The sequence below is a fragment of the Micromonospora sp. ANENR4 genome (assembly GCF_015354395.1).
In the GTDB taxonomy this organism is placed as follows: domain Bacteria; phylum Actinomycetota; class Actinomycetes; order Mycobacteriales; family Micromonosporaceae; genus Micromonospora; species Micromonospora aurantiaca.
Map to the genome: position 1 here is coordinate 1 of NZ_JADKYQ010000023.1, position 56805 is coordinate 56805.

The 56805-nt window shown below is 72.5% G+C and carries 48 protein-coding genes, 2 tRNA genes, 1 other RNA gene and 1 pseudogene; 31 read left to right on the plus strand and 21 right to left on the minus strand.

What is annotated here, in order from left to right; translation table 11 throughout:
* Positions 1–161: 161 nt before the first annotated feature.
* Positions 162–788 carry an NADPH-dependent F420 reductase gene (locus tag IRY44_RS28705; protein WP_194803287.1) on the plus strand — a complete coding sequence of 209 codons (627 nt, stop codon included), beginning with the start codon at positions 162–164 and terminating at the stop codon, positions 786–788.
* Between the two features lie 59 nt (positions 789–847).
* On the opposite strand, the gene IRY44_RS28710 is transcribed toward IRY44_RS28705, so the two are convergent.
* Positions 848–2671: a VanW family protein gene (locus IRY44_RS28710; RefSeq protein ID WP_194803328.1), complete on the minus strand. Its 1824-nt coding sequence runs from the start codon at positions 2669–2671 to the stop codon at positions 848–850.
* 186 nt (positions 2672–2857) lie between these two features.
* Here IRY44_RS28710 and nudC point away from each other — a divergent pair.
* Positions 2858–3781: pseudogene (gene nudC, locus IRY44_RS28715) on the plus strand (NAD(+) diphosphatase); the annotation flags it as partial.
* Here nudC and IRY44_RS30945 read toward each other — a convergent pair.
* Positions 3672–4955 carry a lipopolysaccharide biosynthesis protein gene (locus IRY44_RS30945; RefSeq protein WP_269697805.1) on the minus strand — a complete coding sequence of 428 codons (1284 nt, stop codon included), beginning with the start codon at positions 4953–4955 and terminating at the stop codon, positions 3672–3674. The pseudogene nudC and the gene IRY44_RS30945 sit on opposite strands and share 110 nt — an antisense overlap.
* The gene (locus tag IRY44_RS28720) at positions 4952–9475 is read right to left on the minus strand and encodes an alpha-(1->3)-arabinofuranosyltransferase family protein (protein WP_194803289.1); all 4524 of its coding nucleotides are present in this window, start codon (positions 9473–9475) and stop codon (positions 4952–4954) included. Before IRY44_RS28720 ends, IRY44_RS30945 begins: the two co-directional genes overlap by 4 nt.
* A gap of 169 nt (positions 9476–9644) precedes the next feature.
* Here IRY44_RS28720 and IRY44_RS28725 point away from each other — a divergent pair, with 169 nt between their 5' ends.
* From IRY44_RS28725 to IRY44_RS28735, 3 genes are read left to right on the plus strand one after another with little or no spacing between them, the layout of a single operon-like run.
* Positions 9645–11522 carry a hypothetical protein gene (locus tag IRY44_RS28725; protein ID WP_370585035.1) on the plus strand — a complete coding sequence of 626 codons (1878 nt, stop codon included), beginning with the start codon at positions 9645–9647 and terminating at the stop codon, positions 11520–11522.
* The gene (locus IRY44_RS28730) at positions 11522–13231 is read left to right on the plus strand and encodes a hypothetical protein (RefSeq protein WP_194803290.1); all 1710 of its coding nucleotides are present in this window, start codon (positions 11522–11524) and stop codon (positions 13229–13231) included. Before IRY44_RS28725 ends, IRY44_RS28730 begins: the two co-directional genes overlap by 1 nt.
* A gap of 35 nt (positions 13232–13266) precedes the next feature.
* Positions 13267–13461 (plus strand): hypothetical protein, encoded by a 195-nt coding sequence (locus IRY44_RS28735; RefSeq protein WP_091425994.1) that lies wholly within the window; start codon positions 13267–13269, stop codon positions 13459–13461.
* Here IRY44_RS28735 and IRY44_RS28740 read toward each other — a convergent pair.
* A complete protein-coding gene (locus IRY44_RS28740) occupies positions 13446–14624 on the minus strand; it encodes a glycosyltransferase family 4 protein (RefSeq protein WP_194803330.1) in 1179 nt (392 codons plus the stop codon). The genes IRY44_RS28735 and IRY44_RS28740 overlap by 16 nt on opposite strands.
* A 152-nt stretch (positions 14625–14776) precedes the next feature.
* Positions 14777–16000, minus strand: coding sequence for an acyltransferase (locus IRY44_RS28745; protein ID WP_194803291.1), 1224 nt, complete (start codon positions 15998–16000; stop codon positions 14777–14779).
* 113 nt (positions 16001–16113) lie between these two features.
* On the opposite strand from IRY44_RS28745, the gene IRY44_RS28750 reads away from it, so the two are divergent.
* The 3 genes from IRY44_RS28750 (at position 16114) to IRY44_RS28760 (ending at position 19909) form a co-directional block, all read left to right on the plus strand.
* The gene (locus IRY44_RS28750; protein WP_120572659.1) at positions 16114–17271 is read left to right on the plus strand and encodes a DUF3068 domain-containing protein; all 1158 of its coding nucleotides are present in this window, start codon (positions 16114–16116) and stop codon (positions 17269–17271) included.
* Between the two features lie 392 nt (positions 17272–17663).
* Positions 17664–18287: a DUF6230 family protein gene (locus tag IRY44_RS28755; RefSeq protein WP_194803292.1), complete on the plus strand. Its 624-nt coding sequence runs from the start codon at positions 17664–17666 to the stop codon at positions 18285–18287.
* Positions 18288–18364: 77 nt separating this feature from the next.
* Entirely contained in the window at positions 18365–19909 is a 1545-nt protein-coding gene (locus tag IRY44_RS28760; RefSeq protein WP_194803293.1) for a DUF6114 domain-containing protein, read from the plus strand.
* Positions 19910–19954: 45 nt separating this feature from the next.
* On the opposite strand, the gene IRY44_RS28765 is transcribed toward IRY44_RS28760, so the two are convergent.
* On the minus strand, positions 19955–21625 hold the full coding sequence (locus IRY44_RS28765; RefSeq protein WP_194803294.1) for a DUF885 domain-containing protein: 1671 nt from the start codon (positions 21623–21625) through the stop codon (positions 19955–19957).
* A gap of 73 nt (positions 21626–21698) precedes the next feature.
* Between IRY44_RS28765 and IRY44_RS28770 the strand changes: the two genes are divergently transcribed.
* On the plus strand, positions 21699–22673 hold the full coding sequence (locus tag IRY44_RS28770; RefSeq protein ID WP_194803295.1) for a DMT family transporter: 975 nt from the start codon (positions 21699–21701) through the stop codon (positions 22671–22673).
* Positions 22674–22676: 3 nt separating this feature from the next.
* On the opposite strand, the gene IRY44_RS28775 is transcribed toward IRY44_RS28770, so the two are convergent.
* Together IRY44_RS28775 and IRY44_RS28780 are read right to left on the minus strand one after the other, a co-directional pair.
* The gene (locus IRY44_RS28775) at positions 22677–23747 is read right to left on the minus strand and encodes a PHP domain-containing protein (RefSeq protein WP_194803296.1); all 1071 of its coding nucleotides are present in this window, start codon (positions 23745–23747) and stop codon (positions 22677–22679) included.
* 71 nt (positions 23748–23818) lie between these two features.
* On the minus strand, positions 23819–24550 hold the full coding sequence (locus IRY44_RS28780; protein ID WP_194803297.1) for a M23 family metallopeptidase: 732 nt from the start codon (positions 24548–24550) through the stop codon (positions 23819–23821).
* A 171-nt stretch (positions 24551–24721) separates the two neighbouring features.
* On the opposite strand from IRY44_RS28780, the gene IRY44_RS28785 reads away from it, so the two are divergent.
* From IRY44_RS28785 to IRY44_RS28800, 4 genes are all read left to right on the plus strand, one after another.
* On the plus strand, positions 24722–25018 hold the full coding sequence (locus IRY44_RS28785) for a hypothetical protein (RefSeq protein WP_228533020.1): 297 nt from the start codon (positions 24722–24724) through the stop codon (positions 25016–25018).
* Between the two features lie 72 nt (positions 25019–25090).
* Positions 25091–25261 carry a hypothetical protein gene (locus IRY44_RS28790; RefSeq protein ID WP_166457820.1) on the plus strand — a complete coding sequence of 57 codons (171 nt, stop codon included), beginning with the start codon at positions 25091–25093 and terminating at the stop codon, positions 25259–25261.
* Positions 25262–25383: 122 nt separating this feature from the next.
* The gene (locus IRY44_RS28795; protein ID WP_194803298.1) at positions 25384–25908 is read left to right on the plus strand and encodes a tRNA adenosine deaminase-associated protein; all 525 of its coding nucleotides are present in this window, start codon (positions 25384–25386) and stop codon (positions 25906–25908) included.
* 148 nt (positions 25909–26056) lie between these two features.
* Complete coding sequence (locus IRY44_RS28800; protein WP_332367434.1) at positions 26057–26524, plus strand: nucleoside deaminase; 468 nt, start codon at positions 26057–26059, stop codon at positions 26522–26524.
* A 17-nt stretch (positions 26525–26541) separates the two neighbouring features.
* Here the strand turns inward: IRY44_RS28800 and IRY44_RS28805 are convergent, their stop codons facing one another.
* From IRY44_RS28805 to deoD, 3 genes are all read right to left on the minus strand, one after another.
* Entirely contained in the window at positions 26542–27009 is a 468-nt protein-coding gene (locus IRY44_RS28805; protein ID WP_194803299.1) for a thioesterase family protein, read from the minus strand.
* Positions 27006–27644: a TetR/AcrR family transcriptional regulator gene (locus tag IRY44_RS28810; RefSeq protein WP_194803300.1), complete on the minus strand. Its 639-nt coding sequence runs from the start codon at positions 27642–27644 to the stop codon at positions 27006–27008. Before IRY44_RS28810 ends, IRY44_RS28805 begins: the two co-directional genes overlap by 4 nt.
* Positions 27645–27755: 111 nt before the next feature.
* A complete protein-coding gene (gene deoD, locus IRY44_RS28815; protein WP_043327826.1) occupies positions 27756–28463 on the minus strand; it encodes a purine-nucleoside phosphorylase in 708 nt (235 codons plus the stop codon).
* 75 nt (positions 28464–28538) lie between these two features.
* On the opposite strand from deoD, the gene IRY44_RS28820 reads away from it, so the two are divergent.
* Positions 28539–28625 (plus strand) — tRNA-Ser (locus tag IRY44_RS28820).
* A gap of 131 nt (positions 28626–28756) precedes the next feature.
* On the opposite strand, the gene IRY44_RS31115 is transcribed toward IRY44_RS28820, so the two are convergent.
* Positions 28757–28888 (minus strand): hypothetical protein, encoded by a 132-nt coding sequence (locus IRY44_RS31115; RefSeq protein ID WP_255533242.1) that lies wholly within the window; start codon positions 28886–28888, stop codon positions 28757–28759.
* 273 nt (positions 28889–29161) lie between these two features.
* On the opposite strand from IRY44_RS31115, the gene IRY44_RS28825 reads away from it, so the two are divergent.
* Positions 29162–29809, plus strand: coding sequence for a response regulator (locus tag IRY44_RS28825; protein ID WP_194803301.1), 648 nt, complete (start codon positions 29162–29164; stop codon positions 29807–29809).
* Positions 29810–29888: 79 nt separating this feature from the next.
* Here the strand turns inward: IRY44_RS28825 and IRY44_RS28830 are convergent, their stop codons facing one another.
* A complete protein-coding gene (locus tag IRY44_RS28830; protein ID WP_194803302.1) occupies positions 29889–30410 on the minus strand; it encodes a hypothetical protein in 522 nt (173 codons plus the stop codon).
* Entirely contained in the window at positions 30407–31021 is a 615-nt protein-coding gene (locus tag IRY44_RS28835) for a hypothetical protein (RefSeq protein ID WP_194803303.1), read from the minus strand. Before IRY44_RS28835 ends, IRY44_RS28830 begins: the two co-directional genes overlap by 4 nt.
* A 232-nt stretch (positions 31022–31253) precedes the next feature.
* On the opposite strand from IRY44_RS28835, the gene IRY44_RS28840 reads away from it, so the two are divergent.
* Together IRY44_RS28840 and IRY44_RS28845 are read left to right on the plus strand one after the other, a co-directional pair.
* Entirely contained in the window at positions 31254–31586 is a 333-nt protein-coding gene (locus IRY44_RS28840; RefSeq protein ID WP_194803304.1) for a YciI family protein, read from the plus strand.
* The gene (locus IRY44_RS28845) at positions 31583–32803 is read left to right on the plus strand and encodes an RNA polymerase sigma factor (RefSeq protein ID WP_194803305.1); all 1221 of its coding nucleotides are present in this window, start codon (positions 31583–31585) and stop codon (positions 32801–32803) included. Before IRY44_RS28840 ends, IRY44_RS28845 begins: the two co-directional genes overlap by 4 nt.
* Positions 32804–32866: 63 nt before the next feature.
* Here the strand turns inward: IRY44_RS28845 and IRY44_RS28850 are convergent.
* Positions 32867–32951: transfer RNA gene (locus IRY44_RS28850), tRNA-Ser, on the minus strand.
* Between the two features lie 81 nt (positions 32952–33032).
* Between IRY44_RS28850 and ffs the strand changes: the two genes are divergently transcribed.
* The 10 genes from ffs (at position 33033) to IRY44_RS28900 (ending at position 44678) form a co-directional block, all read left to right on the plus strand.
* An RNA gene (gene ffs, locus IRY44_RS28855) (signal recognition particle sRNA small type) lies at positions 33033–33122 on the plus strand.
* Between the two features lie 108 nt (positions 33123–33230).
* A complete protein-coding gene (locus IRY44_RS28860) occupies positions 33231–35906 on the plus strand; it encodes a DNA polymerase III subunit gamma and tau (RefSeq protein WP_194803306.1) in 2676 nt (891 codons plus the stop codon).
* Positions 35907–36040: 134 nt separating this feature from the next.
* Positions 36041–37357 (plus strand): hypothetical protein, encoded by a 1317-nt coding sequence (locus IRY44_RS28865; protein WP_228533021.1) that lies wholly within the window; start codon positions 36041–36043, stop codon positions 37355–37357.
* A gap of 155 nt (positions 37358–37512) precedes the next feature.
* A complete protein-coding gene (locus tag IRY44_RS28870; RefSeq protein WP_228533033.1) occupies positions 37513–37821 on the plus strand; it encodes a YbaB/EbfC family nucleoid-associated protein in 309 nt (102 codons plus the stop codon).
* A gap of 8 nt (positions 37822–37829) precedes the next feature.
* Complete coding sequence (gene recR / locus IRY44_RS28875) at positions 37830–38423, plus strand: recombination mediator RecR (protein ID WP_013289050.1); 594 nt, start codon at positions 37830–37832, stop codon at positions 38421–38423.
* Between the two features lie 322 nt (positions 38424–38745).
* The gene (locus tag IRY44_RS28880; RefSeq protein ID WP_194803308.1) at positions 38746–40407 is read left to right on the plus strand and encodes an ABC transporter substrate-binding protein; all 1662 of its coding nucleotides are present in this window, start codon (positions 38746–38748) and stop codon (positions 40405–40407) included.
* Between the two features lie 78 nt (positions 40408–40485).
* Positions 40486–41490 carry an ABC transporter permease gene (locus IRY44_RS28885; protein WP_194803309.1) on the plus strand — a complete coding sequence of 335 codons (1005 nt, stop codon included), beginning with the start codon at positions 40486–40488 and terminating at the stop codon, positions 41488–41490.
* A complete protein-coding gene (locus IRY44_RS28890) occupies positions 41487–42455 on the plus strand; it encodes an ABC transporter permease (protein WP_194803310.1) in 969 nt (322 codons plus the stop codon). The genes IRY44_RS28885 and IRY44_RS28890 overlap by 4 nt, the downstream gene beginning before the upstream one ends.
* A gap of 7 nt (positions 42456–42462) precedes the next feature.
* Positions 42463–43578 (plus strand): ABC transporter ATP-binding protein, encoded by a 1116-nt coding sequence (locus IRY44_RS28895; RefSeq protein ID WP_194803311.1) that lies wholly within the window; start codon positions 42463–42465, stop codon positions 43576–43578.
* Positions 43575–44678 carry an ABC transporter ATP-binding protein gene (locus tag IRY44_RS28900; protein WP_194803312.1) on the plus strand — a complete coding sequence of 368 codons (1104 nt, stop codon included), beginning with the start codon at positions 43575–43577 and terminating at the stop codon, positions 44676–44678. The genes IRY44_RS28895 and IRY44_RS28900 overlap by 4 nt, the downstream gene beginning before the upstream one ends.
* A gap of 54 nt (positions 44679–44732) precedes the next feature.
* Here IRY44_RS28900 and IRY44_RS28905 read toward each other — a convergent pair whose 3' ends face one another.
* The gene (locus IRY44_RS28905) at positions 44733–45185 is read right to left on the minus strand and encodes a hypothetical protein (RefSeq protein ID WP_194803313.1); all 453 of its coding nucleotides are present in this window, start codon (positions 45183–45185) and stop codon (positions 44733–44735) included.
* The gene (locus tag IRY44_RS28910) at positions 45167–45826 is read right to left on the minus strand and encodes an HNH endonuclease family protein (protein WP_013474959.1); all 660 of its coding nucleotides are present in this window, start codon (positions 45824–45826) and stop codon (positions 45167–45169) included. Before IRY44_RS28910 ends, IRY44_RS28905 begins: the two co-directional genes overlap by 19 nt.
* A gap of 108 nt (positions 45827–45934) precedes the next feature.
* On the opposite strand from IRY44_RS28910, the gene IRY44_RS28915 reads away from it, so the two are divergent.
* The gene (locus IRY44_RS28915) at positions 45935–47374 is read left to right on the plus strand and encodes an MFS transporter (RefSeq protein WP_194803314.1); all 1440 of its coding nucleotides are present in this window, start codon (positions 45935–45937) and stop codon (positions 47372–47374) included.
* Positions 47375–47398: 24 nt separating this feature from the next.
* On the opposite strand, the gene leuA is transcribed toward IRY44_RS28915, so the two are convergent.
* Complete coding sequence (leuA, locus tag IRY44_RS28920; protein WP_194803315.1) at positions 47399–49144, minus strand: 2-isopropylmalate synthase; 1746 nt, start codon at positions 49142–49144, stop codon at positions 47399–47401.
* 238 nt (positions 49145–49382) lie between these two features.
* Positions 49383–50657: an MFS transporter gene (locus IRY44_RS28925; RefSeq protein WP_194803316.1), complete on the minus strand. Its 1275-nt coding sequence runs from the start codon at positions 50655–50657 to the stop codon at positions 49383–49385.
* Between the two features lie 71 nt (positions 50658–50728).
* On the opposite strand from IRY44_RS28925, the gene IRY44_RS28930 reads away from it, so the two are divergent.
* Positions 50729–51715: a DUF5937 family protein gene (locus IRY44_RS28930; RefSeq protein ID WP_194803317.1), complete on the plus strand. Its 987-nt coding sequence runs from the start codon at positions 50729–50731 to the stop codon at positions 51713–51715.
* A 10-nt stretch (positions 51716–51725) separates the two neighbouring features.
* Here IRY44_RS28930 and IRY44_RS28935 read toward each other — a convergent pair whose 3' ends face one another.
* Positions 51726–52487, minus strand: coding sequence for a hypothetical protein (locus tag IRY44_RS28935; RefSeq protein WP_370585034.1), 762 nt, complete (start codon positions 52485–52487; stop codon positions 51726–51728).
* A 238-nt stretch (positions 52488–52725) separates the two neighbouring features.
* On the opposite strand from IRY44_RS28935, the gene IRY44_RS28940 reads away from it, so the two are divergent.
* Both IRY44_RS28940 and IRY44_RS28945 read left to right on the plus strand, forming a co-directional pair.
* Positions 52726–53991: an aspartate kinase gene (locus IRY44_RS28940; protein ID WP_091330618.1), complete on the plus strand. Its 1266-nt coding sequence runs from the start codon at positions 52726–52728 to the stop codon at positions 53989–53991.
* A 6-nt stretch (positions 53992–53997) separates the two neighbouring features.
* A complete protein-coding gene (locus IRY44_RS28945) occupies positions 53998–55059 on the plus strand; it encodes an aspartate-semialdehyde dehydrogenase (RefSeq protein WP_194803318.1) in 1062 nt (353 codons plus the stop codon).
* A 154-nt stretch (positions 55060–55213) separates the two neighbouring features.
* Here IRY44_RS28945 and IRY44_RS28950 read toward each other — a convergent pair whose 3' ends face one another.
* A complete protein-coding gene (locus IRY44_RS28950; protein ID WP_194803319.1) occupies positions 55214–56671 on the minus strand; it encodes a diguanylate cyclase domain-containing protein in 1458 nt (485 codons plus the stop codon).
* Positions 56672–56805: the final 134 nt, after the last annotated feature.

Below are 56805 nucleotides of genomic sequence, written 5' to 3' on the forward strand. Positions count from 1 at the left end.
ACGTTCACCCCCGGAAAACACCACGCCGGGCCGCCTCCGTCTCGTACCGTCGAGCCGGGACCGACGACGCACGTCCGCCTGCCGGCTCGGTGGCGGGAAACGTGACGTGTCGTACGCCGGGACCCTGATCGGGTCCGACCGCACGGGGTACAGGAGTGGGCATGGAGATCGGAATCATCGGGTCGGGGCACATCGGGGGCACCCTCACCCGTCGTCTGCGTTCACTCGGTCACGACGTCGCGGTGGCCAACTCCCGCGGGCCACAGAGCCTGTCCGACCTGGCCGCCGAGACCGGCGCCCGGGCGGTGCCGGTGGAGGAGGCCGTGCAGGGCGCCGAGCTGGTGGTCGTCGCGATCCCGCTGAAGGCGGTGCCGCAGCTTCCGGCGGCGCTGTTCGACGGCAAGCTCGTGGTCGACGCCAACAACTACTACCCCCAGCGGGACGGCGACATCGCCGAGCTGCTCGACCGCAGCCTCAGCTCCAGCCGCTGGACCGCCGACCACCTCAAGGGCGCCCGGGTGGTGAAGGTCTTCAACAACATCCAGGCCGCGCACCTGATGGACGAGGGCAAGCCGGCGGGTACGGCGGGCCGGATCGCGCTGCCGGTGGCCGGCGACGACGCGGACGCCAAGCGGATCGTGATGGGTCTGGTGGACGAGCTGGGCTTCGACCCGGTCGACGCGGGCACCCTGGACGAGAGCTGGCGGCAGCAGCCGGACACGCCCGTCTACGGCACCGACCGGGACGCCGACGGCGTACGCGAAGGGTTGGCCGCGGCGCGGCCGTGACAAGCATGGAAAAGGCCCCGCCGGATGCGTCCGGCGGGGCCTTTCGGCGTTTCGGTGGATCAGTCGTCGCCGCCGCCCGGCTTCGGGGCGCAGATGAAGCGCGGCTCGGCGTCGTAGCGCCAGCTGAACTTCTCCCGCTTGAACACCTTGCCGTCCTTCTTGATGACCCGGTACGCGTCCTGGGCGAACCCGACGCTGCCGGTCGCGGCGATGCAGCTCGGTCCCGGCGTCAGGTAGACCGTCTTCGGCTGGGTGATGTTGCGGCGCGGGCCGTACTCGGTCTTCACGCTGTCGTAGATCTTGGTGCTCCAGATCGAGACGGTGATCGAGCTGGACGTGTACGACGTGTCGATCAGGACGCCGTAGGGCGTGTTGTTGCGGAACTTGAAGTCGAGCTGCGGCCAGTAGATGGTCGACTCGATCACTGCCGGGTAGCGGCTGAAGTAGAACGAGTGCGGCTTGTGCTCGACGTCCTCCAGCCCGGCATAGTAGGTGGCGTTGAACAGCGTGGTGGTGAACTGGGAGACGCCACCGCCGACACCCGGCACCAGCTTGCCGCCGACGATCGTCGGCGCGTCCTTGTAGCCCTGGTCGTAGCCGCGTTCGCCGGTGTGCCCGTTCAGGGAGAACGTCTCGCCCGGCTTCACCAGCGCGCCGTCCACGTCCTTCGCGGCGCGGACGATGTTCTGGCTGCGCGGCGACGAGAGACCGCCGGTGAAGTGGGTGGTGAAGCTCGACACCCGCTCCTTGATGCCGAGCTTCGCCAGCTCCGCCTCGGTCAGTTCGGGGGCGGCCGGCTTCAGTTCGGCGGTCACCGTACGGCCCTCGGTCTTCGGGAGCACCGCGAGCAGCGCCGGGCCGAGCGCGGCGGCGTCGACCTGGCGTCCGGCCTTGCTGGGCAGCACCTTCGGCTTGCCGCCGCTGATGGTCAGCCCGGCGTCCCGCGGCTCGACCTCGAGCTTGGTCAGCTGGTCCCCGAGCGCGGTACGCAGCCGCTTGACGTCGACCTTCGGGGTGAGCGTGCCGGCGTCGTCGGCGGAGAAGCGCAGCGAGCGGGCGATGGCGGCTGGCGGGATGGTGACCGAGCCGCCGTCGGTGGTGAGCGTGACCGGCGCGGCCACCGCGGGCCGGGCCAGCTCGGCGACGAGGCGGTCCACCTCCTCGCGGGTGGTCGCCGGCCACTTCTCGACGAGCGGCACGGTGACCGGCTCGGCGGCCAGCCACCCGGCCTTCACCACTGCGGTGGCGCCGTCGGTGTCGATCGTCAGCGCCGGCTTCGGGTAGACCGGCTTCGGTGTGGTGCCGGTCCAGATGATCGCCGGCATGGTCATCTCGCGACCCTGCGTGCCCATCACCCTGCGGAGGGCCGCGCCCAGCTTGGCCTGGTCGACGGTGACCACCGGCTCGACCGCCCGGGAGCCGACGAGCCGGCTCACCGCGTGCGCGTCGGCCTCGGCGGCGGCCGCCACCGTGGCGTCCACGTCGATGGTGAGCCCCACCTCGGACGGCTTCAGCTCGGCCTTGTTCTCACCGACTGTGACAGCGAGCGGGGCGTTGAGCGTGTCGGCCCGGCGTTCCAGCTCGGCGCGGAGCGCCTGGGCCGCCTCCGCCTTGCTCCGCCCGCCCAGCTCGGTGCCGAGCACAGTGGTGCCGCGGGGCACGTCGCCGGCGTACGCGTAGGCGCCCAGGCCGACACCGCCGGCGAGCACGGCCGCAACGATCCCGCCGGCCAGCAGCAGCCGGGCCCGTCGCGAGCGTGCGGGCTTGGCCGCGCCGCCTCCGGGTGGTGTGGCGACCGGCTCCATCTCGACGCCGGGCCAGCTCACCGCCGCCACCTTGATGGTGGGACGGTCGTCGGCAGCCGGCATCTTCTCGCCGTACATCGTCACTGCAACCTCGATCGGAAGTACACGCGGGGACCGCTTCCCCCGCGGGAGACACCTACGGTAACCAACGCTCGGGCCCGCCGGGAGGGTCCGGCCCGGCGGTCGTGTCGGGTGACCGCCGGTGTCGCACCGATCACCCGTTTCGGGGCCGTGCCGCGGTACGGATCGTGGCACGGTGAGTCGGTGCGGACACAGGATCGGGTGCCGGCGTACGGCGGCGGATGGCTGGACCGGGCGGCGGCGCGGCGCACGGACGCGGACTGGCTGGCCGAGCGGCTGACCGATCCGGCGAGCGTGGTGCTGCCGCTGTGGCGGGACCGCTGCCTGGCCGACGGGGACGGCCCGGTCCGGCTCACCGGGGAACGTGCGTCGGCCGTCCGGGCCGCCGCGGGCGAGACCGTCTTCCTCGGGGTCGACGGGGACGCCGCCGTGTTCGCCGCGGATCTGTCCGCGTTGGGCGAGCGGGCCGCCGTGGAGGCGGCGGCCGCGACGCGTGCCGTCGACCTGCGGGCGTTCGCGGGCCGGCTCGACCCGGCCGGTGCGGCCGTTCAGGCGTACGCCAGGGGGTTGCTGTCGTGGCACCGGCAGCAGCGATACTGCGGCGCGTGCGGGGCGGCGGCGGTGGCCGGCGGCGGCGGACACGTCCGGACCTGCGCGGACGCGGAGTGCGGACGGCTGCTGTTCCCCCGGATCGAGCCGGCCGTCATCATGCTCGTCGAGGCGCCCGGCCCGCCGGGGCGCTGCCTGCTGGCCCGGCACGCGGGCGCGGCCGAGGGGTCCTATTCGACGCTCGCCGGGTTCGTCGAGGTCGGTGAGAGCCTGGAGGACGCGGTCCGCCGCGAGCTGGCGGAGGAGGCGGGGGTGACAGTCACCGACGTGACCTACCAGGGGTCGCAGGCGTGGCCGTTCCCCGCCGGCCTGATGGTGGCGTTCCGGGCCGTCGCCACCTCCGAGCAGGTCCGCGTCGACGGGGAGGAACTGCTGGAGGCGCGCTGGTTCAGCCGGGCGGAGCTGCGGGAGCGGATCGCGTCCGGTCGGCCGCTGGGCCGGGTGGACTCGATCGATCACCTGTTGCTGGGTGACTGGCTGTCCGCCGAGGCGCCGGCACGGCCATCAGCAGTGTCGTGACCGCGGCCGTGGCGAGGGCCGCGACGACGAGACCGCCGACGGTACGCGGGCGCACGGTCGCGGCGACTGTCACCAGCGCGGCCGTGCCGAACCACAGTGGCGCCGCCGCCCACCTGACGCCCCCGGCGAGGCGGTCGTTGAGCAGCACGAACGTCACCGCGTAGAGCGCGCCGACGGCGGCGAACAGCGGCGCGTACCGGCCGAGCGCCGTGTAGCCGGGTCCGCCGACGAGCCGGAAGGCCAGCCCGCCGGCGACAGCCGACGCGCCCACCAGGACCAGACCGCAGGCACCGGTCACCGCGAGCGCGACGGTGCGGCTGCGGCGGTCCCCACGGGCCAGGCGCGGCAGCGCCAGGACGGCGGCGACCTGCGGCGCCCAGAGCGCGCCCTTGGTCAGAACCGTCCCCACCGAGTACGCCCCGGAGCCCGAGGGCGGCAGCAGTTGCCGGGCCAGCAGCAGGTCGGCGTAGGAGACGACGAGCATCGCCAGCGTCGCGCCGCATCCGGCGGTCACCTGGGCGACAGTCAGGCGCGGGGCGGCCGAGGGACGCCGGGGCGTACCGGTGAGCCAGGCCAGCGCCGGTGGCGCCAGCGCGGCGGTGAGCGCACCGATGCCGAGCGCGCCGGTCAGGCCCGCGCCGAGCAGCAGCCCCACGATCACCCCGCCGTAGCGGGCGGCGGCGAGCAGCGCCATCGCGGTGGCGAGCCGCAGGAAGCGCTGACCGCCCTGCAGTTCGCCGAGCGAACGCGACGAGAGCACCACCGAGGCGGTGGTGACCGCCAGCAGCGCCGGTACCACAGTCGGCAGGTCCAGCGCGGCGACCAGCACCGGCGTCGCCACCAGCAGGGCACCCGCGCAGAGGGCGGCGGTCAGCACGGTGAGCCGCCGGGTGTCGGACGGGCCGTGCCGGGCGTGGTGCACCGCGACCGCGAGTTGCAGGCCGAGCCCCGGCACACCGGCGATGGCGACCAGGCCGAGGGCGGTGGCGAGCGCGCCGAGGTCGTCCGCGTCGAGCTTCCGGGCGGCGAGCACCGGCACCAGGTAGGCCAGGCCGTTCACCAGGACCCCGGCGAGCGTGACGGCGACGCCCGCCGCACCCAGCCCGGTCCTCCGGCCGCCCGCCGGCTCGGGGCCCGGCCGGCCCTCGCTCACGTGATCTCCGAGACGCGGGACGCCGGACCGCCGTCCGGTCCCGGCGCGGCGTCCGGCCCCGGCCGCCCGTCCGGGTCGGGCTCGGCACGACCGTCCAGATCCGCATCCCGGTCCGGCTCCGGCTCGGCGTCGAGGTCCGGCGCTCGATCAGGACCCGCGCCCGGGTCGATGTGGGCGGTGGGAGCCGCGGCGGCCCCGGCGAGGGCGGGGACGAGCGCCGGCTGTCCGGCCGGCTCCGGCATCCGGGGAGCCGGCACGGTCACGGCTGCGGCCGAGGCCGGGCTGATCCGGCGTACCGGCCGTCGGCGGGCGGTAGTGGAGAGCCAGAGCGCACCCAGCGCGGCGACAGTCACGAGCTGCGGCAGCGCGTCGGTGTGCCGGTCGGCCGACTCCAGGTAGATCCATCCGGCGAGCACGACGAGCGCGCCGGGGAGCCACGTCTCGGCGGCCCGGGCGATTCTCCTGACCCGCCTGGGGTCACCGGTCCAGGGCAGGCGGCGCGGCCCGGGTACGGCGAGCATGAAGCCCGCCGCGACCAGCAGGGCACCGATGAGACCGCTGTGGAGCACGAGCGCGGCGGCGCCGACTGCCAGCAGCGGCAGCGAGCGGGTGAGCCGTCGCCGGGCCGCCGGTGCGACGACGACCGCGCGATCCCCGGCGGGCTGGCGGTCGGGCAGCACCGCGAGCAGGACCACCACCGCCAGCAGGACGCCGCCGAGCAGCAGACCCATCCGGTACGGGGTGTCCGGCGTGAAACGCAGCACCACGTCCCCGGAGACACCGGCGGGGAGGATCCAGCCCTGCTGCCAGCCGTCCACCACGAGCGGGGTGAGCGTCGTGCCGCCGATGGTCGCCTGCCAGCCGGTGTTCGTGTTCTCCCGGACCGCGAGCACCCGGTCGACGGAGTGCTCGGACACCCGTACCCGCCGCTCGGTGGCCGACCAGGAACCCACCTCGATGTCGCCGGCGGTGGCCGCCGCGGCGGGCGTCGCGGTCCGTGGCGTCAGCGCGACGCGGGTGGCGGTGGCGAGCGTGCTCGCGGTGGTGACGAGGCGGTGCTCGCCGCTGCCCAGGTCGAGCTGCTTCGGCGTGGTCCGGCCGCAGGCGGTGACCGGCATCTCGCGCAGTTCCAGCAGGTCGCGGACGGTCCCGGTGAGCGTGGTGGTGATCCGGGACGAGCCGACCTGAAGCGTCGGGCCGGAGCCGCAGGCCAGCTTCAGCGGCGTCTCCGGGCGGGGTGCGACAGTGGTCCCGAGGGGCAGCACCGTCACCTCGCCGACAGCGATGGGCAGCGGCTCGGGCAGGCGCAGGCCGTACGGGTCGGTGCTGGTGGCGGACGGCTTGTCGAGGAACTGGATGGTGATCGAGTCGGTCCGCATCGGCGGGTCGAGCGTGAGCACCCCGTCGTTGGTGAGCAGGTTGCTGCGGAACCCGTCGTTGCCGACCACCCGGACGCTGCCGAGCCGGGTGGCGGCGGTCCCCTCCTCGACGGTGAACCGGATCTTGCTGATGACCTGCGGTTCGAGCCAGGTGAGGCGCAGGATCGGCGCCTCGTCGTTCAGCGCCGGTGACCAGCTCGTGGCCGGGTCGCCGTCGAGGACCGCGCCGGGCCGGCCGGCCGGGTCGGGCACCGCCGTCGAGGACGCGGTGACCTGCGGCGCGAGGCGCAACGGCTGGGCGTCGGCGACCAGCTTGTCCAAGGCCTCGTTCAGCTCCGGGCCGGGGGTCGGTCGCGCCCACAGCTTCGCGTCGTACGTCCCGGCGACCGGCAGCGTGAAGGTGCGGTCGATGGTGGAGGCGTCCTCCGAGCCGCGGATCGCGTCGGTGGAGCAGCGCGGCCGGCCGTCGACGGTGAAACAGGCGGGCGTGGACGGCGCCGCCGACACGACGACGCCGGCCGGCTGCTCGGTTGCGGGGGCGGCGGGCAACTGGAGCGTCCGGCCGGTTTCGACGCCAGGAATCTTGATCTCGCTGATGCCGACCGACTTGTCGCCGAACGGGCGCAGGTCGAACGCGGCGTCGACGGAGACCTCGACCTTGCGGGTGGCGTGCACGCCGGGCAGCTCGAAGACCATGTGGTCACCGAACTGCTCGACGGTGCGGCTCTCGTACCCGGCGGTCACGGTGACCGTGGTGGGCAGGGCGTCGGCCTTCAGGTCGAACCACACCTCCACCCGGGTGACCCGGGTCGGGTTCGCCAGGTTCACCTCGATCCACTGCTTGTCGCTGTCCGAGTGCGGCGCCGACCGCCAGGACGTGGCGGTGTTTCCGTCCATCGCCGCGTACGGCTGGTACTCCGGCCGGGCGCCGCCGGTGGCGTCGATCTGAGAGCGGGCGGTCGAGGCGCGGATCCCGCTGATGCCCTCGAAACGCGCGACTGTCGACCACTCCGGCCCCCAGTCGGGCAGGTAGTCGTGCGCGGGCGCGGACACCGCGAAGGTGTCGTCGGCGGTGAGCGTCTGGGAGGAGTTGTCGCGCAGCCGGCCGAACGAGACGTCGCGCCGGCGCAGCCCGTCGGTCATCACGACCCGCCCGCTGGTCTCGCCGGCCTTCACGTCGCCGGCCAGGATCGTGGGCGCGGCGCCGAGCTGGCCCGAGGCGGCCAGGTCGAGCAGCGACTCGGGACCGCCGACGACAGTGGTCACGTCGTCGCGGTCGTACGCGACCACCGGCTGGACGGGCCGGTCCACCCGGTACACCTCGAGCGCCCGTCCGGGCACGTCCAGGCCCTGGTCGCGGAACTCGTCAGGGGTGTCGGAGCCGCCGCGTACCGGGCCGAAGGACACCACGCGGGTCAGCCCAGGCGAGCGTTCCAGCGCCTGCCGGACGACCGCCGGGCGGGCCGTGTCCGAGCGGCCGTGGTCGAGGTCGGCGCGGAACAGGACGTGGCTGATCCCCGAGCGGGCGAGCAGGTCGGCCAGGCCGGTCGAACCGGCGCCGGTGGCGAGCGTCGACTCGATCGCGTCCAGCAGCCGGATCGTGGCGGGCGGGGTGAACGGGATGGCGTTGCGGACCGCCCACCGGCTGTCCAGCAGCGGCTGGGCGATCTCGTCGGTGGTGCTGCCCCAGTCGTACGCGGGGAAGCGCGCGCCGGGGACGACGAGCACGCGTCCGCGTCCGGTGTTCGCGTCCAGCCAGTCGGTGGCCTCGTGCCAGTAGCCGGGCACGTCCTTCACCGCTCCCGGGGTGGCGAGGCCACCGGCGAGCGCCGGCGAGGCGACGCCCGCGACCGCGACCATCGCCGTGCCGGCGGTGAGCCAGGCCCGGGCGGTGGCACGACCGCGGCGCTGCTCGGGCGCGGTCCGGGCGGCGCGTACGGCGAGGCTGACCAGGTGCGCCAGGCCGAGCGCCAGCGGCAGGCGCAGCAGCACGTCGAACTTGTGCACGTTGCGCAGCGGGGCGCCGATGCCGTCGAGGAACTGCTGCTGCGGCCCGGCGAGGATGTTCGGCAGGTCGCCGGTGTGCCCGAGCCCGACGAGCGCGACGCCGACCAGCAGGCCGGTGATGAGGAACCGGCGGTGCGGCATGCCGCGCCGGGACAGGCCGAGCACGCCGAGCGCGGCGACCGCCAGGGTGGCCACGACGAGCAGCGTGTCGTTGGCCAGCCGGGCGCCGGCCGGGATGTTCGCGCCGAACGGGGAGGCCAGGTACGCGACCCAGTAGGAGGCGCCGCGCAGCGTCGTCACCGCGTCGGTGACGCTCGTGGTGTTGCGGGCGGTCTCGATGTAGTCCAGGAACGGCGGGCTGTACCGGCCGAGGACCAGCAGCGGGATCAGCCACCACGCGGTGGCCAGGGCGACCGCGCCGCACCAGGCCGCGAGGGCGGTGACGCGGCGGCGCAGCGGCCGGAGCGTGGCGAGCCAGAGCAGGGCGAGCGGCACCACGGCGGCGACGGCGGTGGCGTTGACGCCGCCCGCGCAGGCGACGGCGACCGCCGACCCGGCGACCGCACGCCGCAGCCGGGCGCCCCGGGCGAGCCCCACGAGCGGGATGAGCACCCACGGTGCGACGGCGCTGGGCCAGGACTCCACCGACGACCAGCCGAGCTGGGTCAGGATGCGCGGCGACAGCGCGAACGCGACACCGGCGATCATCCGGCCCGCGGGGCTGCCGATGCCGAGCCGGCCCGCCAGCCGCACCACACCGAGGTACGCGACGCAGAACAGCAGCGCCCACCAGAACCGCTGGACGATCCACGGCGCGATGCCCAGTTCCGTCCCGAGCAGGAAGAACGGGCCCATCGGCCAGAGATATCCGTACGCCTGGTTCTGGAGCTGGCCGAACGTGCCGGTGGGATCCCACAGGTGCAGCGAGCGCAGCAGCCAGCCCGCCGGGTTGACGTTCAGGTCGACCTTGGTGTCCGGTACGACCTGCCCGGGTGCCTGCTGGAAGGCGAGGGCGGTGAGCGCGAGGCAGATCGTCAGGTGCCGGAACCGTCGCGCCGTCTGCCGGGCACGGCCGGTCTCCCGGGCCGGGGTGTCCGTCCCCGTCGGCGACGTTGTCGTCCCGTCCGCACGCATTTTCGGCTCCCGTCTCCGCCGGCCGTACGCGCACCTGCAACATGACGCGTGTCGCGCGACGTTATCCGGACCGGACGCGCAGTGGCGACCTGGGGGCGCGGCGAGGCGTTATCAGGAGAACGGCCGTCCCCACGGCGTGTAAGCGTGTGGCAGGCTGCCGACCATGTCAATGCCACAAGCAGCGGCCGAGACGCATCCGGCAGCCGTCGGCGCGGAGGACGACGGACCCGGACCGATCGGTCGCTGGATCGCCGCCGACCGCGTCCGCGCGGTCGCGATCGCCCTCATCGTCGTGTCCGTCGCGTCGCGCGCCGGGCTGGCCGCCCGTGGCTGGTTCTCGCAGGACGAGTTCGTCATCGCCGCGCAGGTGCTCGACACCCGCCTGGACCCGGACTACCTGCTGGGCACGTTCAACAACCACCTCATGCCGGCCGGGCTGGCGGTCGCGTGGCTGATGGTCCGGGCGGCCGGTTTCGCCGGCTGGCCGTGGATCCTGCTGCTGGCGGCCGGGCAGGCGGCGGTGGGGATCGCCCTCTACCGGCTGCTGCGTGACCTGCTGCGGCCCGGCTGGGGGCTGCTGGTCCCGCTGAGCCTGTTCCTGTTCAGCCCGCTGACGCTCGAGGTGTCGTCGCTGTGGCTGGTCGGGCTGCTCGTGCTGCCGCCGCAGCTCGCCCTGGTCCTCGCGGTGGCGGCCCAGGTCCGCTACGTGCGTACCGGCCGTAGGCGGCACCTCGTGCTGGTGGCGTTCTGGGTGGTGTTCGGCCTGCTCTTCGACACCAAGGCGCTGCTGATCGTGCCGCTGCTGTTCCTGCTGACCGCGTTCCTGTTCACCAAGGGCCGCGCGTGGCGCAGCCTGGTGAGCACTGTCGTGCGGTTCTGGCCGGCGTGGCTGATGCTCACCGTGCTGTCCGGGGCGTACCTGGCGTACTACCTGACCCGCCCGGCCCGTGGGCTGGACGAGCCCACCTCGGTCGGGCAGGTCTTCTCCTTCCTCGGCGACCTGATCGGCGACACGGTGGTGCCGGGCCTGCTCGGCGGGCCGTGGCGCTGGACGTACGCCGGTGACGGGCCGCCGCTGTCCGACCCGTACGACATCGCGAAGTGGCTGTCGTGGGCGGTGCTCGCGGCGCTGATCGTGGTCACCGTGCGGCGGCGGCCGACCGCCGGGCGGGCCTGGCTGCTGCTCGCCTGCTACCTCGGCCTGGTCGCGGCGCTGTTCGCGGTGACCCGGCTCGGCGGACCGTTGGGACCGCTGGTCGGCGTCGTCCCCCGGTACGTCGCGGACGTGGTGCTGGTGGCCGCGATCTGCGTCGGGGTGGCGCTGCTCGGGATGAAGGACAGCGACGAGGACGACGTCTCCGCGTGGCCGCTGCCGACCGTGCTGCGGGAGCCGGGCGCCTTCGCGGTCGGCCTGGTCTCGATGGTCGTGCTGCTGGCCACCATCGGGGTGGGCACGCTGTGGAGCACCGCGCGGTTCGGCGACAACTGGAGCACCAAGCACGGGCGGGACTACCTGGCCACCACGCAGGCCGAGCTGGCCGCCGCGCCGCCGGGCACCGTCTTCTTCGACACGATCGTGCCGGACCGGGTGGTGGCCGGGTACTTCTGGCCGGACAACCTCCAGTCCCACTTCTTCCGTCCGGCCCAGCGCCGGCCGACGTTCGTGACGATGAGCGAGAAGCCGTCGACGTTCGACGAGAACGGCCGGATCCGGCCGGTGGTGGTCGAGGGGCGCAAGGTCGCGCCCGGCACCGTGGAGGGCTGCGGGCACCTGGCCGAGGGCGGCCGGACCGCCCGGATCCCGATGGACGGCTACCTGGTGGAGTGGCCGTACGTGGTGCACTTCGGCTACGTCGGCTCCGGTGACTCGACGGCGGTGTTCAAGCTCGGCGACGCCACCCGCGAGATCACGCTGAAGGAAGGGCTGAACGACGTGTTCTTCATGCTCGAGGGCGCCGGCTCCGCCGTCGAGCTGACCGTGAACACGCCGGGCGTCCGGCTGTGCACCAACCTGATCACCATCGGCCGGGCGGTGCCGAAGCCGTAATGACCGGACGTCCCGCCGAGGCCGGCGGCCCCGCGCTCCGGCGGTGGCGGGAGACGCTGCCGCTGTACCTCGTGGCGGTCGTCGTCACCGCGTTGATCCTGGCGCCGCTCGTGGCGCCGGGCTACGCGCTGCGGTACGACATGGTGTTCGTCCCCCGGCAGCCGCTGAGCTGGGATCTGGTGGCCCCGGCGCAGAGCCTGCCCCGGGCGGTGCCGATGGACGCGCTGGTCTCGCTGGTGACCCAGCTCGTGCCGGGCTGGGTGGTGCAGCGGGTGGCGCTGGCCGGTGCGGTCCTGTTCGCCGCAGTGGGCGCCGGACGGCTGGTGCCGACGCAGCGGCGTGCGGTGCAACTCGTGGCCGCCGTGGCGTACGCGTGGACGCCGTACCTGGCCGAGCGGCTGCTGATCGGGCAGTGGGGGCTGCTGCTGGCGTACGCCGCACTGCCGTGGCTGGTGCGGGCGGCGCTGGACCTGCGGGCGGGCCGTGACGGCGCGCTCGCCCGGGTGGTGCTGCTCGCCGCGCCCGCCGCGATCACCCCGACCGGTGGCCTGATCGCGCTGGCGACGGTGCTGGTGCTGGCGGCGGACCGGGCCCGGCTCCGCCCGTCGGCGGTCGCGGTGGGCGGTGTCGCGCTGCTGAACGCCCCGTGGATCGTGGCGGCCCTGGTCACCGGCGCGGGTGGCACGTCCGACCCGGCGGGTGTGGCGGCGTTCTCGGCGCGCGCCGAGAACTGGGCCGGCCCGCTGGTGGCGCTCGCGGGCACCGGCGGCATCTGGAACGTGCAGGCGACCCCGTCCAGCCGGTCCGCCACGCTGGCCCCGCTGGCGACTGTGGTGCTCGTGGTCCTGGCGGTGGCCGGCGCGGGCCTGCTGCGGCGCCGGCTGCCGGCGGGCGCGGCGGTACGGCTGGGCGTGCTGGCCGGCGGCGGGTACCTGCTGGCCGCCCTCGCCGTGCTGCCCGGCGGGAACGCGGCGCTGAGCTGGGCGGTGGCGCACGTGCCGGGCGCGGGACTGCTCCGCGACGGGCAGAAGTTCCTCGCGCCGTACGCCCTCGTGCTGGTGGTGTGCGCGGCGCTGGGCGCCGAGCGGCTGGTGGCCCGGATCGACCGGGAGGTCGGCGGGATCGTGCTGGCCGGGCTGCTGCTCCTGCCGGTGGCCGCGATGCCGGACCTGGCGTTCGGCGGCGCCGGCCGGATCAGCCCGGTGCGCTACCCGGCGGACTGGCGGGCGGTCGCCGAGCGCCTGCCCGACGACCCGGGGGAGGTCCTCGCCCTGCCGCTGACCACCTACCGGGCCTATCCGTGGAACCCGGGGCGGGTGGTGCTCGACCCGGCGCCCCGCTATCTGCCGGGAACCGTGCTCACCGACGACACGCTGGTGGTCGACGACGTCGCGGTGGCCGGGGAGAATCCGCGCCTGCGCGAGGTGCGCCGGGTGCTCGCCGAGGGGCGGCCCGTCTCGGCCACCGGGGTGGGCTGGGTGGTGGTGCAGCACGGTACGCCGAGCACAGTGGACCCGGCCGTTCTGACCGGTCTCGACCTCCGGTACGAGGGGGAGTCGCTGAGCCTCTACCGGAACCCGGCCGCCTCGGGTTCGCCGCCGCGGACCGGAGCGAGCCGCTGGCTGGTCGTGCTGGCGTGCGGAACTGCCGTTCTGGCGGTCATGGCTGCCGCCTTTTCGACCCTACGCCGGCGAGCTACTGCGTGGTAACGTCCGCTCGCACGTCTCACCATCGGAGGAATGGCATGCGTAGAGCTTTGACCCTTGTCGTGTCCGGCCTGGTGGCGGCGTTGCTCGGGGTCCTGGCCCTCGGCGGGCTCTCGGCCGCCGCGACCGCCACGGCCGAGGAGGCCGCGACCGAGGCGCGCAACGCCACGGAGGCGGCCAAGCGGGCCGGGAAGCAGGACCCGTACGCCCCCGAGGTCTACGGCAACAGGTAGGACGGGTCGCCCCGCCGCTGGACCGGGCGGGGCGAGTCCGCAGTCTCCAGCAGGGTCGCGAAGCGTTCCCCCGCCACCGGCCAGGTGAAGTTCGCCGCGTGCCGCCGGGCCTGGGCGCCCATCTCCTGACGCATCTCGTCGTCGTGCAGCAGCGCGCGCACCTTCGCCAGGTAGTCGTCGATGTCGTCGGCCAGCAGGCCGGTACGCCCGTCCACCACCGCCTCCGCGACGCCGCCCGCCTCCCGGAACGCCACTGTCGGCGTACCCGCCGCGCCGGCCTCCACGATCGTCAGCCCCCAGCCCTCCTTGAGTGACGGCGTCAGGGCGACCCAGGCCGAGGCGAGCAGCGCGGCCTTCTCCTCCTCTGTCACGAAGCCCCGGAAGTCCACCCGGTCGGCGATGTCCAGCTCGTCGGCGACCTCACGCAGGTGCGATTCCCACCAGCCCTGACCGGCGACCACCAGCCGGAGCTGGGGCAGCTCGTCGGCGAGCGCCGCGACCGCACGCAGCGCCACCTCCACCCGCTTGTGCGGCACCAGCCGGTTCAGCGTCACGAGCAGGGGGAACGGGGCGCGCTCGGCGTCGGTGCGGGGCAGCTCCGGCGTGCCGTTGTAGACCACCGACACCTGCTCCGGTGGTACGCCGAGGGTGGCGAGTTCGCGCCGGGTCGCCTCGGACACGGTGACGTACCGGCAGCGCCGGTAGACGCGTACCGCAAGCGACGACTCGACCCACCAGCCGAACCGGGCGGCCCACTGCGGCAGGACCACCGGCCACTGCTCGCGGTGCACGTGGTGGATCAGCTTGACCACCGGGCGCCGGGCCCAGAGCGGGGAGAGGAACGGCAGGCCGTTGCAGACGTCGACGAGGATGTCCGGCCGGCCGCCCCGGCGTGCGGCGAGCGGGCCGAGGCCGAACGCCCCGGCCAGGTAGCAGAGCGCGGCCCACACGTAGACGGTGTGCCGGCCACCGCGCCGGACGAACCGGATGCCCTCGTCGTTCACCTCGTCGGCGGGAGCCTCGCGGTGCGCGGCGCAGAACAGGGTGGCGCGGAATCCGCGCGCCACCAGCTCGGCGGCGATCCGTTCCACGTACACCTCGGAACCGCCGCCCTCGGGGTTGCGAGTGTCTCGCCAGTTGAGGAACAGCACGTGTCCGGGCATGCCGAAGCGACGCTCCACGCGAACCCTACTCTCAAGTAATTTAGCGGTGCGCGTCACATTAAGGGCTGGGACTTGCGCCCGGCAATGCCCCGAGTGGCGGCGTTGAGCCGCCGGGCGTCGCGGTATGACGATCGGTGTTCGGTCGGTGACCCTCAGGCGGGCGCCGCGACGTCCGGCGTGGTGGCGGCCGGTGTCCCCGGCGCCGGTCCGCGTCCGGTCGGCCGGCGGCGGCGTTGCGTGCCGAGCATCTGAAGCGGGCGCTCGACGCCGTAGTAGCTGGCCGCCGCGTACATCAGCCCGAAGATCATGGTCAGGGCGAAGACGTCGACGAAATCGCCGGTGAACAGCGGCCGGTCCTCGAGCAGGTAGATCAGCTCGATGACCAGCGGGTGCCACAGGAACAGGCCGTACGAGACGTGGCCCATCCAGCGTGCCCAACCGCTGCTGAAGGCCTCCTTGGCCCGGGTCTGCCCGCCGAACGCCACCGGGATCGTGATCAGGACGGCGATCAGGAGGTAGAGCGCCAGCTTGGTGCCGAACTCGGTGGCGGTCGGGCTGGTCAGGTCGCGCGGGCCGGCGATCGGCGTCGTCGCGATCGCCATCACCGCGACCGCTGCCGCCCAGCAGGCGAGCGGTGCCGAGGCGAGGTCGTCGAGCACGCGGAAGGCGGCCGGCGCGGTGCCGGTACGCAGAGCCACGTGCGCCGCGGCCAGCGCCATGCCGCCGCCGAACCAGGCGCCGTACGACGGGAACCACATCGTGTGCAGCGCGCCGTCGAGCCAGCCGGCGCCCATCATGGCGACCCACGCGAGGGTCAGCAGCGCCCCGGAGGAGGCGAGCAGCACGGTGCGGACGGGACGCCACGTCCGGCCCACGGCGAGCACGGCGAGCAGCGGCAGGAGCAGGTAGAAGACGACCTCGGTGGCGAGGCTCCAGGTCTGGCTGAGCCCGTGCCCGAGCTGGCCGGCTTCGTAGATCTGGGTGAGCGTGAGGTGGCGCAGCCAGTCACCGGCCGACACCGGGTGGTTGCCGGGCAGGACGACGAAACAGACCACCACCGCCAGCCAGTACGCGGGCAGGATTCGCAGCGCCCGGCGCCAGAAGTACCGCTCGGTGCGGGGCCGCGGCCGTCCGGTGGCGACGCTGAGCGCCCACGGGCGGAACAGCAGGAAGCCGGAGAGCACGAAGAAGATCGCCACGCCCACGTCCAGGCGCGCCAACCAGCCGCCCCACGTGGTGTTCATGGTGACGGCGGTCTGGAAGCCGACGTGGTGACCGACGACCGCCACCGCGCCGATCGCTCGCAGCGCGTCGAGGGCGGGAAGACGGCCCGTTACCGGTGGCTCCGGGATTGTTGGCGTGGTGGCTGTGGACATCTGGACATCCAGGGGGTCGCTTTTGCAGGTGACTGGGGAGTAACCTCCCGCCAATGCTAAGGATCGGGTGCCCCGGACGACAGACCGCAGGGCGGCAGGTTACAGGAGGATGAGTGAAGCTTCGCGTGGGCGCCGCGCTCTTCGGGCTAGGTGTCTTGTTGCTGGTCTTCGCGGCCGGGCTGCCGTTCTACGTGGCCCCCGCCGTGACCAAGCTGCCCTATGACCTGGAACCAACGACGTCCGTCGCGGAGGCGAAGGGCGCGAAGTTCCTACAGATCAAGTCCGAAGCCGGCGCGGTGAGCATCGAGGTGCCGCAGGCCGATCTCGTATCGAGCATCGAGGTCATCCCGCAGCCGGAGGACACCAAGGACCGCGTGCCCAAGGAGCTGAAGGGCGACGCGGTCATCTGGAACGTCTTCCAGACGGTCAAGCGCAGCGACAACCAGGATGTGATCAGCCAGTACAGCACCGAGCTGGCGCTCTACCGGATCTCCGGCGCGGCGGCGCCGTGGGACGAGCAGTGGCTCAACGAGTCCGGCGCGGAGCAGACCCCGGTCGGCAACGTGCGTTACTCGGGCCAGATCTACAAGTTCCCGTTCGGCACCGGCAAGCGTGACTACCAGGTGTTCGACCGCGACCTGAAGAAGACGTTCCCGGCGCGGTTCACCGGCACCGAGAAGATCAAGGGCGTCGAGACGTACCGCTTCGAGCAGCGGATCGAGAACGAGCCGCTGAACACCCCGGCGGACAGCGTCAAGACGCTGCTGGGCAAGTTCGCCCCGACCGCGACCAGCGGCCAGGTCGTCTACAGCAACACCCGTACGCTCTGGGTCGACCCGGTGACCGGCGCCTACATCAAGGTGCGCGAGCAGCAGTACAAGGAGCTGCGTCCGGACACCGGCGCCCCGACCGTGCTGCTGGACGCGGACTTCAACTACAACGACGACACGATCAGCCGCAGCGTCGAGACGGTGAAGGACAACCGTTTCAAGATCGGCATGATCAGTGTCTGGGGCCCGATCATCGCCGGCGTGCTCGGCCTGATCGCCCTGATCGCGGGCGTGTGGCTGGTGACCCGGCCCAAGGGCGACGGCAACGCCCGGCACCGCGCGGACGCGCCGACCTCCGACCCGACGCCCACCCGCGTCGACCAGGAGCCCGTGGGTGGCCCGCTCGACGACGAGATCCCGCCGGCGTCGACGAACTGGCGGTCCGACGACCCGTCGGTGCCGGCCCAGCGTTCGGGCGCCGGTGAGGTGGAGCGCCGCTGACCGGTGAGCCGTAAGCACGACGGAGGGGTGGGCCGCATCGCGGTCCACCCCTCCGTCGTGAAGATCTCCCATGCGGGCGAACCTACTTTACATTCGTTACTCGATTGTAACGGCGAGATATCCGGTGACTTTCCGTCGCGCTCACCGTCATCTATGCCCGGTTTGCCGCGACATTTCGCCCTCCAGGCCGCCCCTGGCCTGGGATTTCGTGACGCGTGGTCACCTCCCCGTCTCACCCCGGTGTTACCGCCGGGTAATCGGGGGGTTGTGAGCTGCACCGCATCGGGTGCACGATCAGGCTCGATCGTTACCCGTCGGTAACAGAGGACGGGCCCGGCGCGGGCCGCCGGTTCCCCACCGGCCGCCGCGCACATTCGTTCGAGGAGGAACCCGTGCAGAATCGGCTCGACAACCAGGGTCGTACCCGGTGGCGGCGGTTCGCCGCCATGATCGTGCCCACCACGGCCGCCGCCGGTGCCATCCTGTTCGGCATGTCGACCGGCGCCATCGCCTCCGACATCACCGTGTCCGGGCAGACGTTCAAGATCGGCGCCGACCGCCTGGAGGGTGAGGGCTTCAAGCAGTACGGCGGCATCGTCCGCGAGAAGGGCGAGGACGGCAAGGCCGGCGCGACCCGCCCGGTCGCGATGGCCGAGATCAGCAGCGCCGAGCTGTACAAGCTCTGCCAGTCCGTCCGCGCCGACCTGCCCGGCCTGCCGGTGGTGCTCACCATCAACGCCGGTGAGGGCAAGGAGCCCGCCCGGGCCAAGGACCTCGTGATCGCGATGGACTCGCTCGAGGGCAACGCGACCTTCACCAACATCAAGATCGGACGCGACGCCAGCGACCTCAACCCGACGGCGCAGCGCGGCTCGTTCGGCCAGAACTCCGACCGCGTGACCATCCGTGACCTGAAGCAGGTCTCCCGCTACACCACCTCCTCGACGTTCAACCTGGTCGGGCTGCGGCTCAAGGTCAACGTGGGCGACGACGCCAAGGGCAAGGAGTGCTTCTGAGCTGAGCACGGCCCGCGGTGGCCGACCACCGCGGGCCCGCCCGACCGTCCCCGTCCCCGCTCCGCCAGGAGGAGTACGTGACAACCGTCGACCCGTCCCACGCCCGGCCCGGCACCGCGGCCCGGGCATGGCGGACCTTCCGCCGCTGGCAGCGGAGCCGGCCGTTCTGGGGTGGCCTGTTGATCATCCTGGCCGGGGTGGAGATGCTCGCCTCCACCCGGTTGACCCTCAACGGCCTGAGCTTCAGCAGCGGCGCCACCGGCCTGCTCTCGCTGCTGATCCCGGGCATCCTGGTGACCTGCGGGGTGCTGCTCTGGCTCAGCCCGCCGCAGCGGCTGTTCTACTCCATCGTCGCGGCGATCACCGCCGTCTACTCCCTGATCGGGCTCAACCTCGGCGGCTTCTTCCTCGGCCTGCTGCTCGGCATCGTGGGCAGCGCGCTCGCGTTCGCCTGGGTGCCGACCCCTCCGGCTGGTCCCGCCGGTCCGGCCGCCGACGAACCCGACACCGAGGCGGACGCCGAACCCGGCACCGCCGCGGACGCCGAGGCCGACACCGTCGTGGACGCGCAGCCCGTGGACACGCAGCCCGCGGACGAGCGACCGACCGTCGAGGTGCCGGCCGGCGTACGGCCGGCCGTCGAGCAGCCGACTGCCGAGCGGCCGGGCGGGGAGCGGCCGGTCCCTCGGCAGTCGGTGAACGGGCAGGCGGCCGGATCCGACGGCGGGCCGCCGGAGTGGGCGGGCCGTTCGGCGGACCCGCGCGCCTTCGGCATCGTCCTCGTGGTGCTCGGCCTCGCCACCGCCGGCCTCGCCGTGCAGCCGCGCGCGGTGCAGGCCGCCCCGAACAAGCCCGCCGCCACTGCCTGCCCGTCGAAGCCCGCCACGCCGGCGCCCGGCGCGAGCGCGCCCACGGCGACGCCCACCCCGTCGCCGAGCGCGAGCCCGACGCGGGCGGGCAACATCATCACCGACTTCTTCGAGGGGATCGGTGACCTGTTCAAGGGCAGCAGCAAGAAGAGCGAGACGCCCTCGCCCACGCCGACCGCGAGCGGATCGGCGGCCCCGACGAGCAAGCCGACGGCCCGTCCCGGGTCGACCGAGTGCCCGGCGCCGGACAAGCCGGGCAAGGTGGACCCGGCGAAGCCCGGCAAGGTGGAACCGGGCAAGCCCCTGCCGCGTATCGCCGCGGACCCGGGCCTGCCGAAGGTGGGCCGGACGCCGTCGAAGCTCACCGGCTCCAAGGTGGCCATGACCGGGCTGCGGTTCGAGGGGATCACCGACCTGCAGACCGAGCAGGGTGCGCTCAAGGTGCTGAAGTTCAGCATGAAGGAGGCGGTGACCGACGACTTCCTGCTGGTCGCCGACGGTCCACTCGGTCGCACCCAGCGGTACGTGACCCCTCAGCTCGTCGTCCGCGACGACGTCGCGTTCTACTGCACCCGGTTCGTCGGCAAGCTCGCCGGCATCAAGCTGACGCTGACCCCGGACCTGCCGTTCCCGGACGGGCTGCCGGTCACGCTGCCCTTCAAGGTGACGTTCACCGACCCGGTCATCGACCTGGCGTACGTCACCAGCAACACGTTGACCGGCGAGCCGCTGCGGTTGACCCTCGGCGCGTAGGGCGACGGGTGCCGGCGGACGCACCGCCGGCACCCGGACCACGGCTCAGAGCCGGGCCAACGCCTTGCGCAGCGGGTCCAGCCCCAGCGAGCCCAGGTCGAGCGCCTGGCGGTGGAACTCCTTGAGGTCGAAGTCGGCTCCCTTGCGGGCCTTCGCGTCCTCCCGGGCCTGCAACCAGATCCGCTCGCCCACCTTGTACGAGGGGGCCTGCCCGGGCCAGCCCAGGTAGCGGTTCAGCTCGAAGCGCAGGTTCTCGTCCGGCACGCGGCAGTGCGCCCGCATGAACTCCCAGCCCAGCTCCGGCGTCCACCGCTCGCCCGGGTGGAAGCCGAACGGGTTGTCCTTCGGGATCTCCAGCTCCAGGTGCATGCCGATGTCCACGATGACCCGGGCCGCGCGCAGCGCCTGCCCGTCGAGCATGCCGAGCCGGTCACCCGGGTCGTCGAGGTAGCCCAGCTCGTCCATCAGCCGCTCGGAGTAGAGCGCCCAGCCCTCGCCGTGCCCGGAGACCCAGCACAGCAGCCGCTGCCAGCGGTTGAGCAGGTCGGCCCGGACGGCGGTCTGGGCGACCTGGAGGTGGTGACCCGGCACGCCTTCGTGGTAGACGGTGGTCACCTCGCGCCAGGTGGAGAAGTCGGTGATGCCCTGCGGCACCGCCCACCACATCCGTCCCGGCCGGGAGAAGTCCTCGCTCGGGCCGGTGTAGTAGATGGCGCCGTCGCTCGTCGGCGCGAGGCAGCACTCGATCCGGCGTACCTGCTCCGGGATGTCGAAGTGGGTGCCGTTCAGCTCGGTGATCGCCCTGTCGGCGAGCGCCTGCATCCAGTCCCGGAACGCCTCCTTGCCGCGTACCGTCCGCGCCGGGTCGGCGTCGAGCGCGCGTACCGCGTCGTCGACCGAGGCGCCGCGCCCGGCGATCCGCGCGGCCACCGCGCGCATCTCGGCCTCCAGCCGGGCCAGCTCGGCGAAACCCCAGGCGTACGTCTCGTCCAGATCGACAGTCGCGCCGAGGAAGTACTGCGAGGCCAGCTCGTAGCGCTCCCGCCCGGCGGCCTGCTTCTCCCGGCCCACCGGCGCCAGCTCGGTGCGCAGGAACTGCCCGAACTCGGCGGTGGCGGCGGTCGCGGCGGCGGCGCCCTTGCGCAGCTCCGCGCCGAGCGCGCCGTCGGCGTCGATCCGCTCGACCAGCCCGTGGAAGAAGTTGTCGCCCTCCGGGTCGACCCAGACGTCGCACTGCTTGGCGACCTCGACGAGCTGCACCCGCGAGCTGACCCGTCCCGCGGCGGCGGCCTCGCGCAGCGTCCGCTTGTAGCCGTCCAGCGCGGACGCGAAACGGTTGAGCCGCGCGGCCACGTTCGCCCGGGCTTCCTCGCCGTCGGTCGGCATGAGGTCGAAGACCATCCGGATCTCGTGCAGTCCGCTCGCAATCACGTTGACCTCGCTGCCGGTCTCGCCCGCGTCGTAGCGGGCCAGCTCCAGGCCGAGGCGCTCCTGCATGGCCTCCTGGGCGGTCCGCTCCGCCTCGGTCTCCGGCTCGGTCACGTCGAGTTCGCCGAGCGTGCGGCGGGCCAGGTCGGCGCGGGCGGCGTAACCCTCGGGCGACAGGTCGTCGAGCTGGTCGTCGTAGCCGGCGATGCCGACGTAGGTGGCGCCGGTCGGGCTCAGCGGCGCCCACTCGGCCACGTACCGGTTGGCGAGGTCATCGATTCGTCCCACGAGGCGACCCTACGTGACCCCGCATCCGGAATACCGCGCGACTTCGTCGTACCTCTGCGGCAGAGTGTCATGGGTGACCGTCGAGATCACTCCTGACCGGGCCCCGGTGCGCAGCTGGCTGCCCGGGTTCGTCGCACTCGCCGCCATCTGGGGTTCCAGCTTCCTGTTCATCAAGGTGGGCGTGGCCGAGCTGCACCCCGTGCACCTCACCCTCTACCGGGTGGCCACCGGCGCGCTGACGCTGCTCGTGGTGCTCGCGGTGCTGCGCGACCGGCTGCCCCGCGAGCCCCGGGTCTGGGCGCACATGCTCGTGGTGGCCGCGTTCGGCGTGGCGGTGCCGTTCACGCTGTTCGGCTACGGCGAGCAGCGGGTCGAGTCGATGCTCGCCGGCATCTGGAACGCCACCACGCCACTGATCGTGCTGCCGCTGGCGGTGCTGGTGTTCCGCACCGAGCGGCTGACCGCCCGGCGGGCGGTCGGGCTGGGGCTGGGCTTCGTCGGCGTCCTGGTGGTGCTCGGCGTCTGGGAGGGCGTGGGCGGTGCCCACTTCGTCGGCCAGCTCATGTGCTTCGGCGCGGCGGCCTGCTACGGGCTGGCGATCCCGTACCAGAAGAAGTTCGTCGCGGGCAGCGCGTACTCCGGCCTTTCGCTGTCGGCGGCCCAGCTGCTGGTGGCGACCGCGCAGCTCGCGCTGGTCGCGCCGTTCGTCGGCACGCCGCCGTCACCGCTCGACCTCTCCCCGCGCGTGGCGGCGAGCGTGCTGGCGCTCGGCGCGCTCGGCACCGGGCTCGCCTTCGTCATCAACATGCGCAACATCCGGCTGGCCGGGGCCAGCACGGCGTCCACAGTGACCTACCTGATCCCGGTGTTCGCGGTGCTCGTCGGGGCGGTGGTGCTGGGCGAGCGGATGAACTGGCACCAACCGGTCGGCGCGTTCGTGGTGCTCGTCGGCGTCGCGGTCGCCCAGGGCCTGTTCGGGCGGCGCCGCCCGCGCCCGGACGCGGTGACACCCACCACCCGTCCGGCCGAAGCGGCCACCAGGGGCTGACCGTCAGCCGCGGCCGGCCGTCCACTTCACCAGACGGTCAGCCGTCCAGGTGTTCACCACCCGCTTCGCCGGTACGCCGCACAGCGCGGCCCGCTCGCAGCCGAAGCGCTGCCAGTCGAGCTGGCCAGGCGCGTGCGCGTCGGTGTCGATCGCGAACCGGCACCCGGCCTCCAGCGCGAGGCGGATCAGACGCTTCGGCGGGTCCTGCCGCTCCGGCCGGGAGTTGATCTCGACGGCCACGTCGTGCTCGGCGCAGGCGGCGAAGACGGCGTCCGCGTCGAACTCGCTCTCCTTGCGGGTACGCGCCCGGTGCCCCTTGTCGCCGGGCCCGGTCACCCCGGCGGGCCGGGAGGAGACCATCCGGCCGGTGCAGTGGCCGAGGATGTCCAGGTGCGGGTTCGCGATCGCGGTCAGCATCCGGCGGGTCATCTTCGCCCGGTCGTCATTCAGGCCGCTGTGCACCGAGCCGACCACCACGTCCAGGCGGGCCAGCAGGTCCTCGTCCTGGTCGAGTGAGCCGTCGGCGAGGATGTCCACCTCGATGCCGGTGAGGATCCGGAAGCCCTTCGGCAGCGCCTCGTTGACGGCGGCGACATGGTCGAGCTGCTTGCGCAGCCGCGCCGCGGTCAGGCCGCGGGCCACAGTCAGCCGGGGCGAGTGGTCGGTGAGCACGAGGTATTCGTGACCCAGCTCGACCGCGGCCAGCGCCATCTCCTCGATCGGTGAGCCACCGTCGGACCAGTCCGAGTGGGTGTGGCAGTCGCCGCGCAGCGCGTCCCGCAGCTTCGCCGCCGCCTCGTCCAGGTCGGTGCCCTCCGTCGCCAGCAACCGGCGCAGGTAGACCGGTTCCTCGCCGGCCAGCGACTCGGCCACGCAGCGGGCGGTGACGTCACCGACGCCGGACAGCTCGGTCAGCTTGCCGGTGCGGGCCCGCTCGGTCACCTCGGCGGCGGGCAGCGCGCCCAGCGTCTTCGCCGCCGACCGGAACGCCCGGACCCGGTACGTGGCCTCGTTGGCCCGTTCCAGCAGGAACGCGATCCGGCGCAGGTCGGCGATGGGATCCCGGGCAGTCATGTCCTGGAACCTACGCGCATTCGTCGCCCGCCGGGTGACCCCGCACCGCGAGCCGGTCAGCCGCCGCGCGCCTACCGGCCGGGCGCGGCCGGACAGCCGTGCTTGCGCTGCCAGGCGGTGACCTCGGTGACCGGGGAGCGGTTGCCGCCCTTGCGCCACGAGTTGAGGTACGGCGCCGGCCAGACCACTCCCCGGCGGATCCACCAGTCGTCAGCGCCCGTGCACTTCGGGGAGAGCCCGAAGTGCAGGTGGCAGACGTTGTTGGCGTTGCCGGTGCGGCCCACCTTCCCGAGCTGCTGCCCGGCGCGTACGCGTACCCCGGCGTCGACCCCGGCGGCGATCGCGCTCAGGTGCGAGCCGTAGTAGCGCACCCCGTCGTCGCCGAGCAGCGAGACCGAGAGCCCGCCGTTGTTCGGGCCCAGCGGCCCGCGCTTGTCGAACCTGTCGACGCGGCTCACCTCCAGCACCACGCCGTCGGTGACCGCCACCACCGGTTCCCCGCAGTCGGCGAACACGTCGGTGCCCGGGTAGCCGCCGTGCGTCGGGTGGTAGTCGACGTTGCCGGCCCGCACCGGGAAGACCCGCTTCAGGTCCGTGCGGGCCGGCGACGGCGCGGCGGACGAGGAGGCGGCTGGTGGCGGGGCCGGGTCGGCGGGCTGCGCGGCCGTCGTCATCGGGCTCGGCTCCTGCCACCTGTCGGCGCGCCCGGTGGTGGCGCCGCACCCGGCGGCGGCGAGCGCCGCGACGAGCAGCAGGACCGGGTACGCCGGCCGCGTCCGGCGTCCGATCGATGGCGAGCGCATCCGGTCATCCTGACAGACCACTACCGTAGGGACGAATGCCGAGCACGGGACGGGTGATCCGGGAAGGGGGCGGCGGTGACGCACGGATGGCACGGCGGACCCGAGGGGACCGGTCCGGGGGCGTTCCCGCCACCGCGTACACCCTCCGGGCTGTTCCCGTCGAGCACGTCGATGCGGCCCAGCTATCGCGAGCCGTACCCGATCACCGGCGCCGGCGTCGCAGCCGGCGCGCTCGTCGCGTTCGCCTGGTTGCTGTTGTTCGGGCTGCTCGGCGGCGGCGTGGCCGGATACGCCTGGTGGACGCTGCTGGCCGGCGGCCTGGCGTGGATGGCCGCCGCAGTGCTGGTCCGTCACGGCGACCGGGGGGTGGCGACGGGCGTCGCGATCGTCACCGCCGGTGGTTGGAGCATCGCCGCCGCGATCGTCGCGATGCGCTGGGCGCAGACCGGGGACTGGCCGCTCTGGTGACCTTCGGTGCCGGTTTCGCTGCGTAGCGAAGGCCACCTTGACGTACGCCTGAGGACGGTCCACGCTCGCGGTATGGCCTGGACCACACCGCCGCGGCTCGACCCCGAGCGGAGCCGCCGTCGCCTGCAACTCCTCGCCGAGTTGGCCGGTGCCCGTGCGGTACAGCAGCGGCAACGGCCGCAGCGGGCCCGCACCGAGCGACTGCGCCAACTCATCGCCACCCGCCGGCGCGTCGTCGGCTGACCGGCTTTCTCTTCAGGAACGGCCGGCCCATACGGGGCGTTGACCGCTCGCCCGCCGACCCGACCGGTTAACGTGCATCGCGTGACGTGTCGGCGTGCTGCCGAGGCTGATTTGGGGGGACCGTGTCGTACTTCGCTGCTGCCGTGGCGCGCGTCGACGGCGGCTGGACCGCCGGTGAGGTGAGCCTGCGCGGTGTCACCGACATCGAGGAGGTGGCCGACCGGCTGCGCGACGTCGAGCCGGACGCCGACCTCTCGCTGCTGTTCGTCGAGGCCGACGACACGTACCTGGTCATCCTGCGCCTGGACGAGGGGGAGGACCTGCGGGTCTTCGGCTCGGACTCGGCGTACGCAGAGGAGTCCCGGCTGGGCGCGCTGCTCGTCGGCGACCTGAAGACCTCGGTGACCGGGCTGGAGGACGTCGACGAACCGCGCACCTCCACCGGCGACGACGACACCGAGCAGCCCGCCGTGGACCCGGAGGCCGACCCGGTCGGCGACGCGGATCTCCTCGCCGATCTGGGCATCCCGGCGCAGAAGCTGCTGGCGCTCTGCGCGCACGAGGGCTCCATGCCGGCCGACGTGACAGCCGAGATCTGCCAGGTGCTCGGCTGCGTGGACGAGGTCGAGGAGCTGCGTGAGGTCTGAGCCCGGGGAGTCAGTGACGCCCGGCGCCGCCGAACCGGCAGACGCGACCGACCCGTCGCTGGAGACCGTACGCCCGGGGCAGCCCACCCCCGGCCGGGCCGCGCGCGTCGGTCCCGGCGCCGACGAGGCGCTCGCCGACCCGGGCGCTGTGGGCCGCCGGCAGCGGCACGAGCTGTGGATGCGCCGGGCCCTCGAGGTCGCGGTGACCGGCCCGGACGGTGCGACCCCAGATGCCGACGACGTGCCGGTCGGCGCGGTGCTCTACGGCCCCGACGGCACCGAACTGGCGATCGGGCGCAACGAGCGGGAGCTGACCGGCGACCCGACCGCACACGCCGAGGTGCTGGCGCTGCGGCGGGCCGCGCAGCGGCTCGGCCGGTGGCGGCTGGACGACTGCACGCTCGTCGTGACGCTCGAACCGTGCACCATGTGCGCCGGGGCGATCGCCCTGGCCCGCGTCTCGACAGTGGTGTTCGGCGCGTGGGAACCCAAGACCGGCGCCGTCGGGTCACTCTGGGACGTGCTGCGCGACCGCCGCGTCACGCACCGCCCCGAGGTGTACGGAGGCGTGCTGGAACGCGAGAGCGCGGCGGTGCTGCGCGCCTTCTTCCGCTGAGGGGTTCTGGTCTTGTCTCAGGCGCCGGCCGGTGCGGGGCGCAGCAGCGTCGCGGCGATCGCGCGGCCGACCTCGGTCCAGGCGGTCGGACGCAGCGTGGCCGGGTCGAGCCGGACGATCGACCGGGTGCCGGTGGCGTGCACGGTGGCGCCGTCGGTCGAGCGGAACTCGAAGGCGTAACGGGCGCTGCTGGTGCCGAAGTGCTCCAGCCAGAAGTGCACGGCCACCGTGCCGACGCCGACGACCGGCGCCTGGTAGGTGATGGTGAACTCGCGGACCGCGTGGAACACGTCGGGTGCGGCGTGCACGTCGCCGCGGAAGGCGACGCCGCGCTCGGCCCAGTAGGGCGTCAAAGCGCGTTCCAGCAGCACGGCGTACCGGGCGTTGTGCAGGATGCCCATCGCGTCGAGGTCGTCGAAGTGCACAGGCACGTGCTCGACGTGCCCGAACTCCGCGACCGGCCGGTCGGTGGTGGCGTGGCTCATGACTGGCCTTCCGGTAGCAGGGCCGGATCCGGGCAGAGCGCCCGCAGCCGGTTCAGCAGGCCCTGGCGGGCGTGCCGGTAGGAGGCGTCCGGGTCGAGCAGACGGGACCGCATCACCGCGCTGATCCCCAGCGCGTCGATCTCGTACGCGAGCAGCGGCACGTCCAGATCGGCGGGGAGTTCGCCGAGGTCGACCGCCTCCTGGACGAGGCGCTCCAGCAGTGCGGTCCAGCGGGACAACGCGTCGGCGAGCCGGTCCCGGACCGGGCCGGGACGGGCGTTGTACTCGAACTCGGTGTTGGCGAAGAAGCAGCCGCCGGGCAGCACCCGGGCGGCGTAGAAGTCGATCCGGGCCTCGTGCAGCGCGCGCAGTCGGCGTACGCCCCGGGGTGCGTGCAGGGCGGGAGCGACGATCATCTCCTGCCACTGCGCCACCGCGCGGTCGACGGTGGCGAGTTGCAGTGCCTCCTTGGAGCGCCAGTGCGCGAAAAGGCCGGACTTGCTCACCTCCAGCCGATCGGCGAGCTGGGCCAGGGACAGACCGTGCAGGCCGACCTCGGTCGCCAGCGCCACTGCGGTGTCCAGCACCGCGGTGCGGGTGCGGTCGCCACGGGCGACGCGGCCGTCGGAGGTCATGCGCTCAGCCTAGGGGAAACAAGCACGACCGGTCGTATTTATTTTTGTGACGCCGGTAACGCGGACCGCCCCGCCACCGAGCGGTGACGGGGCGGTCCAGGTCGGTCGGGGTCAGGCGATGATGGTGTCCAGCGCGATCTCGACCATCTGGCCGAACGTCTGCTCGCGCTCCTGCGACGTGGTCTTCTCGCCGGTCTTGATGTGGTCGCTGACGGTCAGGATGGTCAGCGCGCGGGCCTTGAAACGCGCCGCGATCGTGTAGAGCGCCGCCGACTCCATCTCGACCGCCAGCACGCCGTAGTCGGCGAGCGTGTCGTACAGGTCAGGCCGGTCCGTGTAGAAGGCGTCCGCCGCCAGGATCGGCCCCACCCGCATGCTGATGCCGCGCCGCTCGGCCACCTCGACCGAGGTACGCAGCAGCCCGAAGTCGGCCACCGGGGCGTAGTCGATCAGCCCGTCGAAGCGCATCCGGTTCATGTTCGAGTCGGTGGACGACCCGATCGCCGCCACCACGTCCCGCAGCTGCAGATCCTCGGTCAGGGCGCCGCAGGAGCCCACTCGGATCAGCGACTTCACGCCGTACTCGTTGACCAGCTCGTGGGCGTAGATCGAGGCGGACGGCATGCCCATGCCGGAGCCCTGGACGGACACGTCGACACCGTTCCACTTCCCGGTGAAGCCCAGCATGCCGCGCACCGTCGTGTAGCAGCGGGCCCCCTCCAGGTAGGTCTCCGCGATCCACTTGGCCCGCAGCGGGTCGCCCGGCATCAGGACCCGCTCGGCGATCTCTCCCGGCTCAGCGCCGATGTGCGTACTCATGGCAAAGATCCTGCCAGGCCGGGCCGAGGGATACCGGTTCGGCGTCCAAGCCGGCGGTCCTGTACCCTCGTCGGCGGTGGCGTGTCCGAGTGGCCTAAGGAGCACGCCTCGAAAGCGTGTGAGGGTTTACGCCCTCCGCGGGTTCAAATCCCGCCGCCACCGCCTTTGAAGAGGCGCAGCGCCCGGCAGTCCAGGAGGACTGATCCGGGCGCTTCGTCGTTTCCGGCTTTCTCGAGTCGCCGTCCGACTGATGCCGCTTGGTAGGCGGCGAGGCACCGGTTCGGTGACGCTCGTCAGTCACTTCGCCGCCGGGTGGTTGCCTCCTTGGCCAGGTCGTCGATGATCCATCGCAACGCCGAGACGGCCGCGGAGTACCGCAGGTAGCGAGGGTTCTGGTTCGACTTGGGCTCGCACTGCAGCCGCATTCGCCGAAGATCCTCAATCATCTGCTGGAGTCGCTCCTCCGGAGTCATGGCCGAAAGCCTGCCCGTTCGGCGTCGGGGAGGCAATGGTGGCAGCTCCGGGTAGACGCCGGATCCAGCGGGCACGAAAGCGCGATCTGGGGGCGACCTGTGGGCGGTCGGAATGAGTCGGCAATCTGCTACGCCTCTTCCTGAAAGGGGGGTTGCAGACATCGACGGAACTCCGCAGTGAACGGTACCCTTCGATGGGCTGTCTCAGAGATGGACGGAGGGCAGATGTCCCAGACCATCACTGTTGAGTTGATCAAAGCTGTGCCCGCGATTCTCTGGGTTGCCTTCGCCGCGCTGGTCTACCTTTCTCTTCGGAGCGCGATCATCCCGCAGATTAGCCGCCTTCACAGCGTGAAGACGCCAATGATCGAGCTCGGCTTCGCCGAGCAGTTACTGGTCGAAGCGGCGGCCCGGTCCGAGGCAAGCGCGCCACCTTCCGTCAGTGAGCAGCGCGCAGCCGTCTCACGGCTGCAACACGCGGCCGAAATCCTGCGAGGTGGCCGAATTCTCTGGGTTGATGACAACCCCGAATGGAACCTGCCTCTGATACAGCTTTTTCGGCGACTGGGCATGACCGTAGACACGTCGCGCTCCACGGACGAGGCGATCGCCAACCTTCGGAGCCGCCGCTACGACTTGATCCTCAGCGATATGCGGAGGGATACCGAACATCCGGCGCAGAGCGCGGGCATCACTCTGCTCGACGCCCTTGAGCGTCAGGGAGACCGAAGCCCTGTGATCATCGCCGCATCGAACTTCGATCCGCAGATCGGCGTTCATCCTGGAATCTTCGCCTACACCAACGCCGTCGACGACATCGTCCATTACGTCATCGACATCATGGAGCGCGTCAAGTTCGGCACCGCTTTCTGACTCGTAGTCCAGTGGCCCGGCTTGCAGTGCTTAGGCCGCCAGCCTGATTTGTCGCTCGTTCTCTAGGACCGGTAGACGGTCAGCAGGGGCCGTAGCCCTCGTCGAAGAGGCGGCGGGCCCAGTCCGCGTACCCGGCGATGATCTCGCGGACGGTGACCCCGTCGTGCAGGAACAGGTACGCGCGGTCGCCGTCGCGGGCGAGCAGCCCGGCGAAGCGGTGACTGCCGGGCGGTGCCGGCAGGTCGACGGCGCCGGGGTACGCGGCGCGGACCTCGCCGACTGGCGCGCCGGCGCTGATGCCTTCGGGCGTGCTCATCGGGTCGTCGAGCCAGAGCAGGACGAGCCGGTCGTCGACGAAGATCGGGCTGACCGAACCGTGCCCGACCAGCGCGGGTCCGCATGCCTCCTCGTCGGCGCGCAGCACACCGCGCCGGGTCAGGTCCGCCTCGGTGTCGCCGAACTCCGCGTTGCGCAGGCCCTCCAGGCTGACCACCTGAGCGGCGCCGACCGGGCGGGTGGGCCACTGTGGATGAACGCCGCTGCCGGCTGCGGACGCGGCAGCGAGCAGTGCGGCAATAAAGCCGAATTGTCGTAGTTTCATGCAATCCCCCAGTCACCAACGGGACCGGGGCGATGAGGTTGCTGTTGTTTGTCGGATTGGCGTAGTTCCCACTCCTCGGCCAGCTCGTCCCAGTAGTCGGCGGACAGGCCGCGCCGGCCGTGCATCAGCCAGCCGTCCGTGTCGCGCTCCAGGTGCAGGCCCAGCTCGGCGAACGGGTCGATCCACGCGCCCGGCTCCGCGCCCAGGCGGGCGAGCGCCGTGTTGATCGGCCACTCGGTACGCGGCCGGTCCAGCGCGGCGTCGTACCGCGGGCCCCAGCTCACCTCGCCGCCGAGCCACACCACCGCCGACTGGTGGCCCAGGCCGCCCGCGAACTCCGCCTCCAGGTACGCCACCGGGCCGCTCCTCGACCAGCGGGCCAGCACCTCCGCGAGCGGCGGCGAGAGCACCAGCCGGAACGGGCGCTCGGCGTGCGGCTCGTCGGTGGCGTAGTCCGGCAGGCCGCCGGTCAGTTCCTGCACGAGCTGCGGGGTGACAGGCAGCAGCGCGAAGTCCTGGCGGAGCGCGGCGAGCACCGCGTGGTCCAGGTCGGCGGTCTGCTCGCGAAGCAGCTCGACGTCGGCGACCACGGCGCTGAGCTGGTAACTCATCCGGTCCTCTCGGCGTCCACAGGCTGTGGATGGAACATGTGTACGACGGATTATGGGCCTCTCGGCGCGCTCGACGAGTGACGCGACCGATGCCCAACGTACGGGCGGAGCAGCGCTCGCGCATCATCGCGCCCGATACTCGCACTGCACGGTTGTCGGATCGGGGTGGCGGCGTTCGTAGCCGGGGTGACGGCGGCCCGGCCGACAGCCGACGAGAGCGAAAGAGGAACCGATGGCGCAGTACCTGATCTCCGTACTCGACGACAAGACCGGCTCGGCCACCGACGCGGAGATGGCCGCGATCGGTGAGTTCAACGAGCAGTTGCGAGCCGACGGCCACTGGGTCTTCGCCGGTGGGCTCGCGGCGCCGGAGACGGCCACCGTCGTGGACGCGCGGGGCGGGAGTCCGCTGCTCACCGACGGGCCCTACGTGGAGACGAAGGAGTACGTCGGCGGGTTCTGGATCATCGAGGCACCGGACTTCGATGTGGCGCTGCCGCTCGCCGCGCTGGCCTCGGAGCGGTGCAACAGGCGGGTAGAGCTGCGGCCGTTCCTGAGCGCGTGACAGACGTCGGCGAAGCGCTCACCCGGGTCCACCGCGAGGAGTGGGCCCGGGTCGTCGCCACGCTCGCCCGGCGCATCGGCGATCTCGACGTGGCCGAGGAGATGACCGCCGAGGCGTTCGCCGCCGCAGTCGAACGGTGGTCGGCCGACGGCGTACCGCCGAACCCCGGCGCGTGGCTCACCACCACCGCGTACCGGCGGGCCGTCGACCGGATCCGGCGCGAGAGCCGGCGGGACGACAAGCACCGGGAGGCGCTGATGCTGGCCGACGTCCCGGAACCGCTCGGTGTCATCGACGACGACCGGCTCCGCCTGATCTTCACCTGCTGCCACCCGGCGCTGGCCATCGAGGCGCGGGTGGCGCTGACGCTGCGCCTGGTCGGCGGGCTCACCGTGCCGGAGATCGCCCGGGCGTACCTGGTCCAGGAAGCCGCCATGAGCAGGCGGATCACCCGGGCCAAGACGAAGATCAAGGCGGCCGGGATCCCGTATCGAGTGCCGTCCCGCGAGGACCTGCCGGCCCGGGTCAGCGGTGTGCTCGCCGTCCTGTACCTGATCTTCAACGAGGGCTACCTCGCCTCCGACCCGGGCAAGGAGGCGGTGCGCGCCGACCTGACCGCCGAGGCGATCCGGCTCACCCGCCTGGTCCGTACGCTGCTGCCCGACGACCACGAGGCCACCGGACTCCTGGCGCTGATGCTGCTCAGCGAGGCCCGCCGCCCCGCCCGGGTCTCCGCGACGGGCGAACTCGTCGTCCTCGCCGAGCAGGACCGCAGCGCCTGGGACCACGAACTCATCGCCGAGGGCCACGCTCTGGTCCGCGCGTGCATCGCCGCCGGCCGCCCGCCGGGCCGCTACCAGATCCTCGCCGCGATAAACGCCGTACACACCGACGCCCGCGACGCGCGGGACACCGACTGGGCGCAGATCGCCGCGCTCTACGACCATCTGGTACGCGTCGACCCGTCGCCGATCGTGCGGCTCAACCGGGCCGTGGCGATCGCCGAACTGGACGGGCCGCAGGTCGCGCTGGCGGAGGTGGACGGGTTGCCGCTGGAGGGTTATCACGCGTACCACGCGACGCGCGCCGAGCTGTTGCGCCGGATGGGGCGAGGCGGAGAGGCGCGGGAGGCGTACGACCGGGCGATCAAGCTGGCGGGGAACAGCGCGGAGACGGCGTACCTGACGCGGCGACGGGACCAGTTGGGCGGCCGGTGAGTCTCGCCGCACGGTACGACTCAGGGCCGGTCCCGTGCGGGAGCCGACCCTGTCGTCTGCGAGCGGAGGATACGAGATTCGAACTCGTGAGGGTGTGAACCCAACACGCTTTCCAAGCGTGCGCCCTAGGCCTCTAGGCGAATCCTCCGCGAGCCAGGATACAGGTCTCCCGACGGCGGGCCACCCCACCCTCCCGGAAGATCCACAACCCTTCGGGTAGGCTTGGCGTCACCTCCCGTGCGGCGGTATCTCGTGAACCTCCCCAGGGCCGGAAGGCAGCAAGGATAAGCGAGCTCTGCCGGGTGCACGGGAGGCCTTTCTGTCTCCCGGGCCGGGTAACGTCGCTGCGGGTCGGGTCACGGGGTGGTGGGTGGTCACCCGGGGCCGACCGGCGCAGAATGGCTCTCCTCGAGAGGAGGCGGGACGGGTGGCACTGGCCCTTTACCGCAAGTACCGGCCGCGGACGTTCGCCGAGATGATCGGCCAGGAGCAGGTCACCGAGCCGCTGTCGCAGGCGCTGCGCAGCGGGCGGCTCAACCACGCCTACCTCTTCTCCGGTCCGCGGGGCTGCGGCAAGACCTCCAGCGCCCGGATCCTGGCCCGCTCCCTCAACTGTGAGCAGGGCCCCACCCCCGAGCCGTGCGGGCAGTGTGACTCGTGCCGCGGGCTGGCGCCCGACGGCGGCGGCTCGATCGACGTCATCGAGATCGACGCGGCCAGCCACGGTGGTGTCGACGACGCCCGTGAGCTGCGCGAGAAGGCGTTCTTCGCCCCGGCCCGCAGCCGCTTCAAGATCTACATCATCGACGAGGCGCACATGGTCTCGTCGGCCGGCTTCAACGCCCTGCTCAAGCTGGTCGAGGAGCCCCCGGAGTACGTCAAGTTCATCTTCGCCACCACCGAACCGGAGAAGGTCCTCGGCACGATCAAGTCGCGGACCCACCACTACCCGTTCCGGCTGTTCCCGCCGAAGGTGGTCCGCCCCTACCTCGAGCAGCTCTGCGAGGCGGAGGGCGTCAAGGTCGAGCCGGCGGTCTTCCCGCTGGTGGTGCGCGCCGGCGGCGGCAGCATGCGCGACAGCCTCTCCGTGCTCGACCAGCTCATCGCGGGCGCCGGCCCGGAGGGCGTCGACTACGCCCGGGCCGCCGCGCTGCTCGGGGTCACCGACGCCGCGCTGATCGACGAGATGTGCGACGCGCTCGCCGCCGGTGACGGCGCCGCCGCGTACGCCACAGTCGACCGGGTCGCCGAGGCCGGGCACGACTCGCGCCGCTTCGCCTCCGACCTGCTGGAACGCCTCCGCGACCTGATCGTCCTGCAGCAGGTGCCCGATGCCGCCGCCAGGGGCCTCATCGACGGCCCGGCCGACCAGATCGAGCGGATGGCCGCCCAGGCGCAGCGCCTCGGCCCGGCCACGCTGTCGCGCTGCGCCGACATCGTGCACAACGGCCTGGTCGAGATGCGCGGCACCACAGCGCCCCGGCTGCTGCTGGAGCTGATCTGCGCGCGCATGCTCCTGCCCGGCGCGGACGACTCCTCGGCCGGCCTGCTCCAGCGCCTGGAGCGGATGGAGCGCCGGCTGGCGCTCGGGGGCGCCGAGCTGCCGCCGGCCGCCGCCGACTCCGCGCACCCCACTCAGGCCCCTGGGGTACGCCCGGCGACTCCCGCCCCGGGCGCGGCTGCCGCCGCGGTCCACCCGGATTCCGCCGGCACGCCGGCGGCTGCCGGTGCCCCGACCGGTGCCGCCGCCGCACGTGCCGCCGCAGCCGCTGCGGCGGGTGCCCGGAACGTCGCCCCCGGTTCCCGCCCCGGCGCTGCCGCCGGGCCTACCGGCTCCCGTGCCGCCCCGGCTGCCGAGGAGTCCGGCCCGTCCGCCGCCGAATCAGGCCCGCGTCTCGTCCCGGTGGCGACCGAAGCGACTGCGGCTGCCGGCGTCCACTCCGACACGGACGCCGGGTTCCCCGCGTCGGCCGCCTCCGAGCGGGCCGCCGGGTCGGCGACTTCCGGTCCGGCCGCTGCCCGACGCCCGGTACCGCCGTCCGCGGTGATGCGCGACCCGGCCACGCCCGAGCCGCCCCGCCCCGGCGCGGCGAATCCCGGCGCGCTCGACGCCGTGGCGGTGCGCCGGGTCTGGCCCGAGGTGGTCGGCAAGGTCAACCGGAGCAACAAGCGGATCGCCGCGCTGATGCGGGACGCGGTGGTACGCGACCTGGACGGCGACACCCTGGTGCTGACCGTGAAGTCGACGGTGCTGGCGAAGATGATGGCCGACCACGCCGCCGTGCTGACCGACGCGCTCTACGAGGAGCTGGGCGGTCGGTGGCAGATCCGCTGCGAGGTGGCCGGGGAGCGGGGTGGCGCGTCCCGGCAGTCACGTCCGGCGGCCCCGCCGCCGGCGGCCCCCGTTTCGCAGGGCCCGGGGGGCCCGTCCGATCGCGGCGCCCGGGCCCTCCCGGGCGGGCAGCCCGGCCCGGCCCGGCCCGGTGCGAACGCGGCGGGGAACGGCGACGTCTCCGCCGCCGACGACGCCGAGGACTGGCCCGAGCCGGCTCGGCCGGGCGGCTCGGCCGGGAACGTGGACGGTTGGCCGGAACCGGCGCGGCCGGGTGGCACCGGACCGAACGGCACCAGGTCGGGTGGCACCGGGCCGGAGGGCGCACCGGCATCGGACGGCGCGGCGCGCAACGGATCGGCCGCGGGCGTACCGGGGCCGGGTGGTCCGGCCCGCGACGGTGCGGCGACCGGGGAGGCGCTGGGTTCGGCCGGGCCCGGCGGTCCGCCGGTGAGCAGCGCGATCGCGGCAGCGCGGGCGGCGGCGGCCGGACGTGGTCCGCGACCGGCGGCCCGCAAGGCGGCCGACGCCGACTGGGCGGGCGAACCGCCGTACGATCCGGACTTCGACGGGCCGGTGCGCGGCGGCGGGCAACGCCCCGGCGGTGCCGCGCCGACATCGGCCGCCTTCGAGGGGTTCGATCCGGGAGACGAGCCGCTGGACGAGGTCATCGACGAGCGGACCGCTCGCGAGTCCAGTGAGGAGCAGGCGGTACGGCTGCTCCGTGACGCGTTCGGTGCCGAGAAGATCGACGAGTTGGACGCCCGCTAGCGTTCGCGGCTTTCGACGTTTTCCCTGTTCAAAGCCTTGACGGTGGCGTTCGGGTGACTCACCATCAATGTCTCCTGGTGCATTTCGGGAGGTTGGTGCTCAAAGTGAGAAATGTTCCGAAGGTGGCCGTCGGTGTGGCAGCCCTGACGGTGCTGGCGTCGGCAGCGCCGGGTGTCGCCGCCGTGCCGCAGCCGGAGCCGACGACCCTGCGGGTCAGTGTCTCCAGCGCGCAGGAGCAGGCGAACGAACGCAACTCCAGCAGCAGCATCTCGCGCGGCGGACGCTTCGTCTCGTTCGCCTCGCGCGCTTCGAACCTGGTCCCGGGGGACACGAATGCGGTGGACGACGTCTTCATCCGGGACCGGTTCACCGCGACGACCAGCCGGGTGAGCGTCTCCAGCAGCGGCGCTCAGGGCAACGCCTACAGCACCGGACCGGCGACCAGCGGCAGCGGCCGGTACGTCGCCTTCGTCTCCGCCGCCTCCAACCTGGTGCCGGGGGACACCAACGGCGTTCCGGACGTCTTCGTCCGGGACCGGCTCGCGGCCACGACCACTCGGGTGAGCGTGGCCGCCAGCGGCGCCCAGGGCGACGCGGAGAGCACGGTGCCGAGCATCAGCTACGACGGCCGCTTCGTCGCCTTCAGTTCGTTCGCGAGCAACCTGGTGCCGGGGGACACCAACGGCGTCCCGGACGTCTTCGTCCGGGACCGGCTGCTCGGCACCACCACCCGCGTCAGCGTCTCCGGCGCGGGGGCCCAGGGCAACGGACTCAGCGGCTTCACCTCGTCGACGATCAGCGGTGGGGGTCGCTATGTGATCTTCTATTCGGTGGCGTCGAACCTGGTGCCGGAGGACACCAACGGCCTCGCCGACATCTTCGTCCGGGACCGGCTGCTCGGCACCACCTCCCGGGTCAGCGTCTCCTCCACCGGAGGTCAGGCCGACGGCGCTAGCAGCGGGCCGGCGATCAGTGCCGACGGTCGTTTCGTGGCCTTCAGTTCGTCGGCGTCCAACCTCGTGTCCGGCGACACCAACGGTGCCGAGGACGTCTTCGTCCGGGATCTGGCCGCCGGGGTGACGCGCCGGGTGAGCGTCAAACCCGGCGACGCGCAGGGTAATGGCCCGAGCAACCAGCCCGCACTCAGCGGAGACGGGCGGCGGGTCGCCTTCGTCTCGCAGGCATCCAATCTGGTGGCGGGGGACACCAATGCCGCCGAGGACGTCTTCCTCGCCGGCTGGTGGGTGGGCACCACCACCCGGCTGAGCGTCTCCGCCGAGGGGGCGCAGGCCGACGACGGAAGCAACGACCCCTCGATCGACTACTCGGGGCGGTCCGTCTCCTTCACCTCCTTCGCGACCAACCTGGTGTTCGGCGACACCAACGGCATGCTCGACGTCTTCGTCGTCGCCGCGGGCCGGCAGCCCGGCGGCGGGTCGCAGCCCTGGTGAGGGCGCCCGGCCGGTTCGTCGTCGGCGGCGATCACCGCCGACGACGCCGCGGGCCGTCGGTCGGGGCGCGCCGCCGGCAGCGGATAGGCTGAGCGGCGGCCCGAGCAGACGAGTGGAAGAAGGAGCGGTCCGTGCGCCCAGGTGGACAGCCGAACATGCAGCAGATGCTGAAGCAGGCGCAGAAGATGCAGCAGCAGATCGCGAAGGCCCAGGCCGAGCTGGCCGAGGCGGAGCTGACCGGCACCGCCGGCGGGGGCCTGGTCACCGCTACGGTCGCCGGTACCGGTGAGCTGAAGGCGATCAAGATCGACCCGAAGGCGGTCGACCCGGAGGACGTCGAGACGCTCGAGGACCTGGTGGTCGCCGCAGTGCACAACGCCGCCGAGGCGGCCCGCGAGCTGACCGAGAAGAAGATGGGCCCGGTCGCGGGCGGCATGGGCGGCCTCAGCCTGCCCGGGTTCTGAGCCGGCAGATGTACGAGGGTGCCATCCAGGATCTGATCGACGAGCTGGGCCGGCTGCCGGGCGTGGGCCCGAAGAGCGCCCAGCGGATCGCGTTCCACGTGCTGTCGGCGGATCCGGCCGACGTGAACCGGCTGGCCGGCGCGCTGCGCAAGGTCAAGGACCTGGTCCGGTTCTGCACGACCTGCTACAACGTGGCCGAGTCGGAGCAGTGCCGGATCTGCCGCGACCCACGGCGCACCGACGAGGTGCTCTGTGTGGTCGAGGAGCCGAAGGACGTGGTGGCGATCGAGCGGACCGGCGAGTTCCGCGGGCGCTACCACGTGCTCGGCGGCGCGATCAATCCGCTGGAGGGCATCGGCCCGGACAACCTGCGGATCCGTGAGCTGATGACCCGACTCGGTGGCGGCGAGGTCCGCGAGCTGATCCTCGCCACCGACCCGAACACCGAGGGCGAGGCGACCGCCACCTACCTGGCGCTGATGGTCAAGCCGATGGGGATCGCGGTGACCCGGCTCGCGAGTGGACTGCCGGTCGGCGGCGACCTGGAGTACGCCGACGAGATCACGCTGGGCCGGGCCTTCGAGGGCCGACGGGCCGTCTGAATCCAGTCGTGCCGCCTCCGGCGGGTGCCCTGCGGGGTGCCCGCCGGACGTGTCTCCGGGCCGGACGGGCATGTCCGTCGATCTGACAGGAACGTGCGTCCGGGACCGGATCGACGTAATAAATTCGGCCTTCTGGCCGACGAAACCTCGGCAGCGTAAGTGATTCTCCTTCGATTCGTATGCCTCGTTGCGGAACAGACACGATTCGATACCAACCCGCCCCCCGCCCGTTTCCGCGCCGTCCACCCGAGGGCTAAGGTCTGCGCACATCGGTGACCCTGTCACCACGTTGTCCGTACCCCCAAGGACGAGGTGAAGCACCATGCGTGCATCCAGGCCGAAGGTCGCAATCGCGGCCGTCGCGGTCGCGGCCCTCGCGGTTGCAGGCTGCGCCGAGAGCGACCGTGAGAGTGGCTCCGGAGATAGCAAGAAGGACACCCTCGTCTTCGGCGTCGCCGGAGACCCGAAGGTGCTCGACCCCAGCTTCGCCAGCGACGGTGAGTCGCTGCGCGTGGCGCGCCAGGTCTTCGAGACCCTGGTCCGTCCGGAGGAGGGCGGCACCAAGGTGACGCCGGGCCTCGCCGAGTCCTGGACGCCGGATGCGGCGGGCACGACCTGGACCTTCAAGCTCCGCTCGGGCGTCAAGTTCCACGACGGCACCGACTTCAACGCCGAGGCCGTCTGCGCCAACTTCGACCGCTGGTACAACGCCAAGGGCCTCATGCAGAGCCCGGACGTGACCGCGTACTGGCAGGACGTCATGGGCGGGTTCGCCAAGAACGAGAACCCGGACCTGCCGCCGAGCCTCTTCAAGTCCTGCACCGCCAAGGACGCCACCACTGTGGATCTGGCGTTCACCCGGGTCTCCAGCAAGATCCCGGCCGCGCTCATGCTGCCGTCGTTCTCGATCCAGAGCCCCAAGGCGATGGAGCAGTACGACGCCAGCAACGTGACCGGCACCGCCGAGGACATCAAGTACCCGGCGTACGCGATGGAGCACCCGACCGGCACCGGGCCGTTCAAGTTCAAGGCGTGGGACGTCGCGAACAAGACGCTCACCATCGAGCGCAACGACGACTACCACGGCGACAAGGCCAAGCTGAAGACCATCATCTTCAAGACGATCTCGGACGAGAACGCCCGCAAGCAGGCGCTCCGCTCGGGTGACATCCAGGGCTACGACCTGGTCGGCCCGGCGGACGTGGAGCCGCTGAAGAAGGAGGGCTTCAACGTCCTCACCCGGCCCGCCTTCAACATCCTCTACCTGGCGATCAACCAGAAGGGGAACCCGAAGCTGGCCGACCTGAAGGTCCGGCAGGCCATCGCGCACGCGCTGAACCGGCAGGCCCTTGTCGACTCGAAGCTGCCCCCGGGCGCCAAGGTCGCGATGAACTTCTTCCCGGACACCGTCGAGGGCTGGAACGGCGACGTCACCAAGTACGACTACGACCCCGCCAAGGCGAAGGCCCTGCTGGCCGAGGCCGGCGCGTCGAACCTGACGCTGAAGTTCCACTACCCGACCGAGGTCACCCGGCCGTACATGCCGAACCCGAAGGACATCTTCGAGCTGCTCTCGGCGGACCTCAAGGCGGTCGGCATCAACGTCCAGGCCATCCCGCTGAAGTGGAGCCCGGACTACCTCAACGCCACCACCTCCGGCAACAAGCACGACCTGCACTTCCTCGGCTGGACCGGTGACTACGGCGACGCGTACAACTTCATCGGCACCTTCTTCGACCGCCCGAAGGACGAGTGGGGCTTCAACAACCCCGCGCTCTTCGCGCAGTTCAAGGACGCCGACACCACCGCCGACGCGGCGGCCCGTACGGAGAAGTACAAGGCACTGAACAAGTCGATCATGGACTTCCTGCCGGGTGTGCCGATCTCGCACTCCCCGCCGGCGATCGTGTTCGGCAAGGACGTGACCGGGATCAAGGCGAGCCCGCTCACCGACGAGCGGTACGCGACCGCAGAGTTCAAGTGATCTGAAGGCACCGTACGCGGGCGGGCGCTGTGACCACAGCGCCCGCCCGCACCCCTCCGCACACCCTCCGAGGCGCCCGTGTTCCGGTTCATCATCAGACGCCTGCTACAGCTGATACCCACGCTGTTCGGGCTCTCCGTCCTGCTGTTCATCTGGCTCCACCGACTTCCCGGCGGGCCCGAGACCGCGATCCTCGGTGAACGGGGCACGCCCGAGACACGCGCCGCCATCCGGCGCAACCTCGGCCTCGACGAGCCGATCCTGGTCCAGTACGCGCGCTTCCTGCGGCGGATGATCCGGCTCGACCTGGGCACCTCGACCGGTACGAAGCGGGCCGTCACCACGGAGTTCGTGGAACGGTTCCCCGGCACCGTCGAACTGACGATCATGGCCATGATCCTCGCGGTCGGCATCGGCATCCCGCTCGGCTACCTGGCCGCCCGCCGCCGGGGCCGGTTCCTCGACCACGCCTCGGTCGGCGGATCGCTCATCGGCATCTGCATCCCGGTCTTCTTCCTGGCGTACGTGCTCAAGGCGATCTTCGCGGAGAACCTGGGCTGGTTCCCCTCCAGCGGCCGGCAGGACCCGACCATCGGGGCGACCCGGGTCACCAACTTCTTCGTCCTCGACGGGCTCATGACCCGCGAGTGGGACGCCGCCGCCGACGCGCTCTGGCACCTCGTGCTGCCCGGTATCGCGCTCGCCAGCATCCCGCTCGCGATCATCGTCCGGATCACCCGGGCCAGCGTGCTGGAGGTGTTGAACGAGGACTTCGTCCGCACCGCCGAGGCCAAGGGCCTGACCGAACGGACCGTCCGCCGCCGGCACGTGCTGCGTAACGCCATGCTGCCGGTGGCCACCTCGATCGGTCTCCAGACCGGTCTCCTGCTCTCCGGCGCGGTGCTCACCGAGACCGTGTTCGCGTTCAGTGGCATCGGCGCGTTCGTCGCCGAGTCGATCAGCCAGCGCGACTACCCGGTGCTGATGGGCTTCATCATGATCATTGCGGTGGTGTACGTGCTGGTGAATCTCCTGGTCGACCTCTCCTACAGCGTGATCGACCCGAGGGTGAGGGTGCGATGACCATCACCGGAGGAAAGAAGCGCGAGAAGATCGACCGGCTCGCCGAGCTGTCCGCCCGCGACGACGAGCAGGGGGTGAGCCTCTGGAAGGAGGCGTTCCGCCGCCTGCGGCGCAACCCGGCGGCCGTCATCGGCGTGGTCATCCTGGCGGTCTTCGTCCTGGTCGCGGTCATCGGGCCGTTCCTCGTCCCGTACAGCCCGACCGACTCCATCGGCATCCGCGAGGGTCTGGTCAAGTCCGGCCAGGGCATCATCCCGGGTGCCTCCGCCGACCACTGGCTCGGCTTCGACCACCAGGGCCGGGACGAGTTCAGCCGGCTCATCGTCGGGGCCCGGCAGACGCTGCTCGTCGGCGTCGTCTCCACCCTGATCGGCCTCGCGGTCGGCGCGCTGATCGGCGGCGTCGCCGGTGCCGCGGCCGGCCTCGGCGGGCGCTGGGGCCGCTGGATCGACACCACCCTGATGCGCTTCATCGACATGCTGCTGGCCATGCCGAGCCTGCTGCTCGCGGTGAGCATCGCGGCGCTGCTCGGCGCCAGCCTCACCACCGTGATGATCGCCGTCGGTGTGGTGTCCGTGCCGATCTTCGCCCGGCTGCTGCGCGGCTCGATGATCGCGCAGGCCAACAGCGACTACGTGCTGGCCGCGACGTCGCTGGGCGTGAAGCGGTCCAAGATCGCCCTCACCCACGTGGTGCCGAACTCGATCGCCCCGGTCATCGTGCAGGCCACGCTGACGCTGGCCACCGCGATCATCGAGGCGGCCGCGCTGTCCTTCCTCGGTCTCGGCAACCCCGACTCGGCCATCCCGGAGTGGGGCGTCATGCTCGCCGACGCGCAGCCGTACCTGGGCATCCGGCCGGGCCTGGCGATCTATCCGGCGCTCGGCATCATCATCACCGCGCTGGGGTTCACCCTGCTCGGTGAGGCGATGCGCGAGGCCCTCGATCCGAAGCTGCGGAAGTAGGTCGGAAATGGCACTGCTCGAAGTGGACGACCTCTCCGTCACGTTCGCCCGTCGTGGGCAGCGCACCGTGCACGCGGTGGACGGGGTGTCCTTCTCGGTCGACGCCGGCGAGGTGGTCGGCCTGGTCGGCGAGTCCGGCTGCGGCAAGAGCGTCACGTCGCTGGCGATCATGGGCCTGCTGCCCAAGCAGCCGGGCCTGCGCGTGGGCGGCAAGGCCGTCTTCGACGGCACCGACCTGCTCCAGCTCGACGACCGGTCGCGCCGCGACATCCGCGGCCGGGACGTGGCGATGATCTTCCAGGACCCACTGTCCTCGCTGAACCCGGTCATCCCGATCGGGCTCCAGGTGACCGAGGTGCTGGCCCGGCACCGGGGCATGAAGGGCGAGGCGGCCACCAAGGAGGCGGCCGCCCTGCTCGACCGGGTGGGCATCCCGGACCCGCGGCGCCGGCTCAAGGAATACCCGCACCAGCTCTCCGGTGGCATGCGGCAGCGGGCGCTGATCGCCATGGCTGTCGCCTGCCAGCCCCGACTGCTGATCGCCGACGAGCCGACCACCGCGCTCGACGTCACCATCCAGGCGCAGATCCTGGAGCTGCTGAAGGACCTGGTCCGGGACTCCGGCACCGCACTGGTGATGATCACCCACGACCTGGGCGTGGTCGCCGGCATGTGCGACACCATCAACGTGCTCTACGCCGGCCGGGTGGTGGAGACGGCCACCCGCCGTCCGCTGTTCCGCCAGCCCCGGCATCCGTACACCGAGGGGTTGCTCGGTTCGGTGCCGCGCCTGGACGCCGGCCGCGGTGAACGGCTCAACCCCATCCCCGGCTCGGTGCGCGACGTGCTGCCCTGGCCGGACGGCTGCGCGTTCGCCCCGCGCTGCGCCCGCCGCGTCGACGCCTGCGTGGGCGAGCCGCCGGAGCTGGTGATCACCCACGACGCCCGCAGCTACCGCTGCGTCAACCCGGTGCCGGTTCCCGGCCTGACCCCGGAGGCGGACGCCCGCGCGACCGCGCCGACGACCACCGAACCGGGTGCGGTGCCGGCCCAGGCCGAACCGGCCGACCCGCCCGCCGTGCCCGGCTTCGGACCGGCTCCGCGCGAGGAGGAGACCCCATGAGCGACAACGACATCCTCGTCGAGGTCCGCGACCTGAAGGTGCACTTCCCGATCCGCCGGGGTGTGCTCTTCGACCGGACCGTCGGGCACGTCAAGGCGGTCGACGGGGTCGACCTGAGCATTCCGCGCGGCAAGACGTACGGGCTGGTGGGCGAGTCGGGCTGCGGCAAGTCCACGCTGGGCCGGGCGCTGCTCCAGCTCAACCCGCCGACCAGCGGCGAGGTGAAGTTCGACGGCGTCGAGCTGACCACGCTCCCGGCCGGCAAGCTGCGCGCGATGCGCCGCCGGATGCAGATGATCTTCCAGGATCCGATGTCCAGCCTGGACCCCCGGCAGAACGTCGAGTCGATCCTGACCGAGGGCCTCCAGACCCACGGCATCGGCGCCAACCGGGACGACCGGCGGCGGATCATCGGCGAGACGCTCGACGCGGTGGGCCTGCCCAAGTGGGCGCTGTCCCGCTACCCGCACGAGTTCTCCGGCGGCCAGCGCCAGCGCATCGGTATCGCGCGCGCCCTGGTGCTCGGCCCGGAGCTGATCGTCGCCGACGAGCCGGTCTCCGCGCTGGACGTGTCGATCCAGGCGCAGGTGGTCAACCTGCTCGACGAACTCCAGGACAGCCTCGGCCTGACCTACCTGGTCATCGCGCACGACCTGGCCGTGGTGCGGCACATCTCCGACATCGTCGGCGTGATGTACCTGGGCGCGCTGGTGGAGGAGGCGCCGAGCGACCGGCTCTACACCGAGCCGATGCACCCGTACACCAGGGCGCTGATGTCGGCGGTGCCGGTGCCGGACCCGGACGTGGAGGACCGGCGTGAGCGTATCCTGCTCGCCGGTGACCTGCCCTCGCCGGCGAACCCGCCGTCGGGCTGCCGGTTCCACACCCGCTGCCCGTGGGCGCAGCCGACCCGCTGCGCCGACGAGCGGCCGGAACTGCGCCAGATCGGCGCCAGCCGGGTGGCCTGCCACTGGGCCGAGCAGATCGCCGCCGGCGAGCTGCGCCCGCACGAGGTGACCGCGAAGATCACCCGGCCGGAGGGCGAGGGCGAGGAGCCGGGCGTGGTCTCCGCGCCGAGCGAGCCCGGCTCGTACGTCTGACACGACGAAGCGCGTCCCCACCCGACCCGGGTTGGGGACGCGCTTGTCCGTCGGTCAGCCCTCGGGGCGGTTGAGCAGGCCCACCGCGATCGTGTGCACGGCGTCCAGCGCGGCCGGGTCGGCCAGCGGCGCGGAACCGCCGGTGACCGCGTACCACTCGTCGGCGTCCTTGTACTGCACCCGCAACGTCACCCGGCCGTCGGCGTGCTCGGTGCGCAGCGTCAACTCGCCGGTCACCACGCCCACCTCGTCCGTCATGACCCCGCCCGGACCGGCGGTGATGTCGGTGCTGCGGTCCGACGGACCGGCCGGCGCGCCCCCGGCCGGAGCACCCGGCACCGCGTCGGCGGTCATGCCCGCCCCGGCCACGTCGGCGGACGCCGGCTGCCGGCCGTCCGCCGTCATCCCGGCCGAGGCCGGACCGGCGGGTGCGGACTCCGGGGCCGGTGCGCCGCCTGCCGCCGGGGCCGGTGTGGCGTCCGGCCCGGTCACGGTTTGCTCGCCCATGTGCAGCCCTCCAGCATGTCGGTGAGAGCGGCCTTCTCGGCACTTGTCACAGTCAGCCGCCAGTAGTGCTTGACCGTCACCCAGTCCGCCGCGTACTGACACCAGGACGACCGGTTCGGCGGCTTCCACTGGGACGGATCCTGGTCACCCTTTGCCCGGTTGGACCGCGCCGAAACCGCGATGAGCTGCGGCCGGGTCAGGTCGTTGGCGAAGTCGCCGCGCTTCGAGTCGTCCCACTCGTCCGCACCCGACCGCCACGCGGCGGCCAGCGGCACGGTGTGGTCGATGTCCACGTCCGACGGATCGTTGAGCACCACACCGTCGTAGACGCTCTCCCACCGGCCGCCCACCACGTTGCAGCCGGACAGCTTGATGCCCTCGCCGTCGCGTTGCAGCACGCTGTCGCGTACGTCGCAGTTCTTGCCGGTGCCGCGCCAGTGCGGGAAGCGGGAACGGCTGTAGCCCTTCATCGACCCGGCCGTGGCCACTGTGAGCTCACCGAGCTGCTTGTTGACGTTCCCGGCGGCGCTCGGTGGCGCCTCCGGCTCGGTGACCGACACGTCGCAGCCGGCCACGCCGAGGGCGAGCACCGCGCTCAGCGCGGCCGCCAGCCCGGCTCGGGCTCCTGATCTCGTACGCACAGACGACACCTCTCCAGCTTGCGTGCTCCGGGCGAGTCCGCACAGTACCCGGCGGCGGTTTCCGCGATTCGTGGCGTCGAGGATGGGCGGCGGGCAGAGTGGTGAGACGTGACCGCACCCGCTCCCGCGCTGCGTACCGGCTCCGCCGCCGGACGCGGCACACTGCTCGCCGCGATCCTCGCCTCCGGCATGGTGTTCCTCGACAGCACCGTGGTGAACGTCGCGTTGCCGCGCCTCGGCGCCGAACTCGACGCCACAGTCGCCGGTCTGCAGTGGACCGTGAACGGCTACCTGCTCATGCTCGCCGCGTTCGTGCTGCTCGGCGGCGCGCTCGGCGACCGGTTCGGCCGGCGGCGCGTCTTCCTGCTCGGCGTGGTCTGGTTCGCGGTCGCGTCGGTGCTCTGCGGGCTGGCCCAGGACACCGGCTGGCTCGTCGCCGCCCGCTTCCTCCAGGGGGCGGGCGGCGCGCTGCTCACCCCCGGCTCGCTGTCCGTGCTCCAGGCCAGCTTCCACCCGGACGACAGGGGCCGCGCCATCGGCACCTGGTCCGGACTGTCCGGGGTGTCCACCGCGCTCGGCCCGCTGCTCGGCGGATGGCTCATCGACGCGCTCTCCTGGCGGTGGATCTTCTTCGTCAACCTGCCGCTCGCAGTCGGCGTGGTGCTCGCCGCGCTGCGCTGGGTACCGGAGAGCCGGGACGAGGAGGCGTCGCGTACCGGGGAGGGGCGTCGGTTCGACGTGGCCGGTGCGCTGCTCGGCGCGCTCGCGCTCGGCGGCGTCACGTACGCGCTGATCGACGCGCCGGCGCGCGGCCTGGACTCCCCGGCGGTGCTGGTCGCGGCGGTGCTCGGGGTGGTCGCCGTGGTGGTGTTCGTGCTGGTCGAGCGGCGGCGCGGTGACACCGCGATGCTGCCCACCGGGCTGTTCTCCAGCCGGCTGTTCTCGGTGCTGAACGTCTTCACCGTGGTGGTGTACGCGGCGCTCGGCGGGTTCACCTTCTTCCTCGCCGTCTACCTGCAGAACGTGGTCGGCTGGTCGGCGCTGCTCACCGGCCTGGCCACGGTGCCGATGACGGTGCTGCTGCTGGTCGGTTCGCCGCGCGCCGGCGCGCTGTCGGCCCGCATCGGCCCCCGGCTGCCGCTCACCGTCGGCCCGGTGATCGCCGCCGTGGGCCTGCTGCTGTTGCGGCGGGTGGGGCCGGGTGCGTCGTACTGGGTGGACGTGCTGCCGGGCGTGGCGCTGTTCGGCGCCGGGCTCACGCTCGTGGTGGCGCCGCTGACCACGTCGGTGCTCGGCGCCGTCTCGGACCGGTTCGCCGGGGTGGCGAGCGGCTTCAACAACGCCGCCTCCCGGGCCGGTGGCCTGCTCGCGGTGGCCGCGTTGCCGCTGCTGGTGGGGCTGTCGGGCACCGGGTACGAGCAGAAGGGCGCGCTCGCCGACGCGTACCGGGGGGCGCTGGCGTGGTGCGCGGGGCTGCTGCTCGCCGGCGCGGTGCTCGCCGCCGTGCTGATTCACCGCCCGCCGAAGCAGCGCGGGGGCCCGGCCTGAAGCCGGGCCCCCGCGTCGCCGGAATCAGGCGCGGGTGCGGTTCACCGCGCTCGTGACCGCCTTGATCGAGGCGGTGACGATGTTGGCGTCCACCCCGACGCCCCACACCGTACGGCCGTCCACCTCGCACTCGACGTACGCGGCGGCCTGCGCGTCCCCACCGGAGGACAGCGCGTGCTCGTGGTAGTCGAGCACCCGTACCGCCACGCCCAGGGACTGCAACGCGTTGACGTACGCGTCGATCGGGCCGTTGCCGACGGCGGTGAGCGCGCGGGTCTCGCCGCCGAAGCCGACGCGGGCGTCGATCTCGACCTTGCCGTCGACGGTGCCGATGGTGTAGTCGGCCAGCTTCACGGCCGGGTCGACCTGGTGGTCGACCAGGTAGTTGCGGGCGAAGATCTCCCACATGGCGCCCGGCTCGACCTCGCCACCGTCGTGGTCGGTGACCTGCTGCACCACGCCGGAGAACTCGATCTGGAGGCGGCGGGGCAGGTCGAGCTGGTGCTCGGTCTTCATGATGTACGCGACGCCGCCCTTGCCGGACTGCGAGTTGACCCGGATGACCGCCTCGTAGGTGCGGCCCAGGTCCTTCGGGTCGATCGGCAGGTAGGGGACGGCCCAGGTGAAGTCGTCGACCGGCACCCCGGCCGCCGTCGCGTCGGCGTTCAGCGCGGCGAAGCCCTTGTTGATCGCGTCCTGGTGCGAGCCGGAGAACGCGGTGTAGACCAGGTCGCCCGCGTACGGGTGGCGCTCGTGCACCGGCAGCTGGTTGCAGTACTCGACGGCGCGCTTGATCTCGTCGATGTTCGAGAAGTCGATCATCGGGTCGATGCCCTGGGAGAACATGTTCAGGCCCAGCGTCACCAGGTCGACGTTGCCGGTGCGCTCGCCGTTGCCGAACAGGCAGCCCTCGATCCGGTCGGCGCCGGCCAGCAGGCCCAGCTCGGCGGCCGCCACGCCGGTGCCCCGGTCGTTGTGCGGGTGCAGGCTCAGCACCAGGCTGTCCCGCCGGGGCAGGCGCCGGTGCATCCACTCGATCGAGTCGGCGTAGACGTTCGGCATCGCCATCTCGACGGTGGCCGGCAGGTTGATGATCAGCTTCCGGTCCGGCGTCGGGTCGATCACGTCGATGACCGCCGAGCAGACCTCCAGCGCGTACTCCAGCTCGGTGCCCGTGTACGACTCCGGCGAGTACTCGTAGTGGATGTCGGTGTCCGGGGTGTGGATCTCCGCGTACTTCTGGCACAGCCGCGCGCCCTGCGTGGCGATGTCGGTGATGCCGTCGCGGTCCAGACCGAAGACCACCCGGCGCTGCAGCGTCGAGGTGGAGTTGTAGAAGTGCACGATGGCCCGGCGGGCGCCGCGCAGCGACTCGAAGGTCCGCTCGATCAGGTGCTCCCGGCACTGGGTCAGCACCTGGATGGTGACGTCCTCGGGAATCAGGTCCTGCTCGATCAGCTGCCGTACGAAGTCGTAGTCGGTCTGGCTCGCCGACGGGAAGCCGACCTCGATCTCCTTGTAGCCCATCTGCACCAGCAGCTGGAACATCCGGCGCTTGCGCTCGGGCGACATCGGGTCGATCAGGGCCTGGTTGCCGTCGCGGAGGTCGACTGCGCACCAGCGGGGCGCGGCCTCGACGCGGCGGGTCGGCCAGGCGCGGTCCGGCAGGTCGACGCCGAACTCACGGTCGTACGGAACGTAGCGGTGGACCGGCATCCGGCTGGGGCGCTGGCGGGCGAACGGATCGGTCTCGGTGACAGGTTGAGCCATCTCGGAGTGCTCCCTGGAACATGTGGCGTCAGCAGATCGGAAAGGTGTCGGCGAGTTGCCGGGCGACGGTGCGCGGCGGTGCCGAGAAGAAGATCGGATGTGCTGGACGGCGCGTTTCTACTCCGCGACGAGGTGCCGGCCGGTCAGGCCTCGTCGCGGCAGCCAAGGAGAAGGTACGCGCGCCACATGACAAGGTCACCCTACGTGGTGGGACGGGCGGTGGGAAGGCTGGTCCGGACTATGGGACCAGAGTCACGGAGTCGGAGGGCTTCGCCACGCCCGGTAGCCGAGGCGTCAGTTCCGCCCGGGTCACCGCGGGCACGATCGCCAGTCCGACCAGGATGAAGATCGCCGCGGCCGGGTACCAGCCCCAGCCGCCGGTGCTCACGCCGAGCGCGGTCAGCCCGGCCGGAGCGATCAGGAACTGCAACTGGGAGCCGAGCCCGAACGCGCCGACGTACGCGCCGCGCTGGGCGGCGGGCGGTAGCGTGGCGGTGAGTCCCCAGGCGCCCGCCGACTCGATCAGCTCCGCCAGGATGAGCAGCGTCGCGGCGGCCACCAGCGCGACCACGGTGAGCGCTCCCCGGGTCGCGCCGGAAATCGGCAGGACCAGGCAGAACAGGGCGATCAGAACCGCGCCCCGACGGGACGCCCGGGCCGCGCCCGCCGCGTCGTCCGCGCCCCGGCTGGCGCGTACCTGGAACAGCACGATCAGCACGGTGTTGAGCAGCACCAGCGCGGCGATGATCGTCTTCGGCGCGTCGGTGTGGGTGAGGATCCACAGCGGCATCACCGTCAGGTAGAGCGTCTGGTGCGCGGTGAGCAGCCCGGAGAGCAGCGCGACGGTCATGAACGGCCGGTCCCGCAGCACCGCCAGCCGGCTCATCGGCTCGGCCGTGCGGGTCACCTCCGGCAGCCGGGGCAGCCGGCGGACGAAACCGGCGGTCACCAGGAAGACCGCGGCGATGAACCAGACCATCCCGCGGTACGCCCAGATCGTGTCGACGGCCAGCACCAGGCCGCTGATCAGCGCGCCGATCCCGAAGCCGACGTTCAGCGAGGAGCGCTGGTAGGCCATCGCGGTGACCCGTTCCTCCGGGCGCAGCACGTTTATCGAGTAGACCTGGCGGGCCACGCCGGTCGCCGCGCCCGTCACGGCCAGCGCGATCACCACCGCGAGGAACCCGGCGAAGCCGCCGACGAACGGGTACGCCGCGAACAGCGCCGCGTCCAGCAACAGGCAGACGATCCACACCCGCTGCGGCCCGTACCGGTCGGTGAGCCCGCCCAGCGGCACGGTGCCGAGCAGGGACGCGCCGGCGGCGAGGGAGAGGCCGAGACCCACCTGGGCCGGACTCAGCCCGAGCGCCCGGGTGAAGAAGACGGCGCTGCCCGCCTGGAACAGTCCGGTGCCGACGGCGTAGACCATCGCCTGCACGGCCAGGACGCGGGTCAGCCCGGCCGGCGGTACGACGTCGCGGACGGCGGTGCGGATGCTCTCTCTGGCTCCCATGACCGATGAGCAGATCGTGCCCCCCACGTGCCGGTCGAGCCTTTTAGGCTGAGCCGAATCGGGGGGTGCGCATGTCCGAGTTGCGGTTCACGCCGGCCGACGTCGCGGGCGTCCGGTTCGGTGTGTCGCCGGCCAACGAGACGGTCATGAGCATGTGGGCGCTCGCCGCTCCGGCCCGCTATCCGGTGCACCTGCCGTGGATCGACCGGGCCCGGGCGACGCTGCGCCGCCCGGAGGTGGCCGAGCGCGTCGCTCCGCTGGTGCATCTCACCCTGCCGCGCCGCTGGCTGCCCGACTTCCTCACCCCGGCGGCCCGCCCGGGGGTGGAGATGGACGGCCAGCTCGACCAGATCGCCGCGACGCCGCCCGACGTGGTGGTCCGGGACCTGCTGGCGACCACGCCGAGCGGGCCGCTGCGCCCGTTCGGGCGGGCGTTGCTCGCCGACCCGGCCGAGCTGTTGCCGCGGATCGTCGAGGCGATGCGGGTCTGGTACGACGAGGCGATCGCCCCGGACTGGCCGCGGATGCGGGCGGTGCTCGACGCCGACGTCGCGTATCGAGCGGCCCAGCTCGCCGAGGGCGGGACGGGGAAGCTGTTCGAGCGGCTCCACCCCGACCTGCGGTGGCTCGGCGACCGGGTGGTCAGCGACGACCCGTTCGAGCGGGACTTCGACCTGCGGGGGCGAGGGCTGGCGTTGAACCCGAGCGTGTTCAGCCGCCAGCGGGTGCTGTGGAACCTGCTGGAGGACTCGTTGCCCGCCGCGGCGTACCCGGTGCGGGCGGTCGGGACGCTGTGGGAACGCGGACCTGAACCGGCCGGCGACGCGCTCGCCCGGGTGGTCGGCGGCGGCCGGGCCGCCCTGCTGAACCTGCTCGACGCGGCGACGACCACCACGGACCTCGCCCGGCTCACCGGGCTGTCCGCCGGGAACGTGTCCCAGCACCTCTCCGCGCTGCACGCCGCCGGTCTGGTCACCCGGTCCCGGGCCGGGCGGCACGTGCTCTACCGCAACAGCGAGGTGGGTGCCGCGTTGCTCCGCGCGGCGCGGGGCTGCTGAGCGGGACGCGTCAGGGCGTGCCGGGGCTCGGGGCGTCCCGGCTGACCGGCTCGCCGTCGGTCACCGCGCCGGCCAGCTCGACGGTGCCCGGCGCGGCGCCGGGCTCGCCGGTCAGCGTCAGCGTGCCGAACCCGGCCCGTACCGCCGCCGGTGTGCCGTCCTCCCGGAAGCAGTAGATACCCACGTCGAGCGGCGCGTTCAGCGACGCCGAGGTGCTGTCGACCGTGTAGCACGGGCCGCCGGTGCCGGGCAGCGGCTCGGCGGGGGAGACCGCGAGCGGCGCGCGCCTGTCGGTCAGCACCTCCAGCCAGTCGGTGAACGGGTGCTGTACCCGGGGGTCGAGCCGGCGCGGCACGGCGTCGTCGGCGTCGCCGAGGCGCACGCAGGTCGCCGCCTGGGTCCAGCCGGCCGAGGGCAGCGCGCACTGGAACAGCCCGTCCGAGGTGCCGGCGAGCGAGACGTCCACCGTGCCGGCGTGTCCCCAGCCGGGCACGTCGACCCGCCAGCTGCCGTCGTTGGCGCTGGTGAAGGCAACCGTGCGGGGGGAGCCTTCGGTGGGCGCGAACGCGTACGTGGCGGTGAGGTGCCGGTCCTGCGCCGCGGCGGCCAGCCCGGCCAGTTCCTCGCGGGCGGCGTCGACCTGCACCGGGACCGGGTCGGCGGTGCCGGTGGGCGCCGCCTCGGGAGTGCCGCCGTCGCAGGCGGCCAGCAGTACCGGCAGGGTGAGTGCGACCACGCCGGTCAGGCGGGCCGCACGTCGATGAGCGTGCACCGGCTCATTCTGCGTCGTGGACACGGCTCCGGTCAGCCCACCGTACGGCTGTACCGCTTGGCGTGTCGCGTCCTTCCGGGCTGGTGAGCCGCCCCACGCCGGGGCCGGATGGTGGGATCACCCGACCCGGCGTCGCGGGCCGCCCGATAGGCTGAGGCGGTCTGACACGCGCCGCCGGACCGAGAGCGCCGGCGGCGTCGGCACGCTCAGGGTCGTCGCTGGGAGGGAGTGCACCGTCGTGGCACTCGTGGTGCAGAAGTACGGCGGGTCCTCCGTCGCCAACGCCGAGCGGATCAAGCGGGTGGCCGAGCGCATCGTGGCCGCGCGCAAGGCCGGCGACGACGTGGTGGTGGTGGTGTCCGCCATGGGTGACACCACCGACGAGCTGCTCGACCTGGCCAACCAGGTCAGCCCGCTGCCGCCGGGCCGCGAGCTGGACATGCTGCTCACCGCCGGGGAGCGGATCTCCATGGCGCTGCTCGCCATGGCCATCCACAACCTGGGGTACGAAGCCCGCTCGTTCACCGGTTCCCAGGCCGGCGTGATCACCACCTCGGTGCACGGCCGGGCCCGGATCATCGACGTGACCCCGGGGCGGCTCAAGGGCGCGCTGGACGAGGGCGCGGTGGTCATCGTGGCCGGCTTCCAGGGCGTCTCGCAGGACACCAAGGACGTGACCACGCTCGGGCGGGGCGGCTCGGACACCACCGCAGTGGCGCTCGCCGCCGCGCTGGAGGCGGACGTCTGCGAGATCTACACCGACGTGGACGGCATCTTCACCGCCGACCCGCGCATCGTGCCGAACGCCCGGCACATCAAGCAGATCACCTACGAGGAGATGCTGGAGCTGGCCGCCTGCGGCGCGAAGGTGCTGCACCTGCGCAGCGTCGAGTACGCGCGGCGCGCGGGCTTGCCGATCCACGTCCGTTCGTCATACTCGACCAACACCGGCACGATGGTCACCGGATCGATGGAGGACCTTCCTGTGGAACAGGCACTGATCACCGGGGTCGCCCACGACCGCAGCGAAGCGAAGATCACGATCGTCGGCGTGCCCGACGAGCCGGGCGCCGCCGCGGCGATCTTCGACACCGTGGCCGGCGCGGAGATCAACATCGACATGATCGTGCAGAACGTGTCCACCGAGGGCACCGGTCGCACGGACATCTCGTTCACGCTGCCCAAGGCCGACGGCCCGACCGCGATGACCGCGCTCAGCAAGATCCAGGAGTCGGTCAAGTTCAAGGGCCTGCTGTACGACGACCACGTCGGCAAGGTCTCGCTGATCGGCGCGGGCATGCGCTCGCACCCGGGCGTGGCCGCCGGCTTCTTCGCCGCCCTCGGCGCGGCCGGCGTGAACATCGAGATGATCTCCACGTCGGAGATCCGGGTCTCCGTGGTCTGCCGCGACACCGACCTGGACAAGGCGGTCCGCGCCATCCACGACGCCTTCGAGCTGGGTGGTGACACCGAAGCCGTCGTCTACGCCGGCACCGGGCGGTAACGCGCCGTGGCGTCGCTGCCCACCCTCGCCGTGGTCGGGGCGACAGGTGCCGTCGGTACGGTGATGTGCCAGATCCTCTCCTCCCGGCGCAACGTGTGGGGCGAGATCCGGCTGCTCGCCTCCGAGCGGTCGGCCGGCCGGCGCATGCAGTGCCGGGGCGAGGAACTGACCGTCCAGGCGCTCACCGCCGACGCGCTCGACGGCGTCGACGTGGCGATGTTCGACGTGCCGGACGACGTCTCCGCGCAGTGGGCCCCGGTCGCCGCCGCGCGCGGCGCGGTGGTGGTGGACAACTCCGGCGCGTTCCGGATGGACCGCGACGTCCCGCTCGTGGTCCCCGAGATCAACCCCGAGCAGGTACGCAACCGGCCCAAGGGGATCATCGCCAACGCCAACTGCACCACGCTGGCGATGATCGTGGCGGTCGCGCCGCTGCACCGCGAGTACGGCCTGCGCGAGCTGGTGCTCGCGTCGTACCAGGCGGTCTCCGGGGCGGGGCAGGCCGGTGTGGACGCGCTGCACCTCCAGCTCGGCAAGATCGCCGGCGATCGGGTGCTCGGTTCCCGGGCCGGTGACGTGCGACAGGCGGTCGGTGACGAGCTGGGTCCGTTCCCGGCGCCGCTGGCGCTCAACGTCGTCCCGTGGGCGGGCTCGCTGGCGGACGGCGGCTGGTCGTCGGAGGAGATGAAGCTGCGCAACGAGTCGCGCAAGATCCTCGGGCTGCCCGACCTCAAGGTGTCCGCCACCTGCGTACGGGTACCGGTGGTGACCGGTCACTCGGTCGCCGTGCACGCGGTCTTCGCCACCGAGGTGGACGCCGAGGGTGCCCGCGAGGTGCTGCGCAACGCGCCGGGCGTGATCCTGGTCGACGACCCGGCGGCCGGGGAGTTCCCGATGCCGATCGACGCGGTCGGCACCGACCCGTCGTGGGTGGGCCGCATCCGCCGAGCGGTCGACGACCCGAGAGCCCTCGACCTGTTCGTGACCGGCGACAACCTCCGCAAGGGCGCCGCCCTCAACACCGCCCAGATAGCCGAACTCCTGGCCAAGGACCTGACCCGCCCATAAAGCCCCGCCCCCGCCCCCGCCCCCGCGCCTCCGCGCCGCGCCCGCCCAGAGCCCGTCGATCATGAAGTTGACGGCAATCACCGCCCGATTTGTCACCGCCAACTCCATGATCGACGGCTGGGAGAGGGGGGAGGCGGGGAGAGGGCGGGGTGGGTCAGGCGGCGGAGAGGTGGACTCCGTCTCGGCCGTGGCGCTTCACCGCGTAGAGGGCCTGGTCGGCTCGGTGCAGGGTGCGCTCGGGGGACTCGCCGGGTCGCGGCAGGGCGACGCCGACGCTGATCGTCCGGCCGGTACGGCGGGCCGCCTCGGTGAGCCGTTCGGCGATCCGGACCGCCTCCTCCGGGCGGCTCACCTCGATCACCGCCACGAACTCGTCGCCGCCGGTCCGGTACAGCTCGTCGCCCTGGCGCAACGCGCCCTCCAGGGCCCGGGCCAGCCCCACCAGCAGCCGGTCGCCGGCCTGGTGGCCGTACGTGTCGTTGACGTCCTTGAACCCGTCCACGTCGATCGCCAGCAGCGCGGTACGCCCCGGCGTCGCGGTGGCGATCCGCTGCCCGAACGGGCCGGTGTGCCGCAGGCCGGTGAGCGGGTCCGAGCTGGCCTCCTCGCGCAGCCGGGCGAGCGTACGCAGCCGGTCCAGGCAGGTCCACGCCTGCCCGGCGAGCAGCTCGATCAGGTTGACAGTGGTCGGGTCGGGTCGCAGGCGCTGCTCGTCGGCCACGAGCAGCACCCCACCGGAGGCCGGTGTGCCGACCGGCACCGCCACCAGCGTGCGCGCGCCGGCCCGGGTCAGCGGCAGGTACTCGTCGGTGGGCGGGTGGCCCGCCTCGCCCAGCGTGTACGCCGAGCCGTACCGGTGGGCCCGGTCGATCATGCGGTCCAGCGCTACCGGTCCGGCCTCGTCCAGCTCGGCCCGGATCCGTGCCTCCAGGTCGCCCGGGGTGCCGGTGGGCGCGCCGAGGCGCGGGCCGCGCCGGCCGGTGAGCACCAGCACGGCGGCGGAGAGCGCCGACACGTCCCGGGCCGCGGCGAGCGCGGCGGTCATCAGGTCCCAGTCGGTCGGCGCGGCGGTGAACGCGGCGGCGTGCCGGAGCAGCTTCTCGCTGCGGCTCTCGGCCGGCGGCCCGCCGAGCGCGGCGAGCCGCCCGCCGAGGCGGTCGGCCACCAGTTCTGCTGTCTCCCGCCACGCCGCGAGCACGACCGGCTCGCTCCACTGGAGGTCGAGCACCCCGATCGGACGGCCGTCCGGGTCGCGTACCGGCACGCAGAGTTCGGCGGTGACGTCCGGGCGGACCTCGAGGTAGTCGGGGTCGGCGCCGACGTCGGGCACGGCGGCGGTGATCCCGGAGGCGTAGACCCGCCGCACCACAGAGGGTTCGGGCCGGTGGCGGCCCGGCGGGGCGCCGTCGGCGGTGGCCGGCACGTGCGAGAAGACCTGCCAGGCACCGGTCGCGGCGACGCAGCGCAGACGGTCGTGGACGCGCAGCAGGACGGTGGCGGTCGCCGGGGTGTGCCGGGCGAGCGCGGCGACGGTCCACTGGCACGCCTCCGGGACGGTCGACGCCGTGGGGAGGCGCACCGTGACGTCGCGGAGGACTCGCTCGTGGTCCACGTCGTTCCTGCTCGGAGGGGGTCGGGTCGCGATCAAGCGTACTCAGCGCAACCGCCACCGACCTTCGTACACATGTGCTATCCACAGGCTGTGGACGCAGCCTGTGGGCAGAATCGGGCCTGCGCGGGGAGGCC

Coding starts and splice junctions, on each gene's coding strand:
- IRY44_RS28705 (WP_194803287.1), top strand. CDS start 162: ATGGAGATCGGAATCATCGGGTCGGGGCACATCGGGGGCACCCTCACC.
- IRY44_RS28710 (WP_194803328.1), bottom strand. CDS start 2,671: ATGTACGGCGAGAAGATGCCGGCTGCCGACGACCGTCCCACCATCAAG.
- IRY44_RS28720 (WP_194803289.1), bottom strand. CDS start 9,475: ATGCGTGCGGACGGGACGACAACGTCGCCGACGGGGACGGACACCCCG.
- IRY44_RS28725 (WP_370585035.1), top strand. CDS start 9,645: ATGCCACAAGCAGCGGCCGAGACGCATCCGGCAGCCGTCGGCGCGGAG.
- IRY44_RS28730 (WP_194803290.1), top strand. CDS start 11,522: ATGACCGGACGTCCCGCCGAGGCCGGCGGCCCCGCGCTCCGGCGGTGG.
- IRY44_RS28735 (WP_091425994.1), top strand. CDS start 13,267: ATGCGTAGAGCTTTGACCCTTGTCGTGTCCGGCCTGGTGGCGGCGTTG.
- IRY44_RS28740 (WP_194803330.1), bottom strand. CDS start 14,624: ATGCCCGGACACGTGCTGTTCCTCAACTGGCGAGACACTCGCAACCCC.
- IRY44_RS28745 (WP_194803291.1), bottom strand. CDS start 16,000: ATGTCCACAGCCACCACGCCAACAATCCCGGAGCCACCGGTAACGGGC.
- IRY44_RS28775 (WP_194803296.1), bottom strand. CDS start 23,747: ATGACTGCCCGGGATCCCATCGCCGACCTGCGCCGGATCGCGTTCCTG.
- IRY44_RS28780 (WP_194803297.1), bottom strand. CDS start 24,550: ATGCGCTCGCCATCGATCGGACGCCGGACGCGGCCGGCGTACCCGGTC.
- IRY44_RS28785 (WP_228533020.1), top strand. CDS start 24,722: ATGCGGCCCAGCTATCGCGAGCCGTACCCGATCACCGGCGCCGGCGTC.
- IRY44_RS28790 (WP_166457820.1), top strand. CDS start 25,091: ATGGCCTGGACCACACCGCCGCGGCTCGACCCCGAGCGGAGCCGCCGT.
- IRY44_RS28805 (WP_194803299.1), bottom strand. CDS start 27,009: ATGAGCCACGCCACCACCGACCGGCCGGTCGCGGAGTTCGGGCACGTC.
- IRY44_RS28810 (WP_194803300.1), bottom strand. CDS start 27,644: ATGACCTCCGACGGCCGCGTCGCCCGTGGCGACCGCACCCGCACCGCG.
- deoD (WP_043327826.1), bottom strand. CDS start 28,463: ATGAGTACGCACATCGGCGCTGAGCCGGGAGAGATCGCCGAGCGGGTC.
- IRY44_RS31115 (WP_255533242.1), bottom strand. CDS start 28,888: ATGCGGCTGCAGTGCGAGCCCAAGTCGAACCAGAACCCTCGCTACCTG.
- IRY44_RS28825 (WP_194803301.1), top strand. CDS start 29,162: ATGTCCCAGACCATCACTGTTGAGTTGATCAAAGCTGTGCCCGCGATT.
- IRY44_RS28830 (WP_194803302.1), bottom strand. CDS start 30,410: ATGAAACTACGACAATTCGGCTTTATTGCCGCACTGCTCGCTGCCGCG.
- IRY44_RS28835 (WP_194803303.1), bottom strand. CDS start 31,021: ATGAGTTACCAGCTCAGCGCCGTGGTCGCCGACGTCGAGCTGCTTCGC.
- IRY44_RS28840 (WP_194803304.1), top strand. CDS start 31,254: ATGGCGCAGTACCTGATCTCCGTACTCGACGACAAGACCGGCTCGGCC.
- IRY44_RS28870 (WP_228533033.1), top strand. CDS start 37,513: ATGCAGCAGATGCTGAAGCAGGCGCAGAAGATGCAGCAGCAGATCGCG.
- recR (WP_013289050.1), top strand. CDS start 37,830: ATGTACGAGGGTGCCATCCAGGATCTGATCGACGAGCTGGGCCGGCTG.
- IRY44_RS28880 (WP_194803308.1), top strand. CDS start 38,746: ATGCGTGCATCCAGGCCGAAGGTCGCAATCGCGGCCGTCGCGGTCGCG.
- IRY44_RS28890 (WP_194803310.1), top strand. CDS start 41,487: ATGACCATCACCGGAGGAAAGAAGCGCGAGAAGATCGACCGGCTCGCC.
- IRY44_RS28895 (WP_194803311.1), top strand. CDS start 42,463: ATGGCACTGCTCGAAGTGGACGACCTCTCCGTCACGTTCGCCCGTCGT.
- IRY44_RS28900 (WP_194803312.1), top strand. CDS start 43,575: ATGAGCGACAACGACATCCTCGTCGAGGTCCGCGACCTGAAGGTGCAC.
- IRY44_RS28905 (WP_194803313.1), bottom strand. CDS start 45,185: ATGGGCGAGCAAACCGTGACCGGGCCGGACGCCACACCGGCCCCGGCG.
- leuA (WP_194803315.1), bottom strand. CDS start 49,144: ATGGCTCAACCTGTCACCGAGACCGATCCGTTCGCCCGCCAGCGCCCC.
- IRY44_RS28925 (WP_194803316.1), bottom strand. CDS start 50,657: ATGGGAGCCAGAGAGAGCATCCGCACCGCCGTCCGCGACGTCGTACCG.
- IRY44_RS28930 (WP_194803317.1), top strand. CDS start 50,729: ATGTCCGAGTTGCGGTTCACGCCGGCCGACGTCGCGGGCGTCCGGTTC.